At 65.5% G+C, this 48,347-nt stretch carries 32 protein-coding genes and 1 tRNA gene; 24 read left to right on the forward strand and 9 right to left on the reverse strand.

Translation table 11 applies throughout. The features are described 5' to 3' along the window. Nucleotides 1-77: 77 nt before the first annotated feature. The 12 genes from Q4F91_RS03660 (at nucleotide 78) to recO (ending at nucleotide 11,759) form a co-directional block, all read left to right on the forward strand. Nucleotides 78-153 (forward strand) — tRNA-Gly (locus Q4F91_RS03660). A gap of 259 nt (nucleotides 154-412) precedes the next feature. After that, nucleotides 413-595, forward strand: a complete 183-nt coding sequence (gene rpmF, locus Q4F91_RS03665) for a 50S ribosomal protein L32 (RefSeq protein WP_005430449.1) — start codon at nucleotides 413-415, stop codon at nucleotides 593-595. 377 nt (nucleotides 596-972) lie between these two features. Beyond that, nucleotides 973-1,971 (forward strand): beta-ketoacyl-ACP synthase III, encoded by a 999-nt coding sequence (locus tag Q4F91_RS03670; protein ID WP_303334662.1) that lies wholly within the window; start codon nucleotides 973-975, stop codon nucleotides 1,969-1,971. A gap of 66 nt (nucleotides 1,972-2,037) precedes the next feature. Then, nucleotides 2,038-2,985, forward strand: a complete 948-nt coding sequence (fabD, locus tag Q4F91_RS03675; protein WP_303334664.1) for an ACP S-malonyltransferase — start codon at nucleotides 2,038-2,040, stop codon at nucleotides 2,983-2,985. Nucleotides 2,986-3,031: 46 nt separating this feature from the next. Beyond that, nucleotides 3,032-3,799, forward strand: a complete 768-nt coding sequence (gene fabG, locus Q4F91_RS03680) for a 3-oxoacyl-ACP reductase FabG (protein WP_303334666.1) — start codon at nucleotides 3,032-3,034, stop codon at nucleotides 3,797-3,799. Between the two features lie 126 nt (nucleotides 3,800-3,925). Beyond that, entirely contained in the window at nucleotides 3,926-4,165 is a 240-nt protein-coding gene (acpP, locus tag Q4F91_RS03685) for an acyl carrier protein (protein ID WP_139687876.1), read from the forward strand. A 266-nt stretch (nucleotides 4,166-4,431) separates the two neighbouring features. Continuing rightward, the gene (gene fabF / locus Q4F91_RS03690; RefSeq protein WP_303334668.1) at nucleotides 4,432-5,673 is read left to right on the forward strand and encodes a beta-ketoacyl-ACP synthase II; all 1,242 of its coding nucleotides are present in this window, start codon (nucleotides 4,432-4,434) and stop codon (nucleotides 5,671-5,673) included. Nucleotides 5,674-6,101: 428 nt separating this feature from the next. After that, nucleotides 6,102-7,895, forward strand: coding sequence for a translation elongation factor 4 (gene lepA, locus Q4F91_RS03695; RefSeq protein WP_303334670.1), 1,794 nt, complete (start codon nucleotides 6,102-6,104; stop codon nucleotides 7,893-7,895). 29 nt (nucleotides 7,896-7,924) lie between these two features. Continuing rightward, a complete protein-coding gene (lepB, locus tag Q4F91_RS03700; protein ID WP_303334671.1) occupies nucleotides 7,925-8,815 on the forward strand; it encodes a signal peptidase I in 891 nt (296 codons plus the stop codon). A gap of 124 nt (nucleotides 8,816-8,939) precedes the next feature. Beyond that, a complete protein-coding gene (gene rnc, locus Q4F91_RS03705) occupies nucleotides 8,940-9,629 on the forward strand; it encodes a ribonuclease III (RefSeq protein WP_303334673.1) in 690 nt (229 codons plus the stop codon). A gap of 161 nt (nucleotides 9,630-9,790) precedes the next feature. Then, a complete protein-coding gene (gene era / locus Q4F91_RS03710) occupies nucleotides 9,791-10,729 on the forward strand; it encodes a GTPase Era (protein ID WP_303334718.1) in 939 nt (312 codons plus the stop codon). A gap of 22 nt (nucleotides 10,730-10,751) precedes the next feature. After that, a complete protein-coding gene (gene recO, locus Q4F91_RS03715) occupies nucleotides 10,752-11,759 on the forward strand; it encodes a DNA repair protein RecO (RefSeq protein ID WP_303334675.1) in 1,008 nt (335 codons plus the stop codon). Nucleotides 11,760-11,768: 9 nt separating this feature from the next. On the opposite strand, the gene Q4F91_RS03720 is transcribed toward recO, so the two are convergent. Next, entirely contained in the window at nucleotides 11,769-12,443 is a 675-nt protein-coding gene (locus Q4F91_RS03720; RefSeq protein ID WP_303334677.1) for an AroM family protein, read from the reverse strand. A 309-nt stretch (nucleotides 12,444-12,752) separates the two neighbouring features. Here Q4F91_RS03720 and Q4F91_RS03725 point away from each other — a divergent pair, with 309 nt between their 5' ends. Beyond that, entirely contained in the window at nucleotides 12,753-13,508 is a 756-nt protein-coding gene (locus tag Q4F91_RS03725; RefSeq protein WP_303334679.1) for a pyridoxine 5'-phosphate synthase, read from the forward strand. A 5-nt stretch (nucleotides 13,509-13,513) separates the two neighbouring features. Further along, nucleotides 13,514-14,554 (forward strand): beta-N-acetylhexosaminidase, encoded by a 1,041-nt coding sequence (nagZ, locus tag Q4F91_RS03730; RefSeq protein WP_303334681.1) that lies wholly within the window; start codon nucleotides 13,514-13,516, stop codon nucleotides 14,552-14,554. A gap of 241 nt (nucleotides 14,555-14,795) precedes the next feature. Here the strand turns inward: nagZ and Q4F91_RS03735 are convergent, their stop codons facing one another. Beyond that, complete coding sequence (locus Q4F91_RS03735; protein WP_303334683.1) at nucleotides 14,796-17,009, reverse strand: autotransporter outer membrane beta-barrel domain-containing protein; 2,214 nt, start codon at nucleotides 17,007-17,009, stop codon at nucleotides 14,796-14,798. Nucleotides 17,010-17,568: 559 nt separating this feature from the next. Then, nucleotides 17,569-25,050, reverse strand: a complete 7,482-nt coding sequence (locus tag Q4F91_RS03740; protein WP_303334685.1) for an autotransporter outer membrane beta-barrel domain-containing protein — start codon at nucleotides 25,048-25,050, stop codon at nucleotides 17,569-17,571. A 366-nt stretch (nucleotides 25,051-25,416) separates the two neighbouring features. Between Q4F91_RS03740 and Q4F91_RS03745 the strand changes: the two genes are divergently transcribed. The 3 genes from Q4F91_RS03745 to Q4F91_RS03755 all read left to right on the forward strand — a co-directional run bounded on the left by Q4F91_RS03745 (nucleotide 25,417) and on the right by Q4F91_RS03755 (nucleotide 27,805). Next, nucleotides 25,417-25,764 carry a hypothetical protein gene (locus Q4F91_RS03745; RefSeq protein ID WP_303334687.1) on the forward strand — a complete coding sequence of 116 codons (348 nt, stop codon included), beginning with the start codon at nucleotides 25,417-25,419 and terminating at the stop codon, nucleotides 25,762-25,764. Nucleotides 25,765-25,781: 17 nt separating this feature from the next. After that, nucleotides 25,782-26,570: a Crp/Fnr family transcriptional regulator gene (locus Q4F91_RS03750; RefSeq protein WP_303334689.1), complete on the forward strand. Its 789-nt coding sequence runs from the start codon at nucleotides 25,782-25,784 to the stop codon at nucleotides 26,568-26,570. Nucleotides 26,571-27,073: 503 nt separating this feature from the next. Continuing rightward, the gene (locus Q4F91_RS03755) at nucleotides 27,074-27,805 is read left to right on the forward strand and encodes a YitT family protein (RefSeq protein WP_303334690.1); all 732 of its coding nucleotides are present in this window, start codon (nucleotides 27,074-27,076) and stop codon (nucleotides 27,803-27,805) included. 72 nt (nucleotides 27,806-27,877) lie between these two features. On the opposite strand, the gene Q4F91_RS03760 is transcribed toward Q4F91_RS03755, so the two are convergent. After that, nucleotides 27,878-28,555: an HAD family phosphatase gene (locus tag Q4F91_RS03760; protein ID WP_303334692.1), complete on the reverse strand. Its 678-nt coding sequence runs from the start codon at nucleotides 28,553-28,555 to the stop codon at nucleotides 27,878-27,880. 167 nt (nucleotides 28,556-28,722) lie between these two features. On the opposite strand from Q4F91_RS03760, the gene pncB reads away from it, so the two are divergent. The 4 genes from pncB to Q4F91_RS03780 all read left to right on the forward strand — a co-directional run bounded on the left by pncB (nucleotide 28,723) and on the right by Q4F91_RS03780 (nucleotide 34,491). Further along, nucleotides 28,723-29,919, forward strand: coding sequence for a nicotinate phosphoribosyltransferase (gene pncB, locus Q4F91_RS03765; protein WP_303334694.1), 1,197 nt, complete (start codon nucleotides 28,723-28,725; stop codon nucleotides 29,917-29,919). Between the two features lie 269 nt (nucleotides 29,920-30,188). Beyond that, nucleotides 30,189-31,601: a sodium:proton antiporter gene (locus Q4F91_RS03770; RefSeq protein WP_303334696.1), complete on the forward strand. Its 1,413-nt coding sequence runs from the start codon at nucleotides 30,189-30,191 to the stop codon at nucleotides 31,599-31,601. 188 nt (nucleotides 31,602-31,789) lie between these two features. Further along, nucleotides 31,790-33,364, forward strand: a complete 1,575-nt coding sequence (locus Q4F91_RS03775) for an ATP-binding cassette domain-containing protein (RefSeq protein WP_303334698.1) — start codon at nucleotides 31,790-31,792, stop codon at nucleotides 33,362-33,364. Between the two features lie 176 nt (nucleotides 33,365-33,540). Beyond that, nucleotides 33,541-34,491, forward strand: a complete 951-nt coding sequence (locus Q4F91_RS03780; RefSeq protein WP_303334700.1) for an ABC transporter substrate-binding protein — start codon at nucleotides 33,541-33,543, stop codon at nucleotides 34,489-34,491. Nucleotides 34,492-34,661: 170 nt separating this feature from the next. Here the strand turns inward: Q4F91_RS03780 and guaA are convergent, their stop codons facing one another. The 4 genes from guaA to Q4F91_RS03800 all read right to left on the reverse strand — a co-directional run bounded on the left by guaA (nucleotide 34,662) and on the right by Q4F91_RS03800 (nucleotide 42,246). Then, the gene (gene guaA, locus Q4F91_RS03785) at nucleotides 34,662-36,233 is read right to left on the reverse strand and encodes a glutamine-hydrolyzing GMP synthase (protein WP_303334702.1); all 1,572 of its coding nucleotides are present in this window, start codon (nucleotides 36,231-36,233) and stop codon (nucleotides 34,662-34,664) included. A gap of 333 nt (nucleotides 36,234-36,566) precedes the next feature. Then, entirely contained in the window at nucleotides 36,567-38,036 is a 1,470-nt protein-coding gene (gene guaB, locus Q4F91_RS03790; protein ID WP_303334704.1) for an IMP dehydrogenase, read from the reverse strand. Between the two features lie 405 nt (nucleotides 38,037-38,441). Then, a complete protein-coding gene (locus tag Q4F91_RS03795; protein ID WP_303334706.1) occupies nucleotides 38,442-40,277 on the reverse strand; it encodes a long-chain fatty acid--CoA ligase in 1,836 nt (611 codons plus the stop codon). A 103-nt stretch (nucleotides 40,278-40,380) separates the two neighbouring features. Further along, on the reverse strand, nucleotides 40,381-42,246 hold the full coding sequence (locus tag Q4F91_RS03800) for a long-chain fatty acid--CoA ligase (protein ID WP_303334708.1): 1,866 nt from the start codon (nucleotides 42,244-42,246) through the stop codon (nucleotides 40,381-40,383). A 1,705-nt stretch (nucleotides 42,247-43,951) separates the two neighbouring features. Between Q4F91_RS03800 and Q4F91_RS03805 the strand changes: the two genes are divergently transcribed. From Q4F91_RS03805 to Q4F91_RS03815, 3 genes are all read left to right on the forward strand, one after another. Further along, entirely contained in the window at nucleotides 43,952-45,994 is a 2,043-nt protein-coding gene (locus tag Q4F91_RS03805; RefSeq protein WP_303334710.1) for a ribonucleoside triphosphate reductase, read from the forward strand. A gap of 211 nt (nucleotides 45,995-46,205) precedes the next feature. Then, a complete protein-coding gene (gene nrdD, locus Q4F91_RS03810; RefSeq protein WP_303334712.1) occupies nucleotides 46,206-46,403 on the forward strand; it encodes an anaerobic ribonucleoside-triphosphate reductase in 198 nt (65 codons plus the stop codon). 37 nt (nucleotides 46,404-46,440) lie between these two features. Beyond that, the gene (locus Q4F91_RS03815; RefSeq protein ID WP_303334714.1) at nucleotides 46,441-47,247 is read left to right on the forward strand and encodes an anaerobic ribonucleoside-triphosphate reductase activating protein; all 807 of its coding nucleotides are present in this window, start codon (nucleotides 46,441-46,443) and stop codon (nucleotides 47,245-47,247) included. A 112-nt stretch (nucleotides 47,248-47,359) separates the two neighbouring features. Here Q4F91_RS03815 and Q4F91_RS03820 read toward each other — a convergent pair whose 3' ends face one another. Further along, nucleotides 47,360-47,641, reverse strand: a complete 282-nt coding sequence (locus Q4F91_RS03820) for an HU family DNA-binding protein (protein ID WP_303334716.1) — start codon at nucleotides 47,639-47,641, stop codon at nucleotides 47,360-47,362. Nucleotides 47,642-48,347: the final 706 nt, after the last annotated feature.

Raw genomic sequence — 48,347 nt, forward strand, 5'->3', positions numbered from 1 at the left:
GAGCGCAACCTTGCCAAGGTTGAGGTCGCGAGTTCGAGACTCGTCTCCCGCTCCACAAAAACTGCGTTCACGGCGATGCGGGAGTAGCTCAGTTGGTAGAGCGCAACCTTGCCAAGGTTGAGGTCGCGAGTTCGAGACTCGTCTCCCGCTCCAGAATTCCAAAGTGAAGGGGAAGCCGCGAGGTTTCCCCTTTTCTCTATCCAAGATCCCGTCGCTCGCCGCAGCGGACGAAAAAAGATGCTCGTTTCGCTGAGCAAACGCCCGGGAGTTTGGTAGAATCCGCCGCTTGCCGTACTGCCCTCGTGAAGAGGGAGAAGTCGCGGCGCAATCATGGAATTCCGTGTTCTGGAACGAGTGCCTGGTCACGGAAGAAATTTGTTCGACACTCGCTTATACCTACGTGGGGTTTGCCATGGCTGTTCAGCAGAATAAGAAATCGGTCGCCCGTCGCGGCAATCGTCGTGCTCATGACTTTCTGAAGAATCCTCCGACGGCTGTCGAGGCTACGACCGGTGAAGTTCATCGTCGTCACCACATCAGCCCGACCGGCTTCTATCGCGGCAAGAAGGTCATCGCGACGAAGCAGGACGAATAATTCGTCCGATTGCCTCCGATACCGCGGAGACATCGGCCGTTCGGTCACCGGACCGAAGTTTCTTCATACCGGCGTTCCTGCGCACCCCACGGTGAAGTGGAACCGGTTGACGAGACAGTCCGAGGAACGGACGGAAGCCCGAAGGCCAAGGGCTTTGAAGCTGATGATTGAAGCGCGTTTCAAAGAGGCGGCTCGATTGTGAGAAAAGAGGGATCCCGAAAACGGGGTCCCTTTTTTCATGGCCGCTTCCCGCGTGAGGGCGCCCTCGCGCATACCTGATCCGCGTTCGTCCGCAGGGACGATTCAGGGGACTTCAGCCCGGGGAAAATGGCGTGTAATATCCCAAGGATTCACTACTTTCTGAGGGATTTACCCGGATGAGCATGTATTCCCGCATCGCCGCCACCGGCAGCGCGCTCCCCGAGACGCGCGTGACCAACGCGGAGCTTGCGACCCGCCTCGCCGCGCGCGGGGTGGAGACAAATGACGAATGGATCCGCACCCGCACGGGCATCGAGGCCCGCAGGTTCTGCGATCCGGAGAAGGGCGAGACGACCACGTCGCTCGCCGCCAGGGCCGGGGCCCAGGCGCTCGAGCGCGCCGGGTTCGACCCCGCCACGATCGATCTGATCATTGTCGCGACGACCACCCCCGACATGGTGTTCCCGTCGACGGCCGCGCACGTGCAGTCGATGCTCGGCTGCGCCGGATGCGCCGCCTTCGACGTGCAGGCCGTCTGCGCGGGCTTCATCTATGCCTTGAACGCCGCCGACGCGATGCTCCGTGCCGGCCCCTATCGCCGTGCCCTTGTGATCGGCGCCGAGACGATGTCGCGCGTCATCGACTTCGACGACCGCTCGACCTGCGTGCTCTTCGGCGACGGCGCGGGCGCGGTCGCGCTCGAGGCGAGCGACGCCCCGGGCATCCTCGCCGCCCGCATGTACGCCGACGGCCGCTACGACGAGAACGTGCTCGGCCTCACGGCCTGCCTCTCGGGCGGCGCGGTGAAGGGGAGCCCCTTCCTCAACATGGACGGTCGCATGGTCTTCAAGCTCGCCGTCGAGGGCCTCACGGGGTCCGCCGAGGAGGTCGCGAAGCTCGCGGGCGTGTCGCCCTCCGAGGTGAAGCTCTTCGTGCCGCACCAGGCGAACCTGCGCATCATGACGATGGTCGCCCGCAAGCTCGGCATTCCCGATGATGTGATGGTCAAGACCGTGAGCGAGCACGGCAACACCTCGGCCGCCTCGGTTCCGCTCGCGCTCGACGCCGCCGTGACTGCGGGGCGCGTGAAGGACGGCGACCTCGTGCTCTTGCAGGCCGTCGGCGCCGGCATGGCCTGGGGCTCGGCGATCCTGCGCTGGCGCACCGCGCCCTGAGCGGACGAGAACCAAAGAATTCCCCATATATTCAATTCCCCGAACAAGACAAAAGGAAGAAAACCCATGCGTCTCGCATTCGTTTTTCCCGGACAGGGCAGCCAGTCGGTCGGCATGCTGAACGGGTTCGCCGGCAACGCCGTCGTTGAGGACCACATCGCGCGCGCGGACGCCGCGCTCGGGTTCCCCATCTCGAAGCTCATCGCCGAGGGCCCGGCCGAGGAGCTCGGTCTCACGGTCAACACCCAGCCCGCGCTTCTCACGGCGAGCGTCGCTTTCTACGACGCCTGGATCGCCGCGGGCGGCGAGAAGCCCGAGATCATGGCCGGCCACTCGCTCGGCGAGTACTCGGCCCTCACGGCCGCGGGCGCCATCGGCTTTGACGAGGCCGTGAAGCTCGTGCGCTTCCGCGCGACCGCCATGCAGAGCGCGGTTCCCGTGGGCGTGGGCGGCATGTGCGCCGTGATCGGTCTCGATGACGCGACCGTCGTCGAGTGCTGCCGCGAGGCGAGCGCGATCGGTCCCGTCGAGGCCGTGAACTTCAATTCGCCCGGTCAGGTCGTGATCGCGGGCGAGAAGGCCGCGCTCGAGCGCGCCGCCGAGCTCGTGAAGGAGAAGGGCTGCCGCCGCGCGATTCCGCTCGCCGTCTCCGGCCCCTTCCACTCCTCCATGCTCGCCCCGGCCCGCGAGGCCCTCGCGGGGCGCCTCGCCGAGACCGAGGTGAAGGCGCCCGCGATTCCCGTCATCGCCAACGTCAACGCCGAGGTGCACGGCTCGCCCGACGAGATCCGCGCCGCGCTCGCGCTTCAGGTCTGCTCGGCCGTGCAGTGGGTGAAGACCATCGAGAAGATGGCCGCCCTCGGCATCACCGACATCGTCGAGTGCGGCCCGGGCAAGGTCCTCCAGGGCCTCATCCGCCGCATCGCCCCGTCGATCCGCATCCACGGCGTCTCCGACCAGGCTTCGCTCGAGGCGACGATGGCGAAGCTCGCCGAGCTGCGCGCGGCCGAGTGAGCCCCCGCGACGGAACACCACCAATTCATTTAGCAGGATTTAAACCATGGACAAGATGTATTTCACGGCTGACGCGCTCGCCGGCCAGGTCGCGCTCGTCACGGGCGCCTCGCGCGGCATCGGCGCGGCGGTGATGGAGGCCTTCATGAAGGCCGGCGCCTACGTGGTCGGCACGGCCACCTCCGAGGCGGGCGCGGCGAAGATCACCGAGGCCGCCCAGGCTCTCGGCGGCAACGGCCGCGGCATCGTTCTCAACGTCTGCGACGCCGAGGCCTCGCAGAAGGCCGTCGACGACATCGTCACCGAGAAGGGCCGCATCGACATCCTCGTCAACAACGCCGGCATCACCAAGGACATGCTCGTCATGCGCATGAAGGACGACGCCTGGGAGTCCGTGATCGACACGGACCTCTCGAGCGCCTTCCGCCTCGCGCGCGCCTGCGTGCGTCCGATGATGAAGCAGCGCAGCGGCCGCATCATCTCCATGAGCTCGGTCGTGGGCGCCATGGGCAACCCGGGCCAGGTCAACTACGCCGCCGCCAAGGCGGGCCTGATGGGCATGACGAAGGCGCTCGCCCGCGAGATCGGCTCGCGCGGCATCACGGTGAACTGCGTCGCCCCGGGCTTCATCGAGACCGACATGACGAACGCGCTTCCCGAGGCCCACCGCGAGGCGCTCGCCAAGCAGATTCCGCTCGGCCGCCTCGGCCAGACGGATGACATCGCCAACGCCTGCCTCTTCCTCGCCTCCCCCGCGGGCGGCTACGTGACGGGCGTCACGCTGCACGTCAACGGCGGCATGTTCATGGGGTGATTTTTACGTTTGCAGAGTCTCCGGGCTCTGCTAAACTTTACAGCTAATCCTTATTTCAACCCTGCTTGCTCCATAGGCACGGGGTTCCCTTTCCCAGAGATCAACCCCTACACGGAGTGAATACAAATGGACGAAATCGAACAGAAGGTCAAGAAGATCATCGCTGAGCAGCTCGGCATCAAGGAAGAGGACATCAAGAACGAGTCCTCCTTCATCGAAGATCTCGGCGCCGACAGCCTGACCACGGTCGAGATGTCCCTCGCCCTCGAGGACGCCTTCGGCATCGAAATTCCTGACACCGAGCAGGAGAACCTCCGCACGGTCCAGCAGGCCGTCGACTTCGTGAAGGCCGCCGTCAACAAGTAATACGGCGCCCGACCGAAAGGTTCGGAAATGAGGCCCGGCGCCCCCAGAGGTTTTCGCAGCCGTACCCGCCAGGGGACGGAACGTGACCCGGGGTGCTGAGCGCTCACAAATAAGCACAGGCGGGATCCGGAGACGGGTCCCGTTTGTATTGCGGGGGCTTGCAGATCACGGCTTTCCGCTAATCCTTTCGCCGCCCGGGGCGCTTCCCAAGGAAGACAGAGGGGAGCATCACCGCGGCGCATGTTGATAACGGGAGTTTTTCACCCATGATGAACCGTCGCGTTGTTGTCACCGGTCTCGGCATGATCTCGCCGCTCGGCAACGATCTTGAGACGAGCTGGAAGGCCGCGCTTGAAGGCAAGAGCGGCATCGGCAGGATCACGCACTTCGATCCGTCGGACCTCGGCTGCCAGATCGCCGGCGAGGTCAAGGACTTCGATGCCTCGAAGTACCTCGACGTGAAGGAGATCCGCCGCTTCGACCGCTTCGTGCACTTCGGCGTCGGCGCCGGTCTGATGGCCCTCGAGGACTCGGGTCTCGAGATCACCGAGGAGAACGCGCCCATGATCGGCGTCGCCATCGGTGCCGGCATCGGCGGCCTGCAGACGATCTGCGCCAACGACGAGGCGATGGTCGCCCGCGGTCCGCGCCGCATCTCGCCCTTCATGATTCCGGGCAGCATCATCAACATGACCTCGGGCCAGCTCGCGATCATGAAGGGTCTCAAGGGCCCGAACATCGCGCACGTCACGGCCTGCTCGACCGGCCTGCACGCGATCGGCGAGGCGATGTACATCATCGCCCGCGGCGACGCGGACGTGATGGTCGCCGGCGGCAGCGAGGCGACCGTCTGCAAGATCGGCATCGGCGCCTTCGACGCCATGCACGCGCTCTCGCGCGCCAACGAGGAGCCCGAGAAGGCCTCGCGTCCCTTCGACAAGGACCGCAGCGGCTTCGTGATGGGCGAGGGCGCCGGCGTCCTCGTTCTCGAGGAGCTCGAGCATGCTAAGGCCCGCGGCGCGAAGATCTACGCCGAGGTGGTCGGCTACGGCCTCTCGGGCGACGCGTTCCACATCACGACCCCGGCCTCCGACGGCCCGGTCCGCTGCATGCGCATGGCCCTGCGCCACGCCGGCATGAAGCCCGAGGACATCGACTACCTCAACGCCCACGGCACCTCCACCGCCGTCGGTGACGTCAACGAGGTGAAGGCGATCCGCGAGGTCTTCGGCGACCACTGCTCGAAGCTCGTCGTGAACTCCACGAAGTCGATGACGGGCCACCTCCTCGGCGGCGCCGGCGGCATCGAGTCCGTCTTCTCGGTGATGGCCGTGAAGGAGCAGGTCTCGCCCCCGACGATCAACCTCGAGAACGTCGATCCCGAGTGCGAGGGCATCGACTTCTGCGCGAACAAGGCCCGTCCGATGACGATCCGCGCCGCGATGAAGAACTCCTTCGGCTTCGGCGGCACGAACTCGACCGTGATCTACAAGCGCTACGAGGCCTGATAAAGCCTCTCCAGGCGGCGCTTCCCGCAGTGAAGGGCGTCCTCCGGGTGAACCGGGAAGGGCGCCCTTCCTTTTTCCGGGAAGACACGGCCGATAAGCAAAACTTGCACTCGCTTTCTCTTTTCCGTCCGAGGCCGGGGCCCTATCACGCTAAAATGACGCCTCCGGGAAGCCGGGCGCCTGCGGGCAGTCCCTTCCCGGTGAAAAACCGGAAAAGAATGTTCGGGTGCGCTCCCAGACAGCGTTTTTTTGAAAACGCGGGCGGGAGGGCACCCTCGCGCGCGTCCGCAGAAATCATCGGAAGAGGCGCGCATCTCCGGAAAATTTCAGACAGATTTCCTTCTCCGACCACGGCGCAAGACCATGGCGGGGCGGCTCCCCCGCAGGCCCGTGCGGCCTCTCCGGGAGTCCCGAGCATTGACAGACGAATGAAGAACATCCGCAATTTTTCGATCATCGCCCATATCGACCACGGCAAGTCCACGCTTGCCGACCGACTCATCCAGCGCTGCGGAGGCCTCTCCGACCGCGAGATGAGCGAGCAGGTGCTCGACAGCATGGACCTTGAGCGCGAGCGCGGCATCACGATCAAGGCGCAGACGGCTGCGCTCAGGTACCGCGCCAGGGACGGCGAGATCTACGAGCTCAACCTCATCGACACCCCGGGCCACGTCGACTTCTCCTACGAGGTGAGCCGTTCGCTCTCCGCGTGCGAGGGCGCGCTCCTCGTCGTCGACGCCACGCAGGGCGTCGAGGCGCAGACGGTCGCGAACTGCTACACCGCGATCGACCTCGGCGTCACCGTGATTCCCGTGCTCAACAAGATGGACCTTGCGAGCGCCGACCCGATCGCCGCGAGCGAGGAGGTCGAGGACGTGATCGGCATCGATGCGACGGATGCGATTCCCTGCTCGGCGAAGACCGGCATGGGCGTCGACGACATCCTCGAGCGCGTCGTGCGCGACGTGCCGCCCCCCGAGGGCGATCCGGACGCCCCGCTCCAGGCGCTCATCATCGACTCGTGGTTCGACAACTACGTGGGCGTGGTGATGCTCGTGCGCGTCGTGAACGGAACGATCCGCCCGAAGGACAAGATCGAGCTGATGGCGACGGCCGCGACGCACCTCGTCGAGCAGGTCGGCGTCTTCACGCCGAAGAGCAAGACGCGCGAATCGCTCTCCGCGGGCGAGGTGGGCTTCATCATCGCCGGCATCAAGGAACTCAAGCACGCCCGCGTGGGCGACACGGTCACGGGCGCCTCGAAGCGCGCCGACGCGCCGCTCCCCGGCTTCAAGGCCGTCAAGCCCCAGGTGTTCGCGGGCCTCTTCCCCGTGGAATCGAACCAGTACGACGCGCTGCGCGATGCGCTGACGAAACTGCAGCTCAACGACGCGGCGCTCCAGTTCGAGCCCGAGAACTCCCAGGCGCTCGGCTTCGGCTTCCGCGCGGGCTTCCTGGGGCTTCTCCACATGGACATCGTGCAGGAGCGTCTCGAGCGCGAGTACAACATGGACCTCATCACGACCGCCCCGTCGGTGGTCTACGAGGTGCTGATGACCGACGGCGAGGTGATCCACGTCGAGAACCCGTCGAAGCTGCCGCCCGTGGACAAGATCGACGAGATCCGCGAGCCGATCGACACGGTGACGATCTTCGTGCCGAACGAGTTCGTCGGCGCCGTGATGAAGCTCTGCCAGGACAAGCGCGGCGTGCAGACGAACCTCGCCTACCACGGCCGCCAGGTGCACCTCACCTACGACCTCCCGCTCGCGGAGATCGTGCTCGACTTCTTCGACCGCATGAAGAGCCTCACGCGCGGCTACGCCTCCATGGACTATGAGTTCAAGGAGTACCGCGCGGCCGACGTCGTGCGCGTCGACGTGCTCATCAACGGCGACAAGGTCGATCCGCTCTCGGCGATCATGCACCGCGCCAACGCCGTTCCCCGCGGCCGCGAGCTCGTGCAGCGGCTCCGCTCGCTCATTCCGCGCCAGATGTACGAGGTCTCGATCCAGGCCGCGATCGGCGCGAACATCATCGCCCGCGAGAACGTGAAGGCCCTGAGAAAGAACGTGCTCGCCAAGTGCTACGGCGGCGACATCACCCGCAAGCGCAAGCTCCTCGAGAAGCAGAAGGCCGGCAAGAAGCGCATGAAGCAGGTCGGCAGCGTCGAGATCCCGCAGGAAGCCTTCCTCGCGATCCTTCAGACCGAAGAGAAGTAATTCAAATCAAGGAACAGTAAGGAACAGGCATGAACTTCGCTCTGATTCTTTTCCTCCTCACGCTCATCACGGGCGTCTTCTGGATTTTCGAGCGCACCGTCTTCTACCCGCAGCGGAAGAAGCGCGCCGAGGCCGTGGCGAACGAGTACGCCTCGCGCAACCGCGAGGCGCTCGGGCGCGGCGAGGCCTCCGTCGTGGAGGAGCACAAGCGCCTGCGCGCCGAGGCGCTCCGCCAGCCCTGGTGGCTCGAGTACACCGCGGGCCTCTTCCCGGTGATCCTTCTGGTCTTCCTGCTCCGCAGCTTCCTCTTCGAGCCCTTCCGCATTCCGTCGGGCTCGATGCTCCCGACGCTGCACGTGGGCGACTTCATCCTCGTCAACAAGTACGAGTACGGCATCCGTCTCCCGGTCTCGAACCTGAAGGTGCTTGACCTCGGCAGTCCCCAGCGCGGCGACGTCGTGGTCTTCCGCTATCCGATGGACGAGAACGTCGACTTCATCAAGCGCATCGTGGGCGTTCCCGGCGACCGCGTCGAGTACCGCAACAAGGTGCTCTACATCAACGGCGTCGAGCAGAAGCAGACCCGTCCGCGCGACTTCATCGACGAGAACTCGATGGTGACGCTCGACGAGCGCGACGAGGACCTGAGCGGCGTGACGCACCTCATGGCCCTTGACCACCGCCGTCCGAGCTGGGTGCCGATGCAGGCCGTGATGCGCCACGAGCCCACCTGCGAATACAACGACCGCGGCTTCGTCTGCACGGTGCCCGACGGCAAGTACTTCGCGATGGGCGACAACCGCGACAACAGCGAGGACAGCCGCTTCTGGGGGTTCCTGCCTGACGAGAACCTCGTCGGCCGTGCCATCCTCATCTGGGCGAACTTCGGCGACATGAGCCGCATCGGTCGCTTCCAGTGATCCCTGCGGCCGCCCGCCCCGGGGAGTGAGCGAAAGCCGCTCCCCGTTTCAGAGAAGCCCCGGGCGGACGCTGCCCGGGGTTTTGCTCGAAGAAGAATTACAGACAGCACAGAAAAAGAAAATCATGCTTCCCCTTTCCGCGCTCGAAGAGCGCATCGGCTATGAATTCAAGGACAAGAAGCTCCTGCGCCGAGCCATCACGCACCGCAGCTTCGGCGCCGAGCACAACGAGCGCCTTGAGTTCCTCGGGGACTCGGTCCTCAACTGCGTGATCGGCTACACGCTCTTCCAGCGTGACCAGCACTTCAACGAGGGCGACCTCTCGCGCGTGCGCGCGAACCTCGTCTGCGAGGGGACGCTCTACGAGATCGCCCGCCGCATCGACGTGTCCTCGTTCCTCCTGATGGGCGACGGCGAGGTGAAGACGGGCGGACACCAGCGTCCCTCGATTCTCGCCGACGCGATGGAGGCGATCTTCGGCGCGGTGTTCCGCGAGTCGGGGTTCGAAACCGCCGAGCGCGTGATCCTGAAGCTCTACGAGCCGATCTTCTCCACGGGCCTGCCCGCCGAGAAGCTGAGCAAGGATCCGAAGACGCGTCTGCAGGAGCTCCTCCAGGGCGAGCACCTGCCGCGCCCCGAGTACAGCATCGTCTCCACGTCGGGCGCCGCGCATGAGCGCAGTTTTGAGTGCGAGTGCCGCATCGAGGCGCTCGGGATCGTGACGACGGGGCGCGCCAAGAACCGGCGCGCCGCCGAGCAGTGCGCCGCAGAGGCCGCCATTGAAATCGCCAAGCAGAGGACGGAAACGAAATGACGAAGAAGAAGCACGAGCAGGACGACGAGCTCATCGTCGAGACCGAGGTCGAGATCGAGGAAGAGGAGCTCGAAGACGAGGCTGATGAGGCCGAAGAGGAACTCGACGAGGCCGAAGACGAAGAGGGCGGTCCCGCGATGAGCGAGACCGAGCTCGAGGCGATGCTCGCCAAGGCCGGCGCCGTCACGGGCCGCGCCGTTCCCGAGGGCTTCCGCTGCGGCTACGTCGGCGTGGTCGGCCGCCCCAACGTCGGCAAGTCCACCCTGATCAACGCGCTCGTGGGCGAGAAGGTCTCGATCACCTCGAAGAAGCCCCAGACGACGCGCAACCGCGTCCTCGGCGTCCTCACGACCGAGATGGCGCAGTTCGTCTTCGTCGACACCCCGGGTTTCCAGACCAAGGTGAAGACGCAGCTCACGCGCCGCATGAACCGCTCGGTGCGCTCCGCCATGGGCGAGTGCGACGCGATCGTGCTCCTCATTGAGTCCTCGGGCTGGAAGCCCGCCGACATGGAGGTCCTGCAGCTTCTGCCGAAGGAATCCTCGAACGTCATTCTCGCGATCAGCAAGACCGACCTCGCGAAGGACCGCAATGCGCTCCTGCCGCTCATGGCCGACTCGATGCGCCGCTTCCCCTTCGCCGCGATCGTGCCGGTCTCGGCCGAGAAGGGGCGTCAGCTCGACGACCTTCTGCGCGAGATCGAGAAGCTCCTTCCCGAGAGCATCCCGTACTTCGACCCGGACCTCTACACGGACAAGTCGCCGCGCTTCATCGCCGCGGAAACGATCCGCGAGAAGGCCTTCCGCCTGTTGGGCGACGAGCTCCCCTACGGCACGGCCGTCACCATCGACCGCTGGAAGGAGACCGAGGAGGACGGAAAGCGCACCGCCGACATCGTCGCGACGCTCATCGTTGACCGCGAGAGCCACAAGCCCATCGTGATCGGCGAGAAGGGCGCGAAGCTCCGTGAGATCTCGCGCCTCGCGCGCGCCGACATCACCGAGCAGCTCGGCTGCCCCGTGCACCTTGAGGTCTGGGTGCGGGTGCGCCGCGGCTGGTCCGACGACGTGAAGGCGTTGAAGACCCTCGGCTACGACTGATCGTCCCTGAAACAAAGGCTTCATGTCGGACACGGAGAAGGCGGATTCAGAACTCAGGGAGGGCGCGCAGGCGCCCTCCGCGCCCGTGCTCGCCCTGCCGGCGCCCGCTGTGCCTGAGCGGCTCGTCGTCAAGACGCTGCCGAGGACCGGGCCGGAGAAGGCTGCGCGTCCTCTTCCGAAGCGAAAGACGGCGCCGAAAAAACCGGAGACGCCGCGCATCCTCACGACGGGGCGCTCCGAGGTGACCCTCGAGGACGCGATCCGTCAGGGCAGGGCCGCCGAGGCGATTCTGGACGAGATCGAGCGCGAGGAGGCCGGGGGCGCGAAGTCCCGGCGGAATGCCGCCGAGCCCGCGCTCGTGCTCCACACCCGTCCCTGGAGCGAGTCGAGTCTCGTCGCCGACGTGCTCACCGCCCGCTCGGGACGGCTATTCATGATCGCCAAGGGCGCGAAGCGCCCGGGATCGAACCTGCGCGGCGTGCTCGTTCCCTTCTCGCTCCTGCGCATGACGTGGTCGGGAAAGCGCGAGGCGAAGATCCTGATGCGCGCCGAGAGGCTCGGGGGGCTCCCGACGCTCACGGGCGAGGCTCTGCTCTCGGCCTTCTACGTCAACGAACTCGTGCTGCGTCTCACCGAACGCGATGACCCGCATCCGGGCCTCTTCGCCGCGGTGGTGCGCGCCGTCGCGCATCTCGGCGACCCCGACCCGGTGGAGCGCCAGAGAACGCTGAGGCGCTTCGAATCAGAGCTTCTCGCCTGCTGCGGCTGGCCCGTGCTCGTGACCGAGGGGAAGGACATGCCGCGCTTCGTGCTCCGCGCGACGGGCGAGCTCACCGGCATCTCCGAGGAGGCGGCCGAGGGCCTGAAGACCTGGGGCCGCGCCGAGGTCGAGGACGTCATCGCCGGCAGGCTCGAGCGAGCGGAGGCGCTGCGCGCCGCGCGCGAGATCTACCGCGAGGCGATCGAACTGAGGCTCGACGGCCGGCCTCTGCGCACCCGTCGCGTGCTCGCGGAGCTCAAGCGCATCTGACCTCTCCGGTCAGACATCAACGATCTCGGCCAGTGCCCGCGCCGAGACCGTCCGCGGCAGGATCACCTCGAGGCCGGTCGCCTCGGCGACGAGGCGCTTCTGCGCCCGCGAGAATCCCATGCAGTCGAGCAGGATCACCGCCGCGCCCTGGGCCTTGAGACTCTCCGCAGCCGCGAGCACGGTGTCCATGTCGCCGTAGGGAAGCGCCGCGGCGCACGCGATGAGCCCCGCGCCCTCGTCGTGCCAGAAGATGTGCGCGGCCTGCATCTTCCCGGCAGCCGGACTGAGCACGCCGAGGCGCCGTCCCCTGAGCGTTCCCGTCACGAACGCCCGGACGAGCGCGGTGGGCTGCAGCACCGGGATCTGAGAGCGGAAGGCCGGGAAGGCGCCGGTGCAGAGCATGAGGATCGCCGAGGCGCCCGCCGCCTCCGCGCGGGTGATGCAGTCCTGCAGACGTCCGAGAATCTTCCGGTCCGAAAACTCGACGGGCGTGCCGTCGGCGAGCTTCGTCGTCACCGGCGCCTCGCCCGGGTCGGGCCCGAATTCGCGGCGGATCTCAGCGGGCGTGAGGCCGTCGAGCGCACCGAACTGAAGGATTTCCACCCCGGGAAGCAGCGGGGCGATGTCGGAGACCATGTCCGTGCGCGGGGACTGGCCGACGGTGATGGCAGCGATTTTCTTCATTGATTTTTCTCGCTTCGTAATGGCCGCCGCGGGTGGGGGTGCCCGCAGCGGATAACCTGAAAAGGATAGAGGGAGGGTCCTGAGCGCGCACCTCCCCGTTGGGAGGCCCCGGACTTATCCCGAAGGATTACGAAACCGCCTGCGGCTTAGGCAGAACGGAGAAGGGCGGCCGAGTCTGTGCGTGATAAGCTCACCCAAATTCAAAGAAGAATCCGGTACGAATCAGAAATTCCGGCACCCCCATGAGGCTTCTTCCAGCCGCGGGGAGCGCAAAGACCCGTTTCAAACGTTTTCGAGGAGATGAGGACAATGGTCCGCACTCAGCTTTCCGTCAATCTCAACAAGGTTGCGCTCGTGCGCAATTCCCGCGAGGGCAACGCTCCCGATCCGGTCCGCCTCGGCCGCATCGCGCTCGAGGCCGGCGCCGCCGGTCTCACGGTTCATCCGCGTCCCGACGAGCGCCACATCCGCCGCTCGGACTTGGCGCCCCTCAAGGCCCTCGTCGACAGCTTCCCCGGACGCGAACTCAACATCGAGGGCAATCCCTTCGAGAACCTGATGCCGATCATCCGCGAGATCCGCCCGCACCAGGTGACTTTCGTGCCGGACGCCACCGACCAGAAGACGAGCGACCACGGCTTCTATCTTGACGACGAGGACGTGCGCAAGCAGCTCCGCCCGGTGATCGAGGAGGCGAAGAAGCTCGGCTGCCGCGTGAGCCTCTTCGTCGATCCCGAGCCCGACTTCATCAAGTACGTCAAGGAGCTCGGCGCCGACCGCATCGAGCTCTACACCGAGGCCTACGCCATCGCCGCCGAGACCGAGATCGTCGAGGACGTGATCGTCCCCTACGCCGACTGCGCGCAGATCGCGAGCGAGCTCGGCATCGGCGTCAACGCCGGCCATGACCTTTCGCTCACGAACGTCGGGCAGCTCCTCAGGGAGTGCAAGCACATTCAGGAGGTCTCGATCGGCCAGGCCTTCACCGCCGAGGCGCTCGAGTACGGCTTCGCCGAGACGGTGCGCCGCTACAATCAGATCTTTGACGAAATCGCCGGAGCCTGATTCTTATGCTCAGCCGGGAAAAAATCGCCCTTGCCGACTCGCTCGGTCCCGTGGTCGTCGACATTGAGGGAACCGTCCTCACGACGCACGAGATCGAACGCCTGCGGCACCCCCTCACGGGCGCCGTGATCCTCTTCACGAGGAACTTCGCCAACCCGGACGAACTCACCGCGCTCACGGGTGCCATCCACGGCGTCCGCCCCGGGATCCTCATTGCAGTGGATCACGAGGGCGGCCGCGTGCAGCGCTTCCGCGAGGGTTTCACCGCCATCCCCGCGATGTCGGACTTCCGAAAGTTCGGCGACCAAGCCCCGGGGCTCCTCGCCGCCGCGGGCTACGTGCTCGCCTCGGAACTCCGCGCATGCGGCGTGGACTTCAGCTTCACCCCCGTTCTTGACCTCGACCACGGCCGCTCGGCCGTGATCGGCAACCGCTCGCTCGGCGCGACCCCGGCGGAGGTGACGCGCAACGCGCGCGGCCTCATCGCGGGCCTGCGCCAGGCAGGCATGAGCAACTGCGGCAAGCACTTCCCCGGCCACGGCTGGGCGCAGGCCGACAGCCATGTGGCGCTGCCCACCGACGAGCGCAGCCTCGAGGAGGTGCTCGCCGACCTCGCGCAGTACCGCGCGCTCACGACCGAACTCGACTCGGTCATGACGGCCCACGTGGGCTACACGTGCTACGGCGGCGAGACGGCCACCTACTCGAGGGAACTCCTCGGGCACGTGCTCCGAGAGTCAGTCGGCTTCTCGGGCATCGTCTTCTCCGACGATCTCTCGATGAAGGGCGCGGGCAGCCTCGACTCGCCCGCCCAGCGCGCCATCCGCGCGCTCGCCTCGGGCTGCGACATGGTGCTCCACTGCAACCATCCCGACGAGGTGGACTCGATCCTCGGGGAACTGCACTGGACGCGCCCGGCGGCCTTCAACGAGCGCCTCGCGAGACTGCTCCCCGACCCGGGCACGCCCGTGTCGATGCAGCACCTGCGGCAGACGGCCCTCTGGCGGGCCGCGCACGGGCGCCTCGCCGAGGCCGGACTCGTCTGATGCCTGACGGCCTGATGAACTAAAGAATCGCCGCGGATCTCTCCTGAAGGTCCGCGGCGAAATTCTTTTCGGGGAGCAGCCCCGGAGCTCACACGAAGCGCCTGGGCGGCATCATGGGGAATCGGCGCCGGTCATGGGGAAAATTCCCCATGATCCGCGGAGGCCGGAAGAATGAAATCGCCGCGGCCCGGGAGATCCGGACCGCGGCGATGATTCACTCAGCGGTGATCAGAGAGGCTGATCAGTACCACGTGTGGCGCAGGCCGATGTTGAAGCGCCAGAGTTCGTCGACGTCGCCGCCGCTCGTGCGCTCAAGGTCAACGTACGTGTAGGTGCGGTCGGTGAGGTTGAAGTTGGCGCCGATGCCGTACTCAACCCAGGCGCCGCCGATGTCGTCGGTGATGCGCGAGGTGTTCGTGCCCTTCGAGTACATGGCCTCGGACTCGCCGTCGAAGTCATAGACGGCAGAGACGCGGGCGTAGATGTTGCCGCGTTTCTCCGGGAACTTCAGGCCGCCGCGCAGGCCGATGCGGCCGATGAGCGAGCTGAAGTCGTCCTGCTCGATGCGCACGCCGTTCGATGCGGTGACGTCATCGCCGATGATGCGGCCGTAGGTGAGCTCGGCCTGCGGCTCGACGAAGGCGATCTCGTTGACGTCCCAGTGCCAGCCGGCCTCGGCGCTCACCGAGTACGCGTTGTTCTTCGTCTTGCCCGACATGTTCGCGATGTCGAACTTCGACTCGATGCGCGAGTACTTCGCGATCAGGTCAAGGAAGAAGCCGTTGTCGGAGATCCAGGAGCCGTAGGCGGCGAGGCCGAAGGTCTCGGTGTCGCCCGAGCCCTGGGCATAGGTGGTCGAACCGTCGGTGTAGCTGAACGCGCCGCCCACCTTCCAGTCGCCGATCGCGTAGTCGCTGCCGACCTGGATCGAGGTGCTCTTCTGGCGGACGTTCTGGCGGCCGTACTTCTGCTCGGCGCCGTAGATGCGGGCCCAGGAGCCGAGCGTGCCCGGCTGGTCACGCAGCTCGCCCATGCGCTTCGTGAGGTCGTTCATCTCGTGGCGCCACTGGATGGTGGCGAGCGACGTGACCGACGAGAGGGTCTCGAGCTTGGTGTTGGTCGCGGTCGTGGGGGTTGAGATTGTGCCCGTATCGGCATCAACCGTGGCCGTCACGGCGCCGTTCACGTCACCCTCGGCGACCGACAGGGTCTGGCTGGTGCCCTCGGCAGTGATGTTGCTCTGGAGGGTCGCGAGATCCTCGGCGGCGTTCGTCAGGTCATCGGCGGTGATGCCGGTGAAGTTGACGGCGAGGGCGGGCGTCGATTCCGTCGTGTCCACACTGGTGGCGACGAACTTGGCGGCGCTGAAGCCATCATCGGTCTTCGTCGTCTCGAGGTTGATCGTGCCTCCCGTGCCCGAGAGATTGTCAACGGTGACCGCGGCGGCATCCGAGCCGACGAGGTCGGACGTGATGTTGATCACGCCGTCGTTGAGCTCAAGATTGTTGATCGACTGGTACTTGATGATCTGGGTGCCGTCATCCGAGTTGGTGACAGCCGTCGGAGTCCACTGCGCGCCGTCGGAGATGGAGACATAGAGACCGGAGGTCTCGTTGTACTTGGCCGTGCCCTCGTTGGACTTCGGGTAGTCCTTGTAGGCATTGCCGGTCCAGGAGGAGCCGGCGCCGGAGAGGTTGAGCTTGACCGTGGAGCCGATGTAGTTGCCGCTGTTCTGCGAGGAGCCCGGGGTCTCGAAGACGATGTCGCCGTTGAGCACGACGGTGCCGGTGCCGGCCTTGTTGATGACGATCGTGGCGAAGCCGCGGGTGTCGATGGCGTTCTTGGCATTGACCGTGAGGTTCCCGTTCACCTCGACGTAGCCGTTCGAGAAGGCGGAGATGCCGATCTGGTCGCTCGTGATCGTCGTGTTCGCGGCGTTGATGATGATTTCCGAGGTGCCATCAGGCGCCGTGGTGCTCTCGGTGTTGTTCTGGGAGTGAATGCCGAACGTGCCGGAATTCACGACGAGGTTCTCGGCATTGATCTTGACCGAGCCGCCCTTCAACGCAAAGATGCCCATGTAGGAGCCGTCAAGCGTCACCGTCTTCGTGTTCTCGTCGCCCACGACGATATTGCCGCCCAAGACGCTCGCCTGGAGCGCACGGACCGAGCTGACGGAGATGTCGCTGCCGAGGATCGTGGCCGTTTCAGCCTGAGCCGTCGGCTTCTCAAGAGAGGAGTCAACGTAGCCGACGGCGATGCCGTAGCTCGAGGTCCCCTGAGTGATGACGACGCTCTGGGCGTCCGTGGAACCGATGGCGATCGCGCCGTTCTCAAGAACGGGTGTGACAGCTGTGCCGTCAACTGTGACGGAGCCGGCGTTGAACGCGAAGGCGGACGAGGAGATTGCCGCGAACGTCGCAATGGCGACGGCGGACTTGAGGAACTGCTGCATAAAACCTCCCAAGTGGTTGGCAGTGTGGTACGACCAATTTAGTCTCACATGGCGCGGCTTGAAAAGTTCTGAGTTCAATACGGGTTCATTCAGGACCCTGTGACGCGGCCGAGCAACAGTCTGTCGCGATCAGGCCCCGGGAAGCCCGGTGCCGGCATGTTGCGTTTCCTTAGAATTTAGTTTTTTAGATCCTAGGGAAAACACTGAGTTGCTTTTCTGAAATCGAGGAAGTTGAGATTCCAGGTTCCCTGTTTCACGACATATCCTGAGTCACGATTCTCTTCGCCGGGCCGGACCGGGAATCAACTGTCCTGCCCTCGTTTACAGGGGAGATGCGTCGTGGAGAGTGAAAGTGAACAAGACCTGCCGGGGCATTCTTGATTGCGTCATCAGATCTGCCTGACGGCGGCAGGACTGCATTCAGAACCCTCCGGTCATGGGATTGCACGGGCACGACAGGATTCCGGCTCCTGTTGCTCAGACCATGAGGATCCGGGCGGCAGGAGCCGGGGCGGGAATCAGACATTGCGGAGCCGGGCCTTGCCGGCCCGGTTCCGGGTTAGAAGCGGTAGCGCGCGCCGATCGCAAAGCCCGTCGAGCGGAAGCTGTCCGAGCCTTCGCGGTGGCTCAGGTCCGTCCACACCGAGACGGCCGGGGTGAACTGCGCCTCGAGGCCGAGCCTGAGTTCGCCGAGGTTCCTCGCGCTCATCGTCGCCGTGCTCACATCGCCTTCGTTCGTGACGGTCGTCGCGAAGTCCTTGGTGTTGTGAACCCAGTTGAGCTCGGCGAAGACATTCATCCACTCGCCGGTCTCGTCCGCCCCGGTGATCCTCAGCGCCGTGCGGGCGCCCAGCGTCGTGCGGACGTTGCCGTCGCCCGTCGTCTCGAAGCGCTGGCCGTAGGAGTCGATCTGCGTGTCGGTTTCGATGCCGGACCAGAGCACGCGCGCATGGGGCTCGATCGCCCAGGTCCAGCCGCCGCCCGTCGCGAGGGGCTGGTTCCAGCCCGCCTCGAGCGCGACGGTCCAGCCGTCGGCGTCGTACTTTTCCTTCGCAAGCCCCTCGCCCTGCACCTTGTTCTCAAAGGTGTTCCAGCGGACCTGGGCGCCGGCCCACGGGCCGGTGTCGCCCGGGAGTCCCCAGGCGGCATAGGCGCCGATCGACCAGCCGCGGAAGTCGCCGTCGGCGGTGCCGCCCGTCACGCGGGAGTCCGTGTCGACCTCGGCGCTCGAGTAACCCGTGAGGAGGCCGAGGCGCAGCGTGCCGTCACCCGCGGGCAGAACGGCCACGTCGCCGCCCACGTGGGTGGTGAGGAGGCGCGCCTTGCTCTTCAGCTGTCCGCTCGTGTCGTCGAGCCTCGTCCAGTCGCCCGTCTGGCTCACCCAGAGCGTGGAGGAGATCTCCTCGCCCGTGACCGGGTCGGTGCGGACGCGGTCGCCCGCCTTGCCGCGCAGACTGAGGTCAAAGGCCTCGGCGGCAAGGAGCGCGAGCGTCGCGCGGGCGCCGGTCCCCGGGGTCTTCACGTCTCTCGCGCCCGAGGTGCCGGCGAGGTAGTAGATCCTGTTGCCGTCGACGTCGTAGACGGACTCGAGGGTGTAGGTGCAGTCGTTGATGACGAGGGGCTCCTCGAGGGTGAGCGTGAACTCCGTGCCGTCCGAGATCGTGGCGATCGTGAGGTTCGAGAGCGCTCCGCCGACGCTCCCGTCGAGCAGACTGACGGCGAGGGAGGCCGAGCCGGCGGCGGCGCCCTCGATGGTCAGCGTTCCGGCAGCGGAGTCGCTGCCCGAGAGCAGGGCGGCGACCGAGATGACGCTCCCTGCGGTGCTCGTGAGCGAGGCTGCGGTGAGGGAGTTGGCGCCGATGTCGAGCGTTGCGCCGTCGAGCGTGAGGTTCTGAAGCGTCGTCGCGGTCGTGAGCCGGAGCGTGGTGCCCGAGCCCGCGGTGAGGTTCCGGATCTCCTCAGCAGCGGCGAGCGTCGTTCCCGAGAGCTCGACCGTTGAGTTCAGCAGCGTGAACAGCCCCGAGTAGCCCGAGAACTGACCGGCGCTCTCAAACGTGACGTTCGCGCCGCCGCCGTGGACCGTGTAGTCGCCCGCGCCGGTCAGGGTGTTGCTGAAGACATAGCTCACCGCGTCCGCGGTCTGCGTCTCGCCGGCCGTCGCGATTCCCTCCTCGGCGGCGACGGCGATCCCGTCATCGGCGGCCGAGGAGAGCGACTCGATCAGATAGTGGTGGATCGAGGTGCCTTCGGCAAGCTCATAGGTGCCGGTGAAGCCCGAGGCGTTCGAGCCCACAGTCACCGCGGCGCCCGAAGCGGCAAGCGCCACGGAGCCCGAGCCCGAGAGGTCGTTGGCGAGATTTCCCGAGACGGCGCCGTCAATCTGAAGCACGCCGTTGATGGTGAGCTCTCCCGAGCCGAGGCCGCCGAGGTCATCGATCCTCGTCGTGCCCGAGGCGATCTCAACGCCGCCGGTGAGCCCCTCGTTGGCGCCCGTGACGGCCGAGTCGCCGGTGATCCGGAGAAGACCGGTGCCCTTGAGCGCGCTGCCCGCCTCGGTCGTGAGCTTCGTGATCTCGGCGCTCGAGAAGCTGACTGAGCCGCCCGAGAAAACGGACAGCTCGGCGGCCCTGCCGCCCGTGAAGGCGAACGCCGCGCCGGAGGCGACGGAGAGGCTGCCCGAGACCGCGAGATCGCCGTTGACCGTCTGGTCGCCCCGGACCTCGACGGCAGTGCCGGCCGCGGTGGTGAGGCCGGAGGTGTTTCCGAGCGCATTGTCCGCGGCAAGGATGAGGGTGCCGCTCTCGACCCTGGTCCCGCTCTGATAGCTGTTGGAAGACGTGAGGGTGACCTCGCCGCCCGTGACGGTGATGCCGCCTTCGCCAGTCACCGTCGTCCGCAGCGTGGCATCGCTGTCGCTCTCCGCTGAGGGCGCGAGAAGAAGCTGAACGCCTTCGCCCACGTCAATGTTCTTCAGGGCGAAGGAGACCCAAACGGCGGAGCCGGAGGCCGTGTCGCGCACGCTCAGGGTGTAGTCATAGGTTCCGGTGACCGAGGAGCCGTCGGACTGGATGATGGCCGCCGAGACGGAACTGTCCGTGCCGCCGACAATATTGAGCTTGACATTCGAGAGCGAGACGGAGCCGCTCTCGGAGGTGGCGAGCGCCACGCCGCTCTCGGACTCGTCCTGGTCGAGGACGTTTCCGGAGAGCACGTTCCTCGAGATGTCGCTGAGCGAAGAGCTCTCGACCTCGACCGAGGCATTGGTGAGCGCGATGTCTCCGGTGACGGCAAGACGCCCCGATTCGCTGAAGTCAAGCTCGGAGCCGTCGTTCAACGAGAGACCGCCGCTCACGGAGGATTGAGCGTCATTGACCTCAACCGTGGCGTTGGTGAGATCAAAGGTGCCGGCCGACCCCGAAAGGGTCACGAGAGTCGCGGACGAGCCCGTGCCGGTGAAGGCCAGGGTGCCGGTGCCCGAGGTGCTGACGGCGTACTCGGCGGCCGAGGAAACGATGGCGAGCGCTGCGCCGTCGCCGACGTTCCAGGTGCCCGAGAAGGAAGCCGCGTCGCTCGTGACCGAGCCCGAGCCGCTAGTGAGCGAGAAGGTGCCCGAGCCCGAGATCGTGTTCGCGAAGCTCGTCTCGAAGGCTGAGCGGAGGTTCACGGAGAGTTCGGCATTCCCGTTGATCGTGATCACGCCGGTGCCGAGGCCCTCGGCGGAGTTGATCGAGGTAGTCCCGGACTCGATGGTCACGCCTCCGGTGAGACCGGGGTTCACGCCGTGGATGCTCGAGTCACCCGTGATCGTGAGCATCCCCGGGGAGGCGAGGGCGAGCTCGGTCTCGGTCGTGAGGTTCGCGACCGAGCCGCTCGAAAAGGTGAGCATGGCCCCGGAGTTGACGGTGAGGGAGCCGGAGACGGCAAGGGCGCCGTTCACGGTCTGGTCGCCCCGGACCTCGACGGCGGTGCCGGCCGAGGTTGTGAGACCGGAGGTTCCCCCGAGCGCATTGTCGGCGTCGAGGATGAGGGAGCCGCCGGTGACGCTGGTCGCGCCTCTGTAACTGTTGGCAGACGCGAGGGTGACCGCTCCGCCCGTCACTGTGATGCCGCCTGCGCCCGTGACCGCTGCGGAGAGGGTCCCGTTGCCCGTTTCCAATGTGCGCGCGAGGAGAAGCGAAACGCCTTCTCCCACTTCAATCGTCTTCAACGCATAGGTGACGATGAGGCTGGAGGAGGATTCGCCGAGGCTCGTCGTGAGCGCGTAGTCATAGGTGCCGGTGACAGAGGTTCCGTCGGTCTGCGAGATCGCCCGTGTAATGGAAGTGCTCGAGACGCCCTCGAGCGAGAGCGAGGCACCGTCAAGGGAGACGGAGCCCGCGGTGGCAAGCGTCACGCCGGTCGTCCCCTGATCGAGCACGTTCGAGGCGAAGGCGCTCTCGAACCCTGTCTGGGCGGCGCTCGTGACATGAACCGCGGCGCCGCTGATCGTGAGCGCACCCGTGACGGATAGCGCATCCGCGGCGACGAAGGTGAGCGAGGCGCCTTCGTTCACCGTGAGGGCGGCGAGCTGAAGCCCCGTCGTATCGGCCGTGTAGGACGAGCCCGAATTGAGGACGAGGGACGAGGAGGGCGCGGTGTAGTTCGAGCCCGTGAGCGCGGCGTTCGTGAAGGCTGCGGTGCCGGAGAAGGAGCTTTCGTGAACGGTGACGGCCGCGGCGCTCTCCCCCGTGCCGGTGAGCTCAAGCCATCCGCCGCCCGCCATCGAGAAGGAGGCGGCCGAGGCCGCGTTGAGCGAGAGGCTCGCGCCCTCGGCGACGCTCCAGGTGCCGGAGAAGGAGGCGGCGTCGCTCGTGACCGAGCTCGATCCGCCCGTGAGCGAGAAGGTTCCCGCCCCGGTGATCGTGTTGCTGAAGTCCTTTTCGAAGGCCGTGGCGACATTCGCGGAGAGCTCGGCCCCCTCGCTGATCGTGATCACTCCGGAGCCGAGGCCCTCGGACGAGTTGAGCCCGGTCCTGCCGGAGGCGATTGTCACGCCGCCGGTGAGGCCCGGGTTGATGCCGTGGATGCTCGAGTCGCCCGTGATCGTGAGCTTTCCCGAGGAGGCGAGCGCAAGTTCGGTCTCGGTCACGAGGTTCGCGACCTCGCCGCTCTCGAAGGTGAGGAGCGCTCCGGAATTGACGGTGAGACTCCCCGAGACGGCAAGCGCGCCCTTCACGGTCTGGTCGCCCTGGACCTCGACGTCGGTGCCTGCGGCGGCAGTGAGGCCGGAGGTGCTTCCAAGCGCATCATCCGCGGCCAGGATCAGGGTGCCGTTTGTCACCGTCGTCGCGCCCGAGTAGGTGTTCGTGCGGGCGAGCTCGACGGAGCCGGTTGTGTTGATCTCGATGCCGCCCTCGCCCGTGACCTTCACGGAAAGGGTGGAGTTTCCGCCCTCGGAGGGCGTGAGCGTGAGAACGTGGCCGGCCGATACATTGAGCTCGGTGAGCGCATAGGTGACATAGAGCGAGGTGCCGCCGTCGCCGCCCAGGGTGTAGTTCCAGATGCCGGTGACGCCGTCGTAGCCGGAGAGCGTCACGGTTCTGGCACTTCCGGCCTCGACGCCGCCGATGAGGAGCGTCGCATTGGTGAGCGAGACGCTGCCGGCCGAGGCGAGCGTCAGTTTCGCCTCGCCGTCATCCATGTCGAGGACATTGGCGGCGGTGGTTGAAGTGCTGTCTGAGCCGGTCGGGAGAAGCGAGGCGGCGATGTCGACGACGGCGTCGCCCAGCGTGAGCGCCCCGGTGACGGCGAGTGCGTTCGCAGTGTCGAACCTGATGGTCGAGCCCTCGGCGCCGACGAGCGCGCCGACGGTTGCCGCGCCAGCTACCAGCCAGGTCGAACCGTTCCCGAGCGCGAGCGTGGCGTTCGCGAACCAGTTCCCGGTGCCCGAGGTCGTGAGCGCGGTGTTCGTCGCCGTGGCCGTTCCCGAGAAGGCGGAGGCGGCCGTGTCGGAAAAGCTCACGGCGGCGGCGGTCCCGCCGGTGCCGGTGAGAAGAAGCGCGCCGGTGCCCGAGATGGTCTCGGAGATGACCTGGTCGGAGGCGAGGCTGTAGACGAGGGAGCCCCCCGTCGTGTCGATGGCGCCGGTGAGTTTCCCCGCCGTCGCGTTCGTGAGCGTGAGCGACCCGCCCGAGCCTTCGAACCCCACGGTGACGAGGCCGGCGAAGGCCGCCTCGGCCGCGGACTCATCAAGGCTGAGCGCGGTGTCCCCGGCGATGAGAAGGGCCGAGCTCCCCGAGAAGCTCCCGGAGAGCGCCGTGGACTCATCGGAATCGACGCGCACGGTCGAGCCCGAGGCGCCAGAGACGGGGGCGGACGCGACTGCGTCGCCCTCGGTGAGGGTGAGAACGGCGCCCGTGGCAAGCGTGAGGTTTCCGGTGAAGGCGGTCTGGGCGCCCGAGACGGTGAGCGCGGCGTTTTCCGCGAGCGCGAGCGTGCCCGTCTGCGAGAGCGCGGCGTCGCCCGAGATTGCAGAGCCGGTGCCCCTGAGCGTGAGCGTCGTCGCGTCGGCGGTCACTTTTCCGCCCTCGGCAATCGTGAGCTTCTCGATTGCGAGGTCAGCGAGAAGCTCCGCGGCGGCGCCAGAGGCGACCGAGAGGCCGGAGGTCGCGAGCGCTGTGTCGGCGGCGACGATGAGGCTGCCGGCGTTAACGAGCGTCGCGCCCGTGTAGGTGAATTTGCGGGAGCCCTCGAGCGTCACGGTGCCGCCCGCGATCGCGAGGTCGCCCGGGCCCGAGATGTCGATCTGCACGGTGCCGGCGCCGCCCGTCTCCGAGGAGGCGTTGAGCGCGAGGGCGTCGCTCCCGGTGCCGACGAGTTCAAGCGAATCGGCGGCGGCGGAGTAGGTGACGGACTTCTCGGCGATCGTGAGGCCGGAGGTCTCGGCCCAGTGCAGGCGAGCGGCGACGCTGCCTGAGCTCGCGAGGATCTCGCTTCCCTCGTTCATGAAGGTGCTGAGCGAGAAGTCATCCGTCGTGAGCTCGGAGAAGCTGCCCGAGGTGGTGGTGAAGAGGGTCTGGGTGAGCGCGGCGGCGCTCGAGAAGAAATTCATCGAGGAGGCGGAGAGCTCCCCCGAGAGGTCAATGGAGATCCAGTTGCCCGAGGTCGCGGTGATGCCGCCCACGAGCGCGATCGTGCTCGCGCCGTCAAGGCTGATCTCGACCTTGCCGCCGTTGAAGGAGATGCGGTTCAGGTACCTCGTGCCGCCCGAGACGGAGAGGGTGGAATTCGTCCCGAGCACGAGATTCAGCGTCTGCGTCGTGCGCGCAGCCCCGCTGAAGGTTGTGGAGACGTTCTCGAGCCAGAGCGTGCCGAGGAAACTGCCGTAGTAGCTGAAGGCGCGCGCCCCGAAGGTGACGGAGAGCGGGTCGTCGGTCGCGCTCGAGATGCTGATCGTGCCGTATCCCCGGAAGTCGGTGTCGATCGTCTGCGCCCCGGTCCCGGCGGCGTAGATGACATTGAGCGCGGTGGCGCTGCTCTGCGCCCTGGTGCCGAGATTGATCGTGCCGTAGCCCGAGAGACCGCCAACGGTCTGTCGGTGGCCGTTCAGCTTGACCTCGCCCGTGTTGACGACCGTGAGCCAGGAAGTCTCGCCCATGGCGTTGTCCGCGTCGAAGCTCACGACGCTCCCCGCGCTCACCTCGGTCGTTCCGGTGTAGCTGCTCGTCGTCCCGAGCGTGAGCGTCTCGCCCGCGGTCGTGAAGCGGATGCCGCCCTCGCCCGTGAAATTCGCGAGCGCCGTCGTGGCCTCCGAGACGGAGACGTCGAGCACGCTGCCGGCGGGAAGGGCGATCTCGCCCTCCTGAGTGATGTCCGCGTCCGCTGCAAGCGCCGGGGAAGGGGCGCCGACGGAGAGCGCGGCGGAGATGGCAAGGGCGACCGCGGAGGCGCGGAGCACCGGCGAGGCGGAGCCGGAACTGCGGCGCTCCGTCCGGGTGAGTTCGTTCACCGCCTGGAAAAGACGGAGGGAGTCGTTCCAGATGACGCGGAAGGTCTTGTTCATGGTGTGAGAGGGAGAGGGCGGAAAGGAGTCCGGCGGGGCGGATCTCCGGCCGGAAGCGCTCCGAACGGCGAGGGAACGGTCCGGGGGAGCGGAGACACCGGCTGCGTCGGCCGGCAATGGGTATACCCGAATTTTCGCCCAAAACAGGGCCCGGTGAAATTGCATTCCGTCGTCTGAATCAAGCAAGGGGGCCGACCGGAAAAGTCGCCCGGCACATGGTTCTGAACATGTCCTCAGGGAAATCCGGGCCGGGAGGGCGCTTGAAATGAACCGCCCCCGCGGGGGAAAATTAAAAATTGACCGCCCGCAAAAAAATGAGGCGCTCCTTTTGAGGGAAGCGCCCGCAGACTTTCCGTCCTGAGATCCATGCAGAACATTGACGCCAACTCGATCTTCGCCTCCGCACTGGGGATCCACGAACCCTGGTTCGTCTCGAAGTACGAGTTCCACCCGGAGCCCGGCCTGGGCAAGGTGCTGCACATCTGGATCGATTTCGAGGCGAGCGCGCGGTTCAACTGCCCCGCCGAAGGGTGTGTCGAGACCGAGCTCCGGGTCCACGGCTCGAGCGAGCACCTCTGGTGGCATGAGAATTTCTGCGACCGCGGCTGCTACCTGCACTGCAGGCTGCCGAGCGTTGACTGCGCCCAGCACGGCGTGCACACCGTCCCGGCTCCCTGGGAAGGACACGTGCCCGGCTTCAGGCGCATCCACTGAAGCCTGCCGGAGGATCGATGCGCCAGGTCTTCCGCATGCGGCCCTGGGTGTTTCCGCCCGAGCCCGCACCGATCGCCGAGATATTCAAGCGGCACGGCAAGCGCCGTGACTACCCGAAGGGCTCCGGCATGCCGCACGGGGGCCTCGGCGACACCGCGCAGGTGGGCTACCTCGTGAGCGGGCTCGCCACCTTCTCCTGCATGGACGTGATGAAGCAGCTCCACATCTTCGCGCTTCTCGCGCCGGGCAGGTGCCTCGCGGATCTGGACGCCCTCAATCCGCACCGCGTCAACGTCATGGTGGAGTTCATCCGCCCGTCAACGGTTCTGCTGGTTCCCCGGAAGACCTTCATCGCGGGGCTGAGGCAGTCGATCGACACGATGCAGCTCTACGCCGACCTCGCGATCCTCAAGGAGGAGTCGGTGATCGAGGGCATGCTTGCGAACTTCACGCTCGACATGGACTCGCGGCTGCGCGTCTTCCTCATCTCGGCGATCTCGAGCTTCTCGGAATTGAGGAACGACGGCTGGAACGAGTGCCCGCTCGGCCTCACCATCACGGAGCTCTCGCGGATCATCTCCGCCAACCGCAGCTGGGTCTCGACCAAGGTGGGCGAGTGGGTGAAGGCCGGCCTCGCCCGCAAGGAAGGCCGCAGGCTCCTCGTCCACGGGAAGCTCTTCGAGAACATCTGGGACTGGGGCCGCGGAACCGGCGTGCAGCCGAGCGGCCTCATGGCCGAGCCGCGGATGGACCGCCTCTATTCGCCGCAGATTCTGCCTCCCGAGCTCTGCCCCAGGGAAGACTGAGGCCGCGCCGACCCCGCCGGCGGCGGGGGCTCAAAAAAATCTTTTGAGCGAAACTGCCTCAAGTGTTGAGTGGCAAACACTCTCCTCATCGCGTATGCGCTTCAATAAGGACCCGTGAGACGTTTCCTTGTGTGAACTGCTCCGCGCTCCTCAGAGTGACTGACGGACAGTCACTGACAGCGGCACCCGGTTCACGTTTCTCACGCACTTCAATGAGGAGTGCCCTCCGTCTGAAACCCCTGCCGTCCTTCCGGACGCTGACAGGAGAAACGCACTTCAGAGGAAGGCGCTCCTCGCCCCGGCTTCCGCGAACGGCTGCTCCCGAGAAGTTGTATCCTTCCCGACCTTCCGCCTGACGGCGACTGCCCTGACCGACTTCAGGCACCTCGGACGCCGGTCGGCTCTGAACTTTATTTTCCGCGCGCGACGCCGGTCTTCTTTTTGGACCGGCGTCGCTTTCTTTCCCCTGATCCCGGGAACAAACTGACAGAAAAAGAAAAAAAATGACGCTGCGCCCGCCTTCTCCCCGTCGCTTTCGCAACCTTCTCGGCCGCATCCTGCTGCTCCTTGTGGGCATGTTCCTCGCGGCACTCGGCATCGGCTTCACCACCACGGCGGGCCTCGGCACCACGCCGATCAGCACCGTTCCGTACACGGGCGCGGCCATCACCGGCATCAGCTTCGGCATGTGCACGGTGATCCTCAACTTCGCCTTCGTCGCGGGGCAGATCATTCTGCTCAGAAAGCGCTACCGCCCGATAAACCTCATCCAGATCCCCGTGGGCTTCGTCTTCGGCGTCTTCATCGACTTCGCGATGCATCTCGTGGGCGGCCTCATTCCGCCCAACTGGTTCGTCGCCGCGGCGATGAGCCTCTTCGGCAATGTGGTGCTCGCGCTCGGCACCGTGCTGCAGATCCGCTCGAAGACGATCGTGCAGCCGGGCGAGGGTCTCGTGATCGTCGCCGCGGCCCTCTCGCACAAGTCCTTCGGCACGATGAAGATCTGCAATGACGTTTCGCTCACGGTCGTCGCCGCGCTGATGGGCATCCTCTTCCTCGGCCACATCGAGGCGATCCGCGAGGGCACCCTCGTCTCCGCCGTGATGATCGGCCTCTTCGCGAAGCTGATCGACAAGCTCTTCACGCGTCTCACGCCCGCCCCGAAGGTGGTCGAGCCGCGCGAGGTGCCGCTGCCGAAGGAAGAGACCGAGCCTCACGAGGTGAAGCTCAAGTAAGTGAGCGGTCACTCCGGGAGTGGAAGAGCCTGAGGACTTTTCCGGCGCCTCTCCTTCAGGGGCGTAGATTGATCAGAGCCCGAGGAAGGGCGCGATCTCTCCGATCGAATTGATGACGCCGCAGGCGCCGGCCGCGCGGAGCTTCGCGGCCGCGGCCTCCCGGTCCTCCGCCCAGCGCGTGAAGCCCACGGACCGGATGCCGGCCGCGACGCCGCCCCGGACGCCGGCGGTCGAGTCATCGATCACCACCGCCTCGGCGGGCTCGAACCCGCAGCTGCGGCAGGCGAGGAGATGAAGGTCGGGCGCGGGCTTGCCGCGCGGCACGTCCGCCGCGCTGAAGACTCTCCCCTCGACGAGCGGGAGCACCCCGATCTTCTCGAGCGTGAGCTCAAGCCGCCCGTGGATGCTGTTGCTGGTGACGGCGAGCGTCACGCCCTTTGCCGCCAGTCTTTCAAGTGCCGCGACCGTGTCGGGCCCGGGCGGCAGTTCCTCGCGGATGCCGCGCAGCGTGAGCTCGTCCTTTCTCGCGAAGGCCTGCGCGAGCGCCTCCTTGTCGGTGACGCCATGGTCAATCAGCCATTCCGTGAGGTAGACGCGGTCCGTGCCCGTGAAGAGATGCACGGCCTCCGGGGTCGAAATCGGCACCCCGGCCTCGGTGAAGGCCGCGGCGACGGCGCCGCAGGAGATTTCCTCGGTGTCGGCGAGCACGCCGTCGCAGTCGAGCAGGAGAAGCTTGCGGAAGTCGGTCATGGCGGAGGTTTTCTTCGTCAGGCTGGCAGGACAAATTGCAACCGGTGGAAACGGGCGGATGTTTACGAGTTGAAAGCGCAGTGATGATAGCCCGCGAAGGTTACACTTCTAAGACTTAACCAAGAAAATCTGAGGGAGCCCGGGAGGACTCCCCAGGAGCACGCCGCATGATCATTGAATCCCTGCTTGACACGGATCTCTACAAATTCACGATGCAGCAGTGCGTGCTGCACCAGTTCCCCGCCGCGGAGGTGCAGTACCGCTTCAAGTGCCGCACGCCGGGCGTCGATCTCGCGCCCTTCGTCGACGAGATCAACGCGGAGCTCGATCACCTCTGCAGGCTCTATTTCTCCGAGGCCGAGCTCGAGTACCTGCGCGACCTGCGCTTCATGAAGGCCGACTACATCGAGTTCCTGTCGCTCTTCCACCTGAAGCGCAAGTACATCTCGGTCGTGCGCGATCCGAGCCAGCCCTGCGGCATCGACATCCGTATCCGGGGCCCGTGGCTGCACACGATCCTCTTCGAGATCCCGGTGCTCGCGATCGTCAACGAGGTCTACTTCCGAGGGCGCTTTCCCGGTCTCACGGAGGACGAGGGCTGGCGGAGGCTGAACGAGAAGATCGAGCTCCTCAACAACGAGCCCGACGCCGAGGAACTGCGCATCTCGGACTACGGCACGCGCCGCCGCTTCTCGCGCGACTGGCAGCGCAAGGTGATCGTCGCGCTGAAGGAAAACCTGGGCGAGAGGCTCTCGGGCACCTCGAACGTGCTCTTCGCGCGCGAGCTCGGGCTCACCCCGCTCGGCACGATGGCCCACGAGTACCTCCAGGCCTGCCAGGCCCTGGGGCCGCGCCTGCGCGACAGCCAGGTCTTCGGCTTCGAGCAGTGGGCGAAGGAGTATCGCGGCGACCTCGGCATCGCGCTCTCGGACGTCTACGGCATGAAGCCCTTCCTCGAGGACTTCGACATGTACTTCTGCAAGCTCTTCGACGGCGCGCGCCACGACTCGGGCGATCCCTTCGTCTGGGGCGAGCGCATGATCGAGCACTGGAAGGCGAACAAGTGCGACCCGCGGGCGAAGTGCCTCATCTTCTCCGACGGCCTCACGATCCCGAAGACCCTCGAGCTCTGGCGGCGCTTCAACGGCCGCGTGGGCCTCGGCTTCGGCATCGGCACGAACCTGATGAATGACCGCGGCCCGCAGGCCCTGAACGTCGTCATCAAGATGGTCGAGTGCAACGGGCAGCCCGTCGCGAAGATCTCCGACTCGCCTGAGAAGGGCATGTGCGAGAACGAGGAGTACGTGCGTTACCTGAGACAGGTCTTCCGCATGGACGAACCCGAGATTACCCCTAAGAGATAAGCCAAAAGCACATTTCGGTAAATCTACCTAATTGAAATCTCGCAAAAGGGCGCCTCACCGGCGCCCTTTTCGGTGTAAGGTTAGAAGATTCGTATCTGCCCTAGGTCAATGTTTCCGCACTGTGTAAAGCTCCTGCGGCCGTGACCCCGGGGAAGAACCGATCCGTCCTGAACCCTTTCCCGGCCGAATGTCCTTTGAGAGACAGGGAATCCGAGGCGAGGGATCACAAAAATTTCTTCCAATCCCACCCCAAGCTAGGGAGGTTCCCCGTGACGTTCTCCAACGCCGCGCGTCTCGCCGTCGCACTTTCAGCGCTCTGCGCTCTGCCCGCTCATGCAGCCGGTCTCGACGGCAGCGCCCTCGGGCTCGGCTGGGCAATTCCGTTCGCCGGAATTCTGCTCTGTATCGCCCTCTGTCCGCTCTTCGCCGCCGAGTTCTGGCATCACCACTTCGGCAAGGTGTCCGTGTTCTGGGCGCTCTGCTGCGCCGTCCCGCTCTGCGTGCTCGTTGACTTCGCGACGGGCTACCACGCGATCGTGCACGTGCTCCTCGCCGACTACGTGCCCTTCATCATCTTCGTGGGCGCGCTCTTCGTGGTCGCGGGCGGCATTCACATCAAGGGCTCCTTCGTGGGCAAGCCCGTCGTGAACGTCTGCTTCCTTGCGCTCGGCGCCGTCATCGCCAACTTCATGGGCACGACGGGCGCCGCGATGCTGCTGATCCGCCCGCTCATTGAGGCGAACCGCGGCCGCAAGCGCGTCATTCAGACCTTCGTCTTCTTCATCTTCCTCGTGGCGAACGTGGGCGGCTGCCTCACCCCGCTCGGTGATCCTCCTCTCTTCCTCGGCTTCCTGAAGGGCGTTGACTTCTTCTGGACGGCCTCGCATCTCATCGTGCCCTGGATCTTCACCCTCGTGATCCTGCTCGCGATCTACTTCGTGATCGACTCGATTCAATACAAGAAGGACGTGGCTGACGGCTACAAGCCCGCCGACTCGAACCAGAAGTTCGCGATCGAGGGCGGCATCAACATCCTGCTGCTCGCCTGCATCATCGGCTCCGTGCTGATGTCGGGCTTCTGGCACCCGGGCGTCGAGTTCGAGTTCCAGGGCGTGCACTTCGCCCTCGAGTCGATCTGCCGTGACGCGCTCTTCCTCATCATCGCCGGCGCCTCGCTCGTGCTCACGACGAAGGCCACGCGTGAGGCCAACCACTTCTCGTGGGATCCGATCCTTGAGGTCGCGAAGCTCTTCTTCGGCATCTTCTGCTGCATCGTGCCGGTGCTCGAGATGCTCCGCGCCGGCCACAACGGCGCCTTCGCCCCGCTCGTGGCGCTCGTCACGAACGCCGACGGCTCGTTCAACAACACGGTCTTCTTCTGGCTCACGGGCTCGCTCTCCGCGTTCCTGGACAACGCCCCGACCTACCTCGCCTTCTTCAACCTCGCCGGCGGCGATCCTTCCGTCCTCATGACGACCGATGCCCGCACGCTGATGGCGATCTCGATGGGTGCGGTGTTCTGCGGCGCCATCTCCTACATCGGCAACGCCCCGAACTTCATGACCGTCTCGATCTGCAACGAGCGCGGCGTCAAGATGCCGTCCTTCTTCGGCTACATAGTCTGGTCGGTCTGCATCCTCGTGCCGGTCTTCTTCATCATGGACATGGTCTTCCTCGCCTGATCGGCATCTGACCACCCCATGACCGGAGCCTCCTGAATCCCTTCAGGGGGCCGGCCGGAAAACCGCGGGCGTCCGCGGGGGCTTCGAAGCCTCCCGGGCGCCCGCGGTGCGTCTAGACTTCCGGAATATCGTCCGGGGCTCACCGTTCCCGGACTTCCGGATTTCTCAGGATTCGATTCCCCTCACTGATGATGAAGAAGCTCCTCCCCGCGGTTCTCCCTCTCGTGCTCCTCGCCCTCTGGTGGGCGGTGACGCACTTCGGGAACGTGCCCGCGCTGCTCCTGCCGAGCCCGGAGCAGGTGGGACGGCGCTTCGTGCAGCTCCTCGTCTCAGGGGAACTCCTGCAGCACGCCGGCACCTCGATGCTGCGCGTCTTCACTGGGTTCCTGATCTCGTCCTCGGTCGCGCTCGTGCTCGCCTTCGTCGTGAGCAGGAACGACGTGGTCGAGCGCTCGCTCTCGCTCGTGCTCGAGGCGCTGCGCGTGATCCCGCCGCTCTCCCTCGTGCCGCTCCTCATCCTCTGGCTCGGCATTGACGAGGCGCCGAAGCTCGCGATCGTGGTCCTGGCGAGCTTCTTTCCCGTCTACCTCTCCGCGCTCTCGGCGACAAGGAGCGTGAGCGGCGCCTACCGGGATCTCGCCCGCGTGCTCGGCCTGAGTGAGCGGGAGATGGTGAAGCACATCCTGCTCCCCGGCGCGGCGCCCGGGATCCTCACGGGCCTGCGGCTGGGCTTCGGCTACGCGTGGCGCGCGCTCGTGGGCTCGGAACTCATCGCGGCCGCGGCCGGCCTCGGGTACTTGATCGAGGACGCCTCCGCGCTTGCCCGCACCGACGTCGTCATCGTCGGCATCCTCACGATCGCGGTGCTCGGTATTCTCTGCGACGCGTTCTTCCAGCGCATCGCCCGCCGCTTCACGCCCGGCGCCCAGAGGAAGGCCGGCCGCTCTGCGAGAGCGGTTTCCGAGAGAGCGGACGCTCACTCCGCAGAGACGGAGAGCGGGGCGCCCGCGGGGGCCGGGGCTGAACCCGGGAAACTCCCGGGCATTGAGATCAAGGATCTCACCGTCACCTATCCGGGGCTCGCGAAGCCGCCCATCGACGGGCTCTCGCTCTCGGTGGCGGCGGGCTGCATCACGGCGATCCTCGGGCGATCCGGGTGCGGAAAGACCACGCTTCTGAAGACCGTCGCCGGGCTCCTCGAGGCTCGGAGCGGCTCGATCCGCTTCACGGGAGAGGCGGGTAAGTCGCCGCGCCTCTCGATGGTGTTCCAGGAGCCGACGCTGCTCCCCTGGAAGACGGTGCGTGAGAACGTCGCCCTTGCACTCGTGGGAAAGATGGGAGAGCAGGCGCTCACTCACGCAAAGGTCGCGGAGGCGATCCGGCTCGTGGGCCTCGAGGGCCTTGCCGAGCGCTACCCCGACGAACTCTCGGGCGGGCAGCAGCAGCGGGCGGGCTTCGCCCGGGCGCTCGCCGCCGACCCGGAGGTGCTCCTGATGGACGAGCCCTTCGGCGCACTCGACGCCCTCACGCGCCAGGAACTGCAGGACGAGAGCATCCGGGTGTTCTCGCAGCGGCAGATGACCGTGCTGATGATCACCCACGACGTGCGCGAGGCCGTGCGCATGGCCGACGCCGCCGTGATCCTCGACCCGCAGGGCGGGTGCGAACGGTTCGAGGTGGATCTTCCGCGGCCGCGCCGGCTCTCCTCGCCCGGCGTCGCGGAGCTCGAGGAACGGATCCTCGACCTCCTCATGAGGCGCTGAATCTTGGGGCCGATGGGCGGGAGTGTGCGCTCACTATCGGCGGCGGCTTACAGTCTCCATCTAGTTCTTCCGGCGGAAGGGAGGACTAAAATTGCGATCAATTCTCAAACGGGGAAGAACGCGGCGGCTTCTCGCAACGGGCTCCGCTGCACCTTTCTGAACAAGGATTTTTCGCCATGAAACTCAGGACCCTTCTTGCCACGGTGGCCGTCACCGCGAGCGCCATCCTCTCCACCGCCGTCTCGGCTGCCATGCCCGAGCAGATCTCGATCACCTACGTGAAGTCGCCCTTCAACCTTCAGAACATCGTGATGAAGGAGCGCGGCATGCTCGAGGAGGCCTTCAAGGCCGACGGCGTCAAGATCAACTGGCGCGTGATCAACTCGGGCGCCGTGCAGGGCCAGGCGATGGCCTCCGGCGACCTCGACTTCTCGGCCGTGATGAACACCGCGAGCGTGCTGATGGCCGCCGGCGCCGGCAACCCGATCGCCATCGCGACGGGCGTCGGCCACCCCAAGGAGATCTTCGCGATTATCGGCAAGCCCGGCGCCAACTACACCGTGAAGGACTTGAAGGGCAAGAAGGTCGTGGGCCCGAAGGGCACCGTCCTGCACCAGCTCCTCGTGGCCGCCCTCCTGAAGGAAGGCATGAAGATCTCTGACGTCGACTTCATCAGCATGGATCCGGCCGCCGCCATGACCGCGGTTGTCTCAGGCAACGCCGACGCGGGTCTCGTCGCCGCCGGCCTCATCATCAAGGCCAACGCCTCGGGTGCCAACACCATCGCCACGTGCGAGGGCTATGTCTCTCCGAACCTCGTGATGACGGTGCGCCGCGCCTTCGTCGAGCAGTACCCGGAGGCCTTCGAGAAGGTGGTCGCCACGAACCGTGCCGCGCTTGCCTGGATTCGCGCGAACAAGGCCGAGGCCCTCGCCATGGGCGCCAAGGAGCAGGGCATCTCGATCGAGAACGCCGAGAAGCTCTTCAACTGGTCCGGCTTCTATGACACGCTCACCGAGGCCGATGTGAAGGGCCTCGAGGCCGATCAGCAGTTCCTCCTCGAGAACGGCATGATGGAGAAGAAGATTGACGTCCGCTCGCTTCTGCTCCCGTCCGCGACGAAGTGATGCGACAGCACTGAATGAGACCGTGGGACGCGTGAGCGTCCTCTGAAGACGACGAAGCCGTCCGATGAGCGCATGCATCCGGGCGGCTTTCGTTTCATGACAAGCAAAGACCCCGGCGACTTGAGAATCACCGGGGTCTTCGTCAATCTGTGGGTCGGAGCTCTGCCGAATTATTCCCACTCAATCGTGGCAGGGGGCTTCCCGCTCACGTCGTAGACGACGCGGTTGATGCCGCGGACCTCGTTGATGATGCGGTTCGAGACCGTGCCGAGGAGGTCGTAGGGCAGTTCGCTCCACTTGGCGGTCATGAAGTCGGAGGTCTGCACCGAGCGCAGGCTCACCACCCACTCGTAGGTGCGGCCGTCGCCCATGACGCCCACGGACTTCACCGGGAGGAAGACCACGAAGGCCTGGCTCACCTTGTCGTAGAGGTCGGCCTTGCGGAGTTCCTCGATGAAGATCGCGTCGGCTTCGCGCAGAAGATCGGCGTATTCCTTCTTGACTTCGCCGAGGATGCGGACGCCGAGGCCCGGGCCCGGGAACGGGTGACGATAGACCATCTCGGCGGGCAGCCCGAGCTCGATGCCGAGCTCGCGGACCTCGTCCTTGAAGAGGCTGCGCAGCGGCTCGAGGAGCTTCAGGTGCAGCGTCTCCGGGAGGCCGCCCACGTTGTGGTGGCTCTTGATCACCTTGGCCTTCTTGGTCTTGGCGCCGGCCGATTCGATCACGTCCGGGTAGATCGTGCCCTGGGCGAGCCACTTGGCGTTGACGATCTTCTCGGCCTCGGCCTGGAAGACGTTCACGAACTCGCGGCCGATGATCTTGCGCTTCTGCTCGGGGTCGGAGACGCCGGCCAGAGCGGTCATGAAGCGGTCGATGGCGTCGACGACGATGAGCTTCAGGCCCATGTTCTTCTCGAACGTCTCCTGGACCTGCTCGCGCTCGCCCTTGCGAAGAAGGCCGTTGTCGACGAAGACGCAGGTGAGGCGGTCGCCGATGGCGCGGTGGATGAGGGCCGCGGTGACGGAGGAGTCAACGCCGCCCGAGAGGCCGAGGATCACCTCGTCGTCGCCGGTCTGGGCGCGGATTGCCTCGACGGCCTCGTTGACGAAGTTGCCCATGATCCAGTCGGGCGAGCACTTGCAGATGTCGAGCACGAAGCGGTTGAGGATCGCACGGCCCTGGACGGTGTGCGTGACCTCGGGGTGGAACTGCACGCCGTAGAAGTTGCGGGCCGGGTCGAACATGCCGGCGATCGGGCAGGAGGGCGTGGAGCACATCACCTTGAAGCCCGGCGGGAGCTCGGTCACCTTGTCGCCGTGGGACATCCAGACGCGGAGCATGCCTTCGTTCGCGGCGCTCTTGAAGTCCTCGATGCCCTCGAGAAGGGCGGAGTGGCTGCGGGCGCGCACTTCGGCGTAGCCGAACTCACGCTTCGCGCCGCTCTCGACCTTGCCGCCGAGCTGCTGGGCCATCGTCTGCATGCCGTAGCAGATGCCGAGAACCGGGACGCCGGCGGTGAAGACGGCTTCGCTCGCCTGGTCGTTCGACTCCTCGTAGGCGCTCATGTGCGAGCCCGAGAGGATGATGCCCTTCGGGGCGAACTCGCGGATGAAGTCCGCGGAGACGTCGTTCGGGTGGACTTCGCAGTAGACGTGGGCCTCGCGGACGCGGCGGGCGATCAGCTGCGTGACCTGGCTGCCGAAGTCCAGGATCAGAATGCGGTCATGAGAGGTTTGCATCGGGCGGTAACTCCGAATGGAAGGAATCTTGTCTTTGGCGGAGAGGCTTTTCTGAACCCGCGGCCCGGAACCCGGGGGCTCGACGGAAGGACGGGTTTCAGCGGTGGTCCGGCCTCGCATCCGCGCGCGTGACTATAGCAAAACGGCTGGGGATCGAATGAGAAAAGGCGCCTCGGACGCTCGCGGCCGCAGGGATTTCGCCCGGGGACCGGAGGTGCCCGCAGCGCCTCTTTCATCTTGGGTGGGGAGGAGGAAAAGCACCTCCCCGGAAAAGTGAATCGCGCCGCCCGGGTTTCAAGTTCGAGCGGCGCGCTTCCATGTCGTCAGGACGGATTAGTTGGCCTGGCGATAGTTCGGGGCTTCCTTCGTGATCTTCACGTCATGGACGTGGGACTCACGCAGGCCGCCGGCGGTGATCTGCACGAAGCGGGCGCGGGTGCGCATCTCGTCGATCGTGCGGCAGCCGCAGTAGCCCATGGCGGAGCGCAGACCGCCGATCATCTGATAGATGATCGTGGAGACGCTGCCCTTGAACGGGACCATGCCTTCGATGCCTTCCGGAACGAGCTTGTCGAGGTTGCCCTGGTTGTTGTCCTGGAAGTAGCGGTCGGCCGAACCCTTGCCCATGGCGCCGAGCGAGCCCATGCCGCGGTAGGACTTGTAGGAGCGGCCCTGGTAGAGGATCACTTCACCCGGGGCTTCCTCGGTGCCGGCGAACATGCCGCCCATCATGACGGTCGAGGCGCCCGCGGCGATCGCCTTGGCGATGTCGCCCGAGAAGCGGATGCCGCCGTCGGCGATGCAGGGAACGCCCGTGCCCTGGAGGGCCTCGGCGACGTTGCTCACCGCGGAGATCTGCGGAACGCCGACACCCGCAACGATACGCGTCGTGCAGATGGAGCCCGGGCCGATACCGACCTTGACGCCGTCGGCGCCGTGCTCGACGAGGGCGAGAGCGGCCTCGCCGGTGGCGACGTTGCCGCCGATCACCTGCAGATCCGGGTAGTGCGTCTTGACCCACTTGACGCGGTCGAGAACGCCCTTGGAGTGGCCGTGGGCCGTGTCGACGACGATCACGTCAACGCCGGCGTCGACGAGCTTCTCAATGCGCTCCTCGGTGCCGTGGCCGACGGAGACGGCGGCGCCCGCGAGGAGCTTGCCCTTGGCGTCCTTGGCGGCGAACGGATGGTCGGTGGCCTTGGTGATGTCCTTGACGGTCATCAGGCCCGCGAGGTGGAAGTCGTTCGTGACGACGAGCACGCGCTCGAGGCGATGACGGTGCATCAGGTTCTTGGCTTCCTCGAGGGAGGCGCCTTCGTGAACCGTGACGAGGCGCTCGCGCGGGGTCATGACCTCGCGGACGGGAACGCTCATGCGGGTTTCGAAGCGGAGGTCACGGTTGGTGACCATGCCGAGCACGGTGCCGTCCTCGGCGACGACCGGGAGACCGGAGATGCGGTGCTCGCGGGCGAGCGCAATCACGTCACCGACGAGCATCTCGGGCCCGATGGTGATCGGCTCGGCGACGACGCCGGCCTCGTGGCGCTTGACCTTGGCGACCTCGGCGGCCTGCTGGTCAGCAGTCATGTTCTTGTGGATGAAGCCGACGCCGCCTTCCTGGGCGAGCGTGATGGCGAGCTTCGCTTCCGAGACGGTGTCCATGGCGGCGGAGACCATCGGGATATTGATCGAGAGCGAGCGGGTGAGGCGCGTCTGAAGGGCGACGTCGCGGGGAAGAACTTCCGAATAGGCAGGAACGAGCAGTACGTCGTCGAACGTAAGAGCCGTCTGAAGGAGTCGCATAACAACCTCTGAGGACAAAAAAAAATCGACCGTCCGATCCGCCGGCTGCCGCTTCGGGCTGGGGCCGCGCTTCTCGTCAGGCACGTCTGAAAGCTGTCAGGACACTGTGCGGGGGCAGGCGGTGCTGTCCGCAGTCGCACGGTGCACTAAATCCTTCCCAGGATGCCGCATTGCGCGAGGGTTGCACCAGGAGAAGGAAAAATCCGAGATTGGTTTGCGCACGCAGTGTAATGATTTTTGCCCTCTCCGTGGGGCTGCGGCGGAAAGAAATTTGGCCTCGCTCAATAACGGGATCACCCCCTCAGGCCCCCGGGACGGTCGTCCAGGTTCGCGGAGACACGAAGGGCGCCGGCCCTGAAGCACGGCGCCCTCGCGCGGTGACTGCGGCTCCACGGGCCCGGGTGATCAGGCGCCCGGGTGGCCCGCGTAGATCGACTCGATCAGGTCGTGGAAGTGCTCGAGGAACTTCGGGCGCTTGGGCTTCATGGTCGGGGTGAGGAGTCCGCTCTCCACCGTGAAGGGCTCGCGCAGGATCGCGATCGAGCGCGGGATGCCGTAGGAGGGGAAGTCCTTCGCGGCGGCGCGCACGCGCTTGAGCACAAGCCTCATCATCGCGCGGTTCGTGAGCGTCGCGGGCGACTCGGGGTCGAGCTCCATCTCGGCGCAGAGGTTCTTCCAGTGATCGGGGGAGACCACGGTGAGCGCGGTGATGAACGGGCGGTTCTCGCCGCAGACGAAGACCTGCTCGAAGAGCGGATCCTCCTGGATCGCGAACTCGAGGTCCACGGGGGCGATCTTCTCGCCCGTGCTCGTCACGATGATCTCCTTGATGCGGCCCTTGATGCGGATGCGGCCGCCGTCGGACAAGTCCGCCTGGTCGCCCGTGTGGAACCAGCCGTCGGGGGTGAGCACGCGAGCCGTGTCGGCCTCGCGCTTCCAGTAGCCCTTCATCACCTGCGGGCCGCGGATCATCAGCTCGTCGTTGTCGCCGAGCTTGACCTCGGTCGTGCCGAGCGGCCAGCCCACGGTCTCGGGGTGGTTCATCGCGGAGGTCGAGATGCTGATCACGGGCGAGGTCTCGGTGAGGCCGTAGACCTGGCGGATCGGGAGCCCCATCGCGCAGAAGAACTTCGCGACGGTGTAGTTGAGGCAGGCGCCGCCGGCGAGGATCGCCTTGAAACGGCCGCCGAAGGCCGCGCGGACCTTCGCGCCCACGTCCTCGTCGAGGGTCGGCAGAACCGTGTCATCCAAGTGCGCGCGCTCGCTCTCCTCGACGGGCAGTCCGTTCTCGCGGCAGAACCGGCGCCAGCCGGCCTCGGCCGCCCAGGCGGCGATGTACTGGTCGTGCTCGTTCTCCTTGGAAAGCGCCAGCTGCCGCTTCTGGTAGATGCGCTCGAGCACTCGGGGCACCGTGCACATGAGCGTGGGCTTCACGTCCACGAGGTCGCTCTCGATGTGCGAGACCGAGCGGGCGAAGACCATCGCGGCGCCCTTCGAGAGCGCGGTGTAGTGCGCGACCGTGCGCTCGAAGGTGTGCGAGAAGGGCAGGAACGAGAGGTACACGTCCTCCTCGTTGATGCTGATGACGGTGTGGATCTGGCGGACGTTCGCGACGAGGTTCCTGTGCGTGAGCATCACGCCCTTGGGGCGCCCCGTCGTGCCGGAGGTGTAGATGAAGCCCGCGAGCGAGTCGGGCGCCGGCTCGGGCGGCAGCTCCTCGTCGGGGATGCCGTTGCCGCGGGCGAGCCAGGCCTCGACGCCCATCACGTGGACGCCGTTCACATAGTCGTCGGCGAGGTCATTGATGAGCACGACCTCCTCGAGCGCGGGGAACGACTCCGCGGCGTCCTTGATCGCGTTCCAGCGGGCGCGCGACGAGGTGACGAGGATGCGGCTGCCGGAATCGTTGAGGATGTAGGCCGAGGACCCCGGCGTGTCGATCGCGTGGAGGGGCACCGGGACGAGCGAGTCCCAGAGCGCGGCGTCGTCGAAGGTCACCGCCTCGATGCAGTTCGTGAGCAGCATCGCCACGCGGTCGCCGGGCTTCATGCCCGCTGCGTGGAAGGCGCGGCGCCAGCGCATCACGTCGAGCATGAACTCGCCCCACGTCACGGATATCCAGGCGTTCTCCGCGTAGTCGAACTGCCGGAAGGCCTCCCTCTCGGGAAACTTCGCGGCGGTGTTCCTCAGAAACTGCGGAATCGTTTCGCCCTCGAGGCGTGACGTGGTGGGTGCGTTCATATTCTTTCGTTACCCTGCGGTGGTTCTGTAGGGTGGGGGAGCCCTGTGGTGAGGGGAAGGGCTCCCGGTTTTCTTCTTTTCTATTTCAGAGCGGCTCTCTTGATCAGCTGCTCTTCTTCTTCGGCGTGATCTCGTCGAACATGGCGTCGATTTCCTCGTGCCAGCGGCGGACGATCTGGTTGCGCTTGATCTTGAGCGTCGGCGTGAGCAGCCCGTTGTCGATGGTCCACGGGTCCTTCAAGAGCGTCACGACGCGCGGCACGCCGTAGTTCGGGAAGTCGGAGGCGGCCTTGCGGATGCGCTTGATCGCGGCCTGCCTCACCTCGCGGGCCTTGTAGGACGCCTCGTCCTTCGGGTCGAGGCCGAGCGTCTCGCAGAGCTTCTCGAACTCGACCGGGTTCACGACGGCGACCAAGCCGATGCAGATGCGGTCGTCGCCCACGGCCATCGTCTGCGCGAAGAGCGGATCGGTCTCGATCGCGGCCTCGAGGTCGGCGGGCGGAACCTTCTCGCCCGTGCTCGTCACGATGATCTCCTTGATGCGGCCGGTGATGCGGATGTGGCCGTCGGAGTAGATCTCGGCGATGTCGCCCGTGGAGAGCCAGCCGTCGTCGGAGAGGATGGCCTTGGTCGCGTCCTCGCGGTTCCAGTAGCCCTGCATCACGGAGGGGCCGCGCACCTGGAGCTCGCCTTCGGGCGAGAGCCTCACCTCGAGGTTGTCGACGGCGGGACCCACGGTGTTCGGGTGGTTCGAGCCCACGCGGTTCACCGCGATGATGGGCGAGGTCTCGGTCATGCCGTAGCCCTGGTAGATGGGAACGCCCAGGCCCAGGAACACCTTCGCCACGGCGGGATTGAGCGCCGCGCCGCCCGAGATGTAGAGATGGATGCGGTCGCCGAACACGTCGCGCAGTTTCTTGCCCACCTTGCGGTCGAGGAAGCCGGCGACGAGCGGATCGAGCCAGGCGCGGCCCGAGGGCTCGACGGGGAGGTTGTTCTCGCGGCACACGCGCCGCCAGCCCACCTCGACGGCCCAGTTGAACATGTACTGCACGACCTTCGACTGCTTGGCGAGTCCGTCGCGCAGTTTGCCGTAGATCATGTCGTAGACGCGCGGCACGCTCATCAGCAGCGTCGGGCGGATCGTCTTCAGGTCGTCGGCGAGGAGCGCGATCGAGCGGTTGAAGGCGAGCGTGAGGCCGATGCCGACGGCGAGGTAGTAGGACGCCGTGCGCTCGAAGGTGTGCGAGAGCGGCAGGAACGAGAGAAGCACCTCGTCGGAGCGGGGCTGCAGGCTCTTCAGAACGCCCTTGAGGTTCGAGAGGACGTTCCTGTGCGTGAGCATCACGCCCTTCGGGTTGCCGGTCGTGCCCGAGGTGTAGACGAGGGCTGCGAGGTCCGTCGGGCGCGGGCCCGGGGGGAGCGGCGCCGTCGGCGTCTGGCTGAGCCACGTCTCGAGCGACATCGTCGGGATGGCGGCGTCCGGATCGTCGCAGAACTCGTCGTCGGTGATGACGACGAGCTTGAGGTTCGGGAAGTCGCCCGTCTCGCGGATCTGGCGCCACTTGAGCTTCTTGTTCGTGACGAGGAGCTCGGCCCCGGAGTCGTTCAGGATGTAGGCCGAGGACTTCGGCGTGTCGATCGCGTGCAGCGGCACCGGGGTGAGGGCGTTGGCGAGCACCGACTGGTCAAAGAGCACCGCCTCCATGCAGTTCGGCAGCAGCATCGCCGCACGCGCGCCGCGCGCGAGGCCCATGCCCGCGAGAGCGTGGCGCCAGCGCTCGACCTCGTCATAGCCCTGACGGAAGGTCCAGTCGCACCAGAGCTTCTTCTTGTTGTCCCAGGACTTCCATCCGATGGCGTCGGGACGCTTCTCGACCTGATGCGCGAGGAGCTCGGGAATCGTGGCGAGCACGTCGAGTTCGCGGATGCGCTCAAGTCCTTCTTCAATCGTGGAGTTCTGTGTCATGACCGTCTGGGGGCGGGCGCGCCTGAAAGGAGACTGTTTGCGGTCTCCCTGCGGGAGACGGGCGCCGCCTCTTCTTCTAGAGAGTTGATTGGCAGTGTTGGTCGCAGGGCCGGAACCTGGGGCGGGCCCGAACGGGAGATTCGTGAGGGGCGGTCACATCTTTATGCGAGAGACCCCCAAAACTGGAATTGTATCGGTGCGGGGACCTGTGGTCAGGTTTCCCGGACTAGGCCGTTCGGACGGTGTGACGCCCGGGTCTCGCCGGGCCCTACACCCGGACGGGTGTATAGGCCCCGGGGGACTGGTCACGAAAGTTACGTGTATTCACGTATGTTTTTCGCATCGAGTGAATTTTGCTGAGCACCATCATGGTGCGCATAAGAAATTGGAGTAGTGGTAAACCCTCAAATTGCACGGCATTGGTGCGATTTCGGCGCTGTTCTGCGGGTTTGCGAGAAAGGCCGGAGGCGTGTAACTTTCGTCCTGCAGCAGAACAAATGCACATGCGTTGCTCCTCAAACGCTTACAAATGGTGTGGTTGGTCCTGCATCATCTGAATGAAGCTGCAAATACAAAAGGGCTGACGACAGCAAGGGATGTCGTCAGCCCTTTCCTTTGTCTGCGTTTTTCTCCTCCTCTCTTCCGTCCGCCGCCCTCTCCGGGCCCTGTCGCCGTCTCCCCTGCATCCGGTCCCGCCCCGGGCCGCGGGAAGCTTCCCACTGCGCCGCGGGCGCGTTCCTGCGGGCCCTCCGGTGCGTCTCCCTTCCTCCAGGTCCCCCTCTCGCCCTCGCCGTCGCATCCGTGGCCGGGGAACGCTCCTCTCATGATTCGTCCGGTGACGAAATCCCCGGGCGCCGGATTCCCTCTCATCAGGAGCTTATGAGGGAAATCCCCACGGGGGGATGGAGGCATGTTGGGCAGCCTGTTCCGGGAGGCCTTCCGCGCCGCTCCCGGCCCCCGGTCCGAGGCCGGGAAATAACGAAGCCTTGACAAAAGTCAAATTGGACGTGCCTCCTGAACACTCGCCGCAGGACCGGAATCCGGGGGACACCCGACTGCGTATTTATGCGTATTCCCTGCGATCCGCCTGCGGCGCGGCTGCTGAGAACGGCTCTCAACCGGGGCCGGAACCGGGCACGCGGATTGCTCTGCTGGAAGATCCGGGACCGCCGGGCAGAAAAAAAGCCCGCTCTGCCTTGGTCAGCAGCGCGGGCCGGAACAACATTCGGACGCGGCATGCTTGCATTAGCAATGCCGGCCTCTGGCGAGGCGGACATTCCAATACAGCCCCTCGGAAGCGCCCGATGTCGACGCACGCCTAACCGGCTCGGTGGGAGCCGGAAAGGAGGAATTGATCCGAGGGCAATTCTAGGAGGTTTTGATTAGACCGGCACTGAGGAAAATCCCTTGTATGGCCCCGGCCGGAACCCGCCGCACAGGGGGTGTGCAGGCCGAATGATCCTCAAACTTAGGGAAAACCCTGATACGATGAGCCTCATCCCTGACGCGCCGCGCAGGGCAGGGGAGGAGCCCGAGGGCCCTAGGTCCGGACACCTCGAACGGGTGAGGCGGCGCCTGCCGGGCTCTGATATAGTTTCCCCCGTCGATTGATCACGACCACAACCTATAGTGACTCACCTGCCTGTGGGCCACTATAGGTTGTTGTTTTCTTAATTGTTGATTTCTTTAGGTAAACGAGCTCGAGATGACCAGCGCACTCCCCCAGCACCTCCTGAAGCGTGACGGTTCCGTCCGTTATTTTGATGTCGAGAAGATCGTGAAGGCCGTGGCCAAGGCCGGCCGCGCCACGAAGGAGTTCGACGAGGACGCCGCGCGCGCCATCGTCACCGACCACGTTCTTCCGCGTCTCGCCCATCACGACGCCGCCCGCACGCCGAGCATCGAGTGGGTGCAGGACGCCGTCGAGCACGCGCTCTTCGAGACGGGCCATTTCACGACGCTGCGCGCCTACATCGTCTACCGCGAGTCGCGCGCCAAGGTGCGTGACGCGAAGAAGAGCTGGGTGAACGTCGAGAGCTCGATCAACGAGTACCTCGACCAGCTCGACTGGCGCGTGAACGCCAACGCCAACCAGGGCTACTCCTTGGGCGGCCTCATCCTCAACGTCTCGGGCAAGGTCGTCGCCAACTACTGGCTCAACTACATCTACCCGGCCGAGGTGGGCCGCGCCCACCGCGAGGCCGACGTGCACGTGCACGACCTCGACATGCTCTCGGGCTACTGCGCCGGCTGGTCGCTGCGCACGCTCCTCCAGGAGGGTCTGAACGGTGTGGCCGGCAAGGTCGAGGCCGATGCCCCGAAGCATCTCTCGTCCGCCACGGGCCAGATCGTCAACTTCCTCGGCACGATGCAGAACGAGTGGGCCGGCGCCCAGGCGTTCTCGTCGTTCGACACCTATCTCGCCCCCTTCATCCGCAAGGACAACCTCCCCTACACCGAGGTTCTCCAGTGCATGCAGGAGCTCATCTACAACCTCAACGTGCCCTCGCGCTGGGGCACGCAGACCCCGTTCACGAACCTCACGTTCGACTGGACCTGCCCCGAGGACCTGAAGAAGGAGCACCCGCTCATCGGCGGCGAGACCATGCCCTTCACCTACGGCGAACTCCAGGCCGAGATGGACATGATCAACCGCGCCTACATCGAGGTCATGATGAAGGGCGACGCGAAGGGCCGTGTGTTCACGTTCCCGATCCCGACCTACAACATCACCCCGGACTTCGACTGGGAGAGCCCCAACGCGCTGAAGCTCTTCGACATGACCGCCCGCTACGGTCTGCCGTACTTCCAGAACTTCATCAATTCGGAGCTCAAGCCCAACATGATCCGCTCGATGTGCTGCCGCCTGCAGCTCGACCTGCGCGAGCTCCTGAAGCGCGGCAACGGCCTCTTCGGCTCCGCGGAGCAGACGGGCTCGCTCGGCGTCGTCACGATCAACTGCGCGCGCCTCGGCTTTCTCTTCAAGCACGACAAGGAGCATCTCTACGAGCGCCTTGACTACCTCCTTGAGCTCGCCAAGACCAGCCTCGAGATCAAGCGCAAGGTGATCCAGCGTCACATCGACCAGGGTCTCTTCCCGTACACCAAGCGCTACCTCGGCACGCTGCGCAACCACTTCTCGACGATCGGCGTCAACGGCATCAACGAGATGATCCGCAACTTCACCGACGACGCGGAGAACATCACGACGGACGCCGGCCACGCCTTCGCGCTCGAGTTCCTCGACCATGTGCGCGCCCGCCTCGTGGAGTTCCAGGAGGAGACGGACCACATGTACAACCTCGAGGCCACGCCGGCCGAGGGCACGACCTACCGCTTCGCCAAGGAAGACCGCAAGCGCTTCCCGGGCATCCTGCAGGCCGGCACCCCGACGAATCCGTACTACACGAACTCCTCGCAGCTCCCGGTGAACTTCACCGACGATCCCTTCGAGGCGCTCGAGCGCCAGGACGACCTGCAGCGCAAGTACACGGGCGGCACGGTGCTCCACCTCTACATGAACGAGGCCGTCAGCTCCCCCGAGGCCTGCCGCGATCTCGTGCGCCGCACGCTCACGAACTTCCGCCTGCCCTACATCACCATCACGCCGACCTTCTCGATCTGCCCGAAGCACGGCTATCTCTCCGGCCGTCACGACTTCTGCCCGAAGTGCGACGCCGAGCTGATCGCCCGCAAGCGCCGTCTCGCGGCCGGTGCCGCCGGCACGCCCGCGCACGCCGCGAGCTGATTTGGGTCGGGATCAACCGGCACACCATATGTTGTGGTTTCTTTGAATCGAAACTACCACATATAGGGTTTTGAAACATTTCGACGTCCCCGTTTCCGCCTCCGGGCTGATATGATGGACGGACCGAAAAAACTGACAGCCGCCCCGGAAGACCGGGCTCCCGAGACCCGGAGGCAGGGGCGGCGGAAAAACTATTTGAAGGAGTCTCAAAATGGCTGAGAACGAAACGATTGAACTCAAGGACAACGAGCGCCAGAAGTGCGAGGTCTGGACCCGCGTGATGGGCTACCACCGTCCGGTTCAGAGCTTCAACATCGGCAAGAAGGGCGAGTTCCAGGAGCGTGTCTGCTTCACCGAGCAGCGCGCCGACGCCCACGGTGAGATCGCCCGCCCCTGCTGCGGCCGCTGATCGAATCCTTCGTCGACAGAGAAACCTTGATATAGAGATGACCGACATGGATGCCGCAGCGGCACGAGGGGTCATTCCGCTCGAACCCGCGGCACCGTCGGAACACTCTGATGTGATCCCGGCCTCGCGGCTTCGCGTTGCCGGGATCACGCCTTTCACGACCATCGATTTTCCGGGGAAGCTTTCCGCGGTCGCGTTCCTCCAGGGCTGCCCCTGGCGGTGCGTGTACTGCCAGAACCCCTGGATGCAGCCCACCGAGTTCGACCCGGCGCTCGAGCACGACTCGTGGGAGAAGCTCGAGGCGCTCCTCAGGAAAAGGAAGGGGCTCCTCGACGGCGTCGTCTTCTCCGGGGGCGAGCCCTGCGCGGATCCGGCGCTCAAAGCCGCCGTCGCCGCCGTGAAGGCGATGGGCTACGCCGTGGGGCTGCACACGGGAGGCATCATCCCGAAGCGCCTCGCCGAGGTGCTCCCGATGCTCGACTGGGTCGGGCTCGATGTGAAGGCGCCCCCGACGGACGCCGCGCTCTACGACCGCGTCACGGGCCGCGCGCACTCGGCCGCGCATTTTCTCGAAAGCTTCCGCATGATCCGTGAGAGCGGCGTCGCGCTCGAGTGCCGCACGACGGCCCATCCGGACTATCTCCCGGACGGGAAGCTCCTTGAACTCGCGGAATGGCTCCACGCCGAGGGCGTCGATACCTTCGCGCTCCAGATCTACCGCAAGCCCAACGGCGGCCTCTTCTCGGCCTTCCCGGCGGTGGGCTCGGACTATCCGGCCCCGGAGACGAAGGCGCGCCTTGAGGCGCTCTTCCCGAAGTTCATCGAACGGCGCAACGACCGCTGACGCCGGGAGCGCAGAAACTGAAACAGCCTGCTTTCCATCATGGGAAGGCAGGCTGTCTTCATATTCGGAGGCCGGGACGGGGAGTCGGATCCCGGGCCGGTGGAGAAGGTTCTCAGAGTTCCTCGTTCAGGAGTTCCTTGAAGGTGACGCCGGGCGTGAACTTCGGCTTTCTCTGCGAAGGAATGCGGATCTGCTCGCCCGTGGAGGGATTGCGACCCATGCGCGGGGCACTTTCAACACTCTTGAAGGTGCCGAACCCGATCAGTGTGACGGTCTCGCCGGCCCGGACGGCGGCGATGATCTCCTCGAGGGCGCTCACGATGATGCGGTCAACCTCTGCCTTGCTGGCAGTGTTGCGTGCTGCGACGCGGTCGACGAGTTGATTGCGGTTCATTGATGTGGTTTTCCTGAAGATACGAAGGATCCGCGGGAGTGCAGGGACTTCTGGTCCGGATGCTGCAGCCGGTGCACCCGAGCCGCGGACGGGCTGCCAAAAGGGGGAGGCTGCCTGTGAAGGCCTGAGAGCGTAGGAAAGAGCGGGATTTCGCCTTCCTCAGGACCGGCCAGACAGATGCCTCTGGGCAGAAAAAATCTAGTTGTCCCCTAACTTTAGCACCGGAAAACAATGGACGAGACTGTTCTTGTGTGACACTTTGGGCATGTTAGGGAAAACCCCTTTCTAGGTATTCGATCAGGGAAAACCCTATGTACCTCTAGAGGTATAGGGGTTTTATGTTAAGGCAGACGGTGTCGCGCCGATGCGAATTGAGGAAGGACAAACATTCGAAATTTTTAACAGGAGAAACATTCAGTTTTGATGACATTGAGGTGGTTCCGGGTAGATAATGAACCTGTCGCGGAAATCGCGACAGCTGTCCCGGGCAACCGAGACATCTCCTTTGGTGGTAGTTTTAGAGTCATTGCTTCGACGCAAGACCGGCGGAGGGTGAAGGTTTTCACTTTCACCCGATGCTGGAGAACATCGGACGGACGAGCCGTCCGATGTTCTTCAGCGGTAAGTCGCTCAAGGACAGTCGGACAATGACTCTCTTTTTTCATGAAAGCAGAGTGGAGCCGCGGGCGCACGACGCCCTGCCCCC

This window comes from Sutterella sp. (assembly GCF_030539355.1).
Taxonomy (GTDB): domain Bacteria; phylum Pseudomonadota; class Gammaproteobacteria; order Burkholderiales; family Burkholderiaceae_F; genus Sutterella.

What these genes read in the sequence shown, in the direction of transcription:
- Q4F91_RS03750 (WP_303334689.1), top strand. Translation starts at nt 25,782, where the DNA reads ATGCGCCAGGTCTTCCGCATGCGGCCCTGGGTGTTTCCGCCCGAGCCC.
- Q4F91_RS03735 (WP_303334683.1), bottom strand. Translation starts at nt 17,009, where the DNA reads ATGCAGCAGTTCCTCAAGTCCGCCGTCGCCATTGCGACGTTCGCGGCA.
- Q4F91_RS03745 (WP_303334687.1), top strand. Translation starts at nt 25,417, where the DNA reads ATGCAGAACATTGACGCCAACTCGATCTTCGCCTCCGCACTGGGGATC.
- Q4F91_RS03720 (WP_303334677.1), bottom strand. Translation starts at nt 12,443, where the DNA reads ATGAAGAAAATCGCTGCCATCACCGTCGGCCAGTCCCCGCGCACGGAC.
- fabG (WP_303334666.1), top strand. Translation starts at nt 3,032, where the DNA reads ATGGACAAGATGTATTTCACGGCTGACGCGCTCGCCGGCCAGGTCGCG.
- nrdD (WP_303334712.1), top strand. Translation starts at nt 46,206, where the DNA reads ATGGCTGAGAACGAAACGATTGAACTCAAGGACAACGAGCGCCAGAAG.
- Q4F91_RS03775 (WP_303334698.1), top strand. Translation starts at nt 31,790, where the DNA reads ATGATGAAGAAGCTCCTCCCCGCGGTTCTCCCTCTCGTGCTCCTCGCC.
- fabD (WP_303334664.1), top strand. Translation starts at nt 2,038, where the DNA reads ATGCGTCTCGCATTCGTTTTTCCCGGACAGGGCAGCCAGTCGGTCGGC.
- nagZ (WP_303334681.1), top strand. Translation starts at nt 13,514, where the DNA reads ATGCTCAGCCGGGAAAAAATCGCCCTTGCCGACTCGCTCGGTCCCGTG.
- Q4F91_RS03795 (WP_303334706.1), bottom strand. Translation starts at nt 40,277, where the DNA reads ATGAACGCACCCACCACGTCACGCCTCGAGGGCGAAACGATTCCGCAG.
- Q4F91_RS03670 (WP_303334662.1), top strand. Translation starts at nt 973, where the DNA reads ATGAGCATGTATTCCCGCATCGCCGCCACCGGCAGCGCGCTCCCCGAG.
- Q4F91_RS03800 (WP_303334708.1), bottom strand. Translation starts at nt 42,246, where the DNA reads ATGACACAGAACTCCACGATTGAAGAAGGACTTGAGCGCATCCGCGAA.
- era (WP_303334718.1), top strand. Translation starts at nt 9,791, where the DNA reads ATGCTCGCCAAGGCCGGCGCCGTCACGGGCCGCGCCGTTCCCGAGGGC.
- Q4F91_RS03725 (WP_303334679.1), top strand. Translation starts at nt 12,753, where the DNA reads ATGGTCCGCACTCAGCTTTCCGTCAATCTCAACAAGGTTGCGCTCGTG.
- Q4F91_RS03740 (WP_303334685.1), bottom strand. Translation starts at nt 25,050, where the DNA reads ATGAACAAGACCTTCCGCGTCATCTGGAACGACTCCCTCCGTCTTTTC.
- lepA (WP_303334670.1), top strand. Translation starts at nt 6,102, where the DNA reads ATGAAGAACATCCGCAATTTTTCGATCATCGCCCATATCGACCACGGC.
- fabF (WP_303334668.1), top strand. Translation starts at nt 4,432, where the DNA reads ATGATGAACCGTCGCGTTGTTGTCACCGGTCTCGGCATGATCTCGCCG.
- Q4F91_RS03805 (WP_303334710.1), top strand. Translation starts at nt 43,952, where the DNA reads ATGACCAGCGCACTCCCCCAGCACCTCCTGAAGCGTGACGGTTCCGTC.
- guaA (WP_303334702.1), bottom strand. Translation starts at nt 36,233, where the DNA reads ATGCAAACCTCTCATGACCGCATTCTGATCCTGGACTTCGGCAGCCAG.
- acpP (WP_139687876.1), top strand. Translation starts at nt 3,926, where the DNA reads ATGGACGAAATCGAACAGAAGGTCAAGAAGATCATCGCTGAGCAGCTC.
- Q4F91_RS03755 (WP_303334690.1), top strand. Translation starts at nt 27,074, where the DNA reads ATGACGCTGCGCCCGCCTTCTCCCCGTCGCTTTCGCAACCTTCTCGGC.
- guaB (WP_303334704.1), bottom strand. Translation starts at nt 38,036, where the DNA reads ATGCGACTCCTTCAGACGGCTCTTACGTTCGACGACGTACTGCTCGTT.
- recO (WP_303334675.1), top strand. Translation starts at nt 10,752, where the DNA reads ATGTCGGACACGGAGAAGGCGGATTCAGAACTCAGGGAGGGCGCGCAG.
- rnc (WP_303334673.1), top strand. Translation starts at nt 8,940, where the DNA reads ATGCTTCCCCTTTCCGCGCTCGAAGAGCGCATCGGCTATGAATTCAAG.
- Q4F91_RS03820 (WP_303334716.1), bottom strand. Translation starts at nt 47,641, where the DNA reads ATGAACCGCAATCAACTCGTCGACCGCGTCGCAGCACGCAACACTGCC.
- Q4F91_RS03780 (WP_303334700.1), top strand. Translation starts at nt 33,541, where the DNA reads ATGAAACTCAGGACCCTTCTTGCCACGGTGGCCGTCACCGCGAGCGCC.
- Q4F91_RS03815 (WP_303334714.1), top strand. Translation starts at nt 46,441, where the DNA reads ATGACCGACATGGATGCCGCAGCGGCACGAGGGGTCATTCCGCTCGAA.
- Q4F91_RS03760 (WP_303334692.1), bottom strand. Translation starts at nt 28,555, where the DNA reads ATGACCGACTTCCGCAAGCTTCTCCTGCTCGACTGCGACGGCGTGCTC.
- rpmF (WP_005430449.1), top strand. Translation starts at nt 413, where the DNA reads ATGGCTGTTCAGCAGAATAAGAAATCGGTCGCCCGTCGCGGCAATCGT.
- lepB (WP_303334671.1), top strand. Translation starts at nt 7,925, where the DNA reads ATGAACTTCGCTCTGATTCTTTTCCTCCTCACGCTCATCACGGGCGTC.
- pncB (WP_303334694.1), top strand. Translation starts at nt 28,723, where the DNA reads ATGATCATTGAATCCCTGCTTGACACGGATCTCTACAAATTCACGATG.